This is a genomic window from Streptomyces sp. WG7 (genome assembly GCF_049975785.1).
Taxonomy (GTDB): domain Bacteria; phylum Actinomycetota; class Actinomycetes; order Streptomycetales; family Streptomycetaceae; genus Streptomyces.
On the sequence record NZ_JBNGGE010000052.1, the window covers coordinates 1 to 52,256 of the forward strand.

At 71.2% G+C, this 52,256-nt stretch carries 51 protein-coding genes and 1 pseudogene; 46 read left to right on the plus strand and 6 right to left on the minus strand.

Annotation, left to right across the window (positions count from 1 at the left end):
* The first annotated feature begins 698 nt into the window (after nucleotides 1-698).
* The 23 genes from ACP4J0_RS32870 to ACP4J0_RS32980 all read left to right on the plus strand — a co-directional run bounded on the left by ACP4J0_RS32870 (nucleotide 699) and on the right by ACP4J0_RS32980 (nucleotide 18,426).
* Nucleotides 699-1,145, plus strand: a complete 447-nt coding sequence (locus ACP4J0_RS32870) for a hypothetical protein (RefSeq protein WP_426602369.1) — start codon at nucleotides 699-701, stop codon at nucleotides 1,143-1,145.
* Nucleotides 1,146-1,225: 80 nt separating this feature from the next.
* Nucleotides 1,226-1,729 carry a hypothetical protein gene (locus tag ACP4J0_RS32875; protein ID WP_426602370.1) on the plus strand — a complete coding sequence of 168 codons (504 nt, stop codon included), beginning with the start codon at nucleotides 1,226-1,228 and terminating at the stop codon, nucleotides 1,727-1,729.
* Between the two features lie 155 nt (nucleotides 1,730-1,884).
* Nucleotides 1,885-2,889, plus strand: a complete 1,005-nt coding sequence (locus ACP4J0_RS32880) for a DUF932 domain-containing protein (protein ID WP_426602371.1) — start codon at nucleotides 1,885-1,887, stop codon at nucleotides 2,887-2,889.
* A 307-nt stretch (nucleotides 2,890-3,196) separates the two neighbouring features.
* Entirely contained in the window at nucleotides 3,197-3,664 is a 468-nt protein-coding gene (locus ACP4J0_RS32885; RefSeq protein WP_219187682.1) for a hypothetical protein, read from the plus strand.
* Nucleotides 3,665-3,718: 54 nt separating this feature from the next.
* Nucleotides 3,719-4,132, plus strand: a complete 414-nt coding sequence (locus ACP4J0_RS32890) for an SsgA family sporulation/cell division regulator (protein ID WP_426602372.1) — start codon at nucleotides 3,719-3,721, stop codon at nucleotides 4,130-4,132.
* Between the two features lie 135 nt (nucleotides 4,133-4,267).
* Nucleotides 4,268-5,098, plus strand: coding sequence for a hypothetical protein (locus ACP4J0_RS32895; RefSeq protein WP_426602373.1), 831 nt, complete (start codon nucleotides 4,268-4,270; stop codon nucleotides 5,096-5,098).
* 80 nt (nucleotides 5,099-5,178) lie between these two features.
* Nucleotides 5,179-5,469 carry a hypothetical protein gene (locus ACP4J0_RS32900; protein ID WP_219187679.1) on the plus strand — a complete coding sequence of 97 codons (291 nt, stop codon included), beginning with the start codon at nucleotides 5,179-5,181 and terminating at the stop codon, nucleotides 5,467-5,469.
* Nucleotides 5,466-5,651 carry a hypothetical protein gene (locus tag ACP4J0_RS32905; RefSeq protein ID WP_391670136.1) on the plus strand — a complete coding sequence of 62 codons (186 nt, stop codon included), beginning with the start codon at nucleotides 5,466-5,468 and terminating at the stop codon, nucleotides 5,649-5,651. Before ACP4J0_RS32900 ends, ACP4J0_RS32905 begins: the two co-directional genes overlap by 4 nt.
* Before the next feature lie 9 nt (nucleotides 5,652-5,660).
* The gene (locus tag ACP4J0_RS32910) at nucleotides 5,661-6,008 is read left to right on the plus strand and encodes a hypothetical protein (protein WP_006136035.1); all 348 of its coding nucleotides are present in this window, start codon (nucleotides 5,661-5,663) and stop codon (nucleotides 6,006-6,008) included.
* Nucleotides 6,009-6,076: 68 nt separating this feature from the next.
* Complete coding sequence (locus ACP4J0_RS32915; protein WP_426602374.1) at nucleotides 6,077-6,316, plus strand: hypothetical protein; 240 nt, start codon at nucleotides 6,077-6,079, stop codon at nucleotides 6,314-6,316.
* Nucleotides 6,317-6,357: 41 nt separating this feature from the next.
* Nucleotides 6,358-6,849: a hypothetical protein gene (locus ACP4J0_RS32920; protein ID WP_426602375.1), complete on the plus strand. Its 492-nt coding sequence runs from the start codon at nucleotides 6,358-6,360 to the stop codon at nucleotides 6,847-6,849.
* Nucleotides 6,850-7,351: 502 nt separating this feature from the next.
* Complete coding sequence (locus ACP4J0_RS32925) at nucleotides 7,352-8,899, plus strand: ParB/RepB/Spo0J family partition protein (protein ID WP_426602376.1); 1,548 nt, start codon at nucleotides 7,352-7,354, stop codon at nucleotides 8,897-8,899.
* Between the two features lie 85 nt (nucleotides 8,900-8,984).
* The gene (locus ACP4J0_RS32930) at nucleotides 8,985-9,308 is read left to right on the plus strand and encodes a hypothetical protein (RefSeq protein WP_052842515.1); all 324 of its coding nucleotides are present in this window, start codon (nucleotides 8,985-8,987) and stop codon (nucleotides 9,306-9,308) included.
* A gap of 123 nt (nucleotides 9,309-9,431) precedes the next feature.
* Nucleotides 9,432-9,806 carry a hypothetical protein gene (locus ACP4J0_RS32935; protein ID WP_031023492.1) on the plus strand — a complete coding sequence of 125 codons (375 nt, stop codon included), beginning with the start codon at nucleotides 9,432-9,434 and terminating at the stop codon, nucleotides 9,804-9,806.
* Between the two features lie 188 nt (nucleotides 9,807-9,994).
* The gene (locus ACP4J0_RS32940) at nucleotides 9,995-10,534 is read left to right on the plus strand and encodes a hypothetical protein (RefSeq protein WP_426602377.1); all 540 of its coding nucleotides are present in this window, start codon (nucleotides 9,995-9,997) and stop codon (nucleotides 10,532-10,534) included.
* 114 nt (nucleotides 10,535-10,648) lie between these two features.
* Nucleotides 10,649-11,533 (plus strand): hypothetical protein, encoded by an 885-nt coding sequence (locus ACP4J0_RS32945; RefSeq protein WP_426602378.1) that lies wholly within the window; start codon nucleotides 10,649-10,651, stop codon nucleotides 11,531-11,533.
* 169 nt (nucleotides 11,534-11,702) lie between these two features.
* Nucleotides 11,703-12,245 carry a single-stranded DNA-binding protein gene (locus ACP4J0_RS32950; protein WP_426602379.1) on the plus strand — a complete coding sequence of 181 codons (543 nt, stop codon included), beginning with the start codon at nucleotides 11,703-11,705 and terminating at the stop codon, nucleotides 12,243-12,245.
* A gap of 76 nt (nucleotides 12,246-12,321) precedes the next feature.
* A complete protein-coding gene (locus ACP4J0_RS32955) occupies nucleotides 12,322-13,164 on the plus strand; it encodes a DNA-processing protein DprA (RefSeq protein WP_426602380.1) in 843 nt (280 codons plus the stop codon).
* Between the two features lie 63 nt (nucleotides 13,165-13,227).
* The gene (locus ACP4J0_RS32960; RefSeq protein WP_426602381.1) at nucleotides 13,228-14,448 is read left to right on the plus strand and encodes a hypothetical protein; all 1,221 of its coding nucleotides are present in this window, start codon (nucleotides 13,228-13,230) and stop codon (nucleotides 14,446-14,448) included.
* A gap of 43 nt (nucleotides 14,449-14,491) precedes the next feature.
* A complete protein-coding gene (locus ACP4J0_RS32965; protein ID WP_426602382.1) occupies nucleotides 14,492-15,952 on the plus strand; it encodes a DNA cytosine methyltransferase in 1,461 nt (486 codons plus the stop codon).
* Nucleotide 15,953: 1 nt separating this feature from the next.
* Nucleotides 15,954-16,979 (plus strand): phosphoadenosine phosphosulfate reductase, encoded by a 1,026-nt coding sequence (locus ACP4J0_RS32970; RefSeq protein WP_426602383.1) that lies wholly within the window; start codon nucleotides 15,954-15,956, stop codon nucleotides 16,977-16,979.
* Between the two features lie 81 nt (nucleotides 16,980-17,060).
* Nucleotides 17,061-17,414 carry a hypothetical protein gene (locus ACP4J0_RS32975; RefSeq protein WP_426602384.1) on the plus strand — a complete coding sequence of 118 codons (354 nt, stop codon included), beginning with the start codon at nucleotides 17,061-17,063 and terminating at the stop codon, nucleotides 17,412-17,414.
* A gap of 109 nt (nucleotides 17,415-17,523) precedes the next feature.
* A complete protein-coding gene (locus tag ACP4J0_RS32980) occupies nucleotides 17,524-18,426 on the plus strand; it encodes a helix-turn-helix transcriptional regulator (protein WP_391670208.1) in 903 nt (300 codons plus the stop codon).
* A gap of 260 nt (nucleotides 18,427-18,686) precedes the next feature.
* On the opposite strand, the gene ACP4J0_RS32985 is transcribed toward ACP4J0_RS32980, so the two are convergent.
* The 4 genes from ACP4J0_RS32985 to ACP4J0_RS33000 form a co-directional block, all read right to left on the minus strand.
* Entirely contained in the window at nucleotides 18,687-19,193 is a 507-nt protein-coding gene (locus ACP4J0_RS32985) for a hypothetical protein (RefSeq protein WP_391670211.1), read from the minus strand.
* A gap of 439 nt (nucleotides 19,194-19,632) precedes the next feature.
* Nucleotides 19,633-20,202 carry a hypothetical protein gene (locus ACP4J0_RS32990; RefSeq protein WP_381944904.1) on the minus strand — a complete coding sequence of 190 codons (570 nt, stop codon included), beginning with the start codon at nucleotides 20,200-20,202 and terminating at the stop codon, nucleotides 19,633-19,635.
* Nucleotides 20,199-21,071, minus strand: coding sequence for a hypothetical protein (locus tag ACP4J0_RS32995; RefSeq protein ID WP_381944902.1), 873 nt, complete (start codon nucleotides 21,069-21,071; stop codon nucleotides 20,199-20,201). Before ACP4J0_RS32995 ends, ACP4J0_RS32990 begins: the two co-directional genes overlap by 4 nt.
* A complete protein-coding gene (locus ACP4J0_RS33000) occupies nucleotides 21,068-22,579 on the minus strand; it encodes a hypothetical protein (protein WP_426602385.1) in 1,512 nt (503 codons plus the stop codon). Before ACP4J0_RS33000 ends, ACP4J0_RS32995 begins: the two co-directional genes overlap by 4 nt.
* A gap of 1,178 nt (nucleotides 22,580-23,757) precedes the next feature.
* On the opposite strand from ACP4J0_RS33000, the gene ACP4J0_RS33005 reads away from it, so the two are divergent.
* The 21 genes from ACP4J0_RS33005 to ACP4J0_RS33105 all read left to right on the plus strand — a co-directional run bounded on the left by ACP4J0_RS33005 (nucleotide 23,758) and on the right by ACP4J0_RS33105 (nucleotide 48,259).
* Nucleotides 23,758-24,693, plus strand: coding sequence for a conjugal transfer protein (locus ACP4J0_RS33005; RefSeq protein ID WP_426602386.1), 936 nt, complete (start codon nucleotides 23,758-23,760; stop codon nucleotides 24,691-24,693).
* On the plus strand, nucleotides 24,690-25,031 hold the full coding sequence (locus tag ACP4J0_RS33010; protein WP_426602387.1) for a hypothetical protein: 342 nt from the start codon (nucleotides 24,690-24,692) through the stop codon (nucleotides 25,029-25,031). Before ACP4J0_RS33005 ends, ACP4J0_RS33010 begins: the two co-directional genes overlap by 4 nt.
* A complete protein-coding gene (locus tag ACP4J0_RS33015; protein WP_426602388.1) occupies nucleotides 25,028-25,624 on the plus strand; it encodes a hypothetical protein in 597 nt (198 codons plus the stop codon). The genes ACP4J0_RS33010 and ACP4J0_RS33015 overlap by 4 nt, the downstream gene beginning before the upstream one ends.
* A complete protein-coding gene (locus tag ACP4J0_RS33020) occupies nucleotides 25,621-28,314 on the plus strand; it encodes an ATP-binding protein (protein ID WP_426602389.1) in 2,694 nt (897 codons plus the stop codon). Before ACP4J0_RS33015 ends, ACP4J0_RS33020 begins: the two co-directional genes overlap by 4 nt.
* A gap of 2 nt (nucleotides 28,315-28,316) precedes the next feature.
* Nucleotides 28,317-31,253: a hypothetical protein gene (locus tag ACP4J0_RS33025; RefSeq protein WP_426602390.1), complete on the plus strand. Its 2,937-nt coding sequence runs from the start codon at nucleotides 28,317-28,319 to the stop codon at nucleotides 31,251-31,253.
* A gap of 77 nt (nucleotides 31,254-31,330) precedes the next feature.
* Nucleotides 31,331-32,410 (plus strand): C40 family peptidase, encoded by a 1,080-nt coding sequence (locus ACP4J0_RS33030; protein ID WP_426602391.1) that lies wholly within the window; start codon nucleotides 31,331-31,333, stop codon nucleotides 32,408-32,410.
* Between the two features lie 260 nt (nucleotides 32,411-32,670).
* Nucleotides 32,671-33,087: a hypothetical protein gene (locus ACP4J0_RS33035; RefSeq protein ID WP_426602392.1), complete on the plus strand. Its 417-nt coding sequence runs from the start codon at nucleotides 32,671-32,673 to the stop codon at nucleotides 33,085-33,087.
* Nucleotides 33,063-35,678, plus strand: coding sequence for an ATP/GTP-binding protein (locus ACP4J0_RS33040; protein ID WP_426602393.1), 2,616 nt, complete (start codon nucleotides 33,063-33,065; stop codon nucleotides 35,676-35,678). Before ACP4J0_RS33035 ends, ACP4J0_RS33040 begins: the two co-directional genes overlap by 25 nt.
* The gene (locus ACP4J0_RS33045) at nucleotides 35,675-36,592 is read left to right on the plus strand and encodes a replication-relaxation family protein (protein ID WP_426602394.1); all 918 of its coding nucleotides are present in this window, start codon (nucleotides 35,675-35,677) and stop codon (nucleotides 36,590-36,592) included. Before ACP4J0_RS33040 ends, ACP4J0_RS33045 begins: the two co-directional genes overlap by 4 nt.
* A 270-nt stretch (nucleotides 36,593-36,862) precedes the next feature.
* On the plus strand, nucleotides 36,863-37,456 hold the full coding sequence (locus tag ACP4J0_RS33050) for a hypothetical protein (RefSeq protein WP_426602395.1): 594 nt from the start codon (nucleotides 36,863-36,865) through the stop codon (nucleotides 37,454-37,456).
* Nucleotides 37,457-37,539: 83 nt separating this feature from the next.
* Complete coding sequence (locus ACP4J0_RS33055; RefSeq protein ID WP_426602396.1) at nucleotides 37,540-38,334, plus strand: ATP/GTP-binding protein; 795 nt, start codon at nucleotides 37,540-37,542, stop codon at nucleotides 38,332-38,334.
* Between the two features lie 22 nt (nucleotides 38,335-38,356).
* The gene (locus ACP4J0_RS33060; protein WP_426602397.1) at nucleotides 38,357-39,067 is read left to right on the plus strand and encodes an SAF domain-containing protein; all 711 of its coding nucleotides are present in this window, start codon (nucleotides 38,357-38,359) and stop codon (nucleotides 39,065-39,067) included.
* Nucleotides 39,067-39,894 carry a hypothetical protein gene (locus ACP4J0_RS33065; protein WP_426602398.1) on the plus strand — a complete coding sequence of 276 codons (828 nt, stop codon included), beginning with the start codon at nucleotides 39,067-39,069 and terminating at the stop codon, nucleotides 39,892-39,894. Before ACP4J0_RS33060 ends, ACP4J0_RS33065 begins: the two co-directional genes overlap by 1 nt.
* Nucleotides 39,884-41,359: a CpaF family protein gene (locus ACP4J0_RS33070; RefSeq protein WP_426602399.1), complete on the plus strand. Its 1,476-nt coding sequence runs from the start codon at nucleotides 39,884-39,886 to the stop codon at nucleotides 41,357-41,359. Before ACP4J0_RS33065 ends, ACP4J0_RS33070 begins: the two co-directional genes overlap by 11 nt.
* Nucleotides 41,356-42,294 (plus strand): type II secretion system F family protein, encoded by a 939-nt coding sequence (locus ACP4J0_RS33075; RefSeq protein WP_426602400.1) that lies wholly within the window; start codon nucleotides 41,356-41,358, stop codon nucleotides 42,292-42,294. The genes ACP4J0_RS33070 and ACP4J0_RS33075 overlap by 4 nt, the downstream gene beginning before the upstream one ends.
* Nucleotides 42,291-43,181 (plus strand): type II secretion system F family protein, encoded by an 891-nt coding sequence (locus ACP4J0_RS33080; RefSeq protein WP_426602401.1) that lies wholly within the window; start codon nucleotides 42,291-42,293, stop codon nucleotides 43,179-43,181. Before ACP4J0_RS33075 ends, ACP4J0_RS33080 begins: the two co-directional genes overlap by 4 nt.
* 62 nt (nucleotides 43,182-43,243) lie before the next feature.
* The gene (locus ACP4J0_RS33085; protein WP_426602402.1) at nucleotides 43,244-43,459 is read left to right on the plus strand and encodes a hypothetical protein; all 216 of its coding nucleotides are present in this window, start codon (nucleotides 43,244-43,246) and stop codon (nucleotides 43,457-43,459) included.
* Nucleotides 43,459-43,878 (plus strand): TadE family protein, encoded by a 420-nt coding sequence (locus ACP4J0_RS33090; protein ID WP_426602403.1) that lies wholly within the window; start codon nucleotides 43,459-43,461, stop codon nucleotides 43,876-43,878. Before ACP4J0_RS33085 ends, ACP4J0_RS33090 begins: the two co-directional genes overlap by 1 nt.
* The gene (locus ACP4J0_RS33095) at nucleotides 43,878-44,339 is read left to right on the plus strand and encodes a TadE/TadG family type IV pilus assembly protein (protein ID WP_426602404.1); all 462 of its coding nucleotides are present in this window, start codon (nucleotides 43,878-43,880) and stop codon (nucleotides 44,337-44,339) included. Before ACP4J0_RS33090 ends, ACP4J0_RS33095 begins: the two co-directional genes overlap by 1 nt.
* A 2-nt stretch (nucleotides 44,340-44,341) precedes the next feature.
* Complete coding sequence (locus tag ACP4J0_RS33100) at nucleotides 44,342-44,782, plus strand: pilus assembly protein TadG-related protein (protein WP_426602409.1); 441 nt, start codon at nucleotides 44,342-44,344, stop codon at nucleotides 44,780-44,782.
* A gap of 12 nt (nucleotides 44,783-44,794) precedes the next feature.
* Nucleotides 44,795-48,259 carry a LysM peptidoglycan-binding domain-containing protein gene (locus ACP4J0_RS33105; RefSeq protein WP_426602405.1) on the plus strand — a complete coding sequence of 1,155 codons (3,465 nt, stop codon included), beginning with the start codon at nucleotides 44,795-44,797 and terminating at the stop codon, nucleotides 48,257-48,259.
* A gap of 323 nt (nucleotides 48,260-48,582) precedes the next feature.
* Here the strand turns inward: ACP4J0_RS33105 and ACP4J0_RS33110 are convergent, their stop codons facing one another.
* Both ACP4J0_RS33110 and ACP4J0_RS33115 read right to left on the minus strand, forming a co-directional pair.
* Nucleotides 48,583-50,454: a DUF2637 domain-containing protein gene (locus ACP4J0_RS33110; protein WP_426602406.1), complete on the minus strand. Its 1,872-nt coding sequence runs from the start codon at nucleotides 50,452-50,454 to the stop codon at nucleotides 48,583-48,585.
* A gap of 202 nt (nucleotides 50,455-50,656) precedes the next feature.
* Nucleotides 50,657-51,190, minus strand: coding sequence for a hypothetical protein (locus ACP4J0_RS33115; protein WP_426602407.1), 534 nt, complete (start codon nucleotides 51,188-51,190; stop codon nucleotides 50,657-50,659).
* A 575-nt stretch (nucleotides 51,191-51,765) separates the two neighbouring features.
* Between ACP4J0_RS33115 and ACP4J0_RS33120 the strand changes: the two genes are divergently transcribed.
* Together ACP4J0_RS33120 and ACP4J0_RS33125 are read left to right on the plus strand one after the other, a co-directional pair.
* Complete coding sequence (locus ACP4J0_RS33120) at nucleotides 51,766-52,074, plus strand: transposase (protein WP_426602408.1); 309 nt, start codon at nucleotides 51,766-51,768, stop codon at nucleotides 52,072-52,074.
* A pseudogene (locus ACP4J0_RS33125) lies at nucleotides 52,071-52,256 on the plus strand (IS3 family transposase); the annotation flags it as partial. The gene ACP4J0_RS33120 and the pseudogene ACP4J0_RS33125, both read left to right, overlap by 4 nt.

Sequence of the window (52,256 nt, forward strand, 5' to 3'; positions counted from 1 at the left end):
CGGTGGCCTGCGCTGCGCTACGGCCACCCGGGGCGCACGCGCCCCGGAGGACGGCCCCGCTGCGCGGTGCCGTCAACGGGCCTGCGGCCCGGGCAGCGAGGGGAGAGGGTGGCCCGGGCCGGTGCCTCCATGCTGCCGTGCTTCAAAGTGAAGCGCCAGATTGACTCTGGGATCAGAGCCTACCACCACCTAACTCCGATAACCCCTCAACAAAGCCCCGCCCGAGGCTTCCTGAGCATGCATCAAAAACCCCTGCCAGACCAACTCTGGAAACAACACGCACCCTCATCCCGAATGGGGTGGGGTGCGTGACGGGCTCTGTGTCTTTCTACTGCTCCGGCTTCAGAAGTCGGCCCCAGCAGTGAGCGCACAGGATGAAGGCGCCCTACTCCGGGCTAAAGCCCCGGGCTTTTCTGCCCCGTCCAGGGCCCGAATTGGGCCCCGTTCCCCCACTCTCAGCGCGGCGGCTCCGGCCGACGCGCAAGCAGAATCCAGGCCGCCCGATCCCCGAGGCCGCCGCTCGCACCGCGCCCGCCCGCCTCACTCATCCTTCAACCGTGCGGGGACAAGTGGCAGCAGAGGGGATGTCAGCTCCCCGACCACGGCCAATCGTCCTTCTGACCAGCAACGATTGGAAGCCGACCGCCAGGCAGGTGCAGGAGTTGGTGCAGGAGATTGTGCAGGAGTTTGCGCGTGGGATGGTGCAGCAGATCTTCGATGCTGTATTATGGAACATGTCGGAACGGGGTGGCTCCCCTACCGGCATCACCGAACGTTCGTCAACAGAAAGGCCCAACGTGGAAATCGTCATCAGCGCAGGCAAGGTGACCTCCGGTACGGCCGAGATCAACACCCCCCAGGCCCAGAAGGCGCGCGGGATCGCGAACTTCCTGCCCCGCCCGGAACTGCTCCGGGATGCCGTCATCGAGCACAACCAGGACGAGAACACCACGTCCATTCGATTCGACACCAAGGCCGGTCCCATCCGGGTTGTTCTTCCCGTCGCTCACGGGTTTGAATTCCACATCATCCACGACAGCGAAACCGGCCCCCGAATTCTCGGCACCTTCCGGGGATCGTCCCTTCCCGTCCGAGCCGTCGCCTACCGCATCAGCGAATTCCTGCGGACACGCGGGCTGAAGTAACAGGCAATCTCCGGGGGCCCGGCTCACCGGGCCCCCGGAGCACCGGCCCAGCACTCACATCACCCGAAGGGACAGCCACCATGAGCATGACGAACATCGAGCCCACCCACCGCGCCGAGCCGCCGAGCGAGAGTGAGAGCGAGCAGATGGAGGCCGCGTTCCAGGCAGCCCTGGAGCAGCTTCCCCCCAACACCGGTCTGTCGCACGCCGTGCGCGAGCGGGCCCGCGCTCTGTTCGAGGTCGGATGGATCTCCGGCGTCCGCACCGGCCACACCGGGCCCGCGCTGGCCGGTGTGCCGTTGCCGCCCGAGACGTACAGTGAGGCACTGGCGAGCCTGGCCGCCAGGAGCCAGGACAGCGGCCCCGGTATCGGCCAGTTGGTCAGCTACCACGGTACGCATCAGCGCGCATGGGGGCGTTACTGGGTCACGGGGATTGACCGCCAGTTCAGCCGCTGGGGGCGCGAGTACGTGCTGTACCGCCTGAGCGACTACCGGAGTGGCGTGTTCGTCACCGCCCTGTCCGGAGTCCACGCCGAGAGCATCACGGCGCTGCCCCAGTACTGGCAGAGGCGCACCTCGTGAGTACCGGGGCCTGATGGCCGGCCATTCCGGCCCGGTGGGGCAGCCGGAGTTTTAATCGGTTGCCCCACCACCCAAGTTAGGTATTATGGAACCAGTTCGGGAGGGTTGGCCCCCTACCGGACCCGCCAAAGTTCGTCACCAGAAAGGAAGCCCCAGTGGCCCACGAGATCGAGCAGTTCACCGACGGCACCGCCGCTTTCGCCTCCGCCAACACGAGCGCCTGGCACAAGCTGGGCACCGTCACCGACGGCGCAATGACCGCCGAGGAAGCGATGCGCATCGCCTCCCTGTCCGGCTGGAACGTCCGGCTCCTGCCCCTGACCGCAACCGAGATCACCGCCGACGGCACCACGCCCGTCGAGGTGGCGCAGCACTTCGCGACCGCGCGCACGCACCCGAAGACCGGCCGCACGGAGACGCTGGGAGTGGTCGGCAGCGACTACCACCCGGTCCAGAACGAGGAGCACGCCGAGTTTCTGAACCTGCTGGCCGACGAGTCCGGCGCCCACTTCGAGACCGCCGGATCGCTCAAGAACGGCCGTCAAGTGTTCCTCACCATGAAGATGCCGCAGACCCTCACGATCGGCGGAAACGACGACGTTGATCTCTACATCGCGGCTTTCAACAGCCACGACGGAGGCAGCGCGTTCCGCATCGTGGTGACCCCCGTGCGGGTGGTGTGCGCGAACACCATGCGCGCCGCCCTCCACGGCGCCCGCTCCAGCTTCGTGGTCCGGCACACCGCTGGAGCCAAGGCCCGCATCGCGCAGGCCCGTGACGCCCTGGGTCTGACGTTCCGGTACGCCGAGGAGTTCGAGCAGGCCGCCCAGCGGATGATCGAAGCCGAGATGACGCTCGGGGAGCTGAAGTCGGTGGTCGATCAGCTCTGGCCGGTCAAGGACAGCGACAGCCCCCGGAAGAAGACCAACCAGCGGCAGCGCTGGGGAGCGATCTCGAACCTGTTCGAGCACGCCGCCACGCAGGCCGGGGTCCGGGGCACGCGGTGGGCCGGATACAACGCCCTGACCGAGTACGCGAACCACGTCGCCCCCGCCCAGGGCAAGACCGACACCGAGAAGGCAGCCGCCCGCGCCGAGCGGGTCATCAGCGGCGCCGCCAACGACCTGATGGAGAAGGCATTCGCCCTCACCACGGTCTGACCCCCTGACCGCCGGACGGGCGCCCCTCCCCTCCCCTCCCGGGGCGCCCGTCCGGCCCCACCAACGCCCCACCCGCCCACCTGCCGAGCGCGCAGCGCCCCACCCGAGAAGGGAGCGCGCAGCGCACCCGCCCCGCCGCCAGGCGGCTGCGCAGCAGACCGCCCAGCCGCCCCCGGAGCGCAGCGCAGGGGGCACCCCCCACCGGCTCGCGCAGCGAGCCGCCCACTGCTCCGGGCGCAGCCCGGAGGACCCCGCTGCGCGGGGAGAGAGCAACGCCCCCATCGTTTCCGCTGAGGAGAGACGACCTATGCCCGCCCGCCCGGAACTCGTCCGCCCCGATGACGCCGCCATTGCGGCCGCCGCGCGCCGCACCGTCTCCGCACTCGCCGCCGTGTTCGAAGCTCTCGGCACCGGTGAGCACACCCTGAATCTCGCCGTCGAGCAGACCAACGACGGTTTGGTCAGTGGCCACGCCGACGTGTCCGTCGGCATCGGCCCCGAACGGCTGGCCGTACTGGACGAGACCGAGTTCGGCACGCTGTGCACGCTGATCACTTTCGCGCTGGAGGGCAGCACCGTCCGCCGCGCCGTCCTGGTCGCCAGCACGGCCGCCGAGCCCACCCCCCGGGCCTGCGCGTGGACGGTACGGGACGGATGGCTGCGCCCCATGGACACGGCCGAGCTTGAGTTGGCCGTACGTCCCTGCCCTGGTCTTCCGAACGTGCGCCGGGAGGTCTACAGCGCCCCGGTCCTGGACCAGCCCCACGGCCACTGAGGCCGCGCCCGTCTCTCACCTGCAACGCACACTGAGCGAAAGGCCCTGGTGCTCATGAACAGCACGGTCACCTGCGAGCTGCACGTGCGCCTCGTTGTGACGAGTGAGTCTTCCCTGCCTATCCCGGCGAGCCTGCGCTACGACACGGCCGACCCGTACGCCGTGCAGGCTGCCTTCCACACCGGAGACGACGACACCGTGGACTGGGTGTTCGCCCGCGAGTCTCTCGCCGAAGGTCTCCACCGCCCCACCGGGATCGGTGACGTCCAGATCTGGCCGTCTCGCAGTCACGGCATGGACGTCGTGTGCATCGCCCTGGCGTCCGAGGAAGGTGAGGCCCTGCTCCACGCCCCGGCGAAGGTCCTGGAGTCCTTCCTGCGGCGCACGGACGCCGCCGTGCCGCCCGGCACGGAAGGCGGTCACCTCAACCTCGATCAGGAGCTTTCGCGCTTCCTGGCAGAGAGCTAGGCGAGGCCCGCAAGCGCGCCGGTGCCGTCGCCTCGGGTGACGGCACCGGCCCCGAGCCTTCCCCCACCGGCCCCCGGCACCTGCCGGGGCCCTCTCCCGAAAGCCACCGCTGCGAACGCCCAGGAGGCACCGTCCATGAACCGTGGCAGCCTGACCGTCGCGACCCCCGCAGGCACCGTGCACGCGACCGCCGGCCCCCGCCGGGGTGACGCCGTCGTGTTCGAGCTGGGCGGCGCGATGCGCGGCAGCGTGCACGTCACCGGCACGCACCACCCCCAGCACTGGGACCGGTTCACCGCCGTCCGCGCCTGTCTCGGCCCCGTCAACGCCTACCAGACCACCGCCCCCGACGACGCGCTGCCCCGCCTCGCCCGCGGCAGCAGCGGCTACCGGGGAAGCCTCAGGCTGTACACCGACGTCGTCGGCCGCCCCGAAGTGTCGGTCTATCCGATGGAGACCGCCGCCGGGCACGAGCCGTCCCCGAAGACGGCCGCGACGCTCACCGCCGTCCTGCGTGCCTGCGCCGAGCACGTCATACAGCGCGAGGACCTGCCCGCCATCCTCACCGCCTCCCGCGAGCGCGACACCCCCGCCCTGCTGCGCTTCCTGGACTGGTCGGTCACCCACCACCAGGCCGAAGCCGCGCGCCTCGAAGCGGAGACCCGGGCCGCCCACCCCGCCCGGCGCGCAGCCGTGGCCGCCTGGTGGACCGTTGCGCGCTGGTTCACCGCCTCCCCGCACCCGGTGCTGCTGGTGATGCTGGCCGACTACCCCGGCTCACTGTCCCGCCACGTCTCCGTCATGCAGTGGCTGGCCCCCTACTGCCTGACCGCCGCCAGCCGCGAACACGACCAGGCCCGCCGCGCCGAGACCGAGGCCGCCGGCCTGCGGAACCAGCAGATTCGCCAGCGCCGTCGCGGCCTCACTGACAGCGAGCGTGTCCGTAACGATCTCACCCGCCGCTAGGCCTCCGTGGCCTCCGCGCCGGGGCGACGAGCCGCCCCGGCGCCCGCCCTCGCATGCCCTTGAGCAGGAGGAGATACCTCGTGGCCACGTTCAGCCACGCCACACCGGAACGCTGCGCCCAGCTCGGCCGTGCCCTCACCGCCGCCGGCCTCACCTGGAGCGACAACGGCCAGCAAGGCGCCCCCCAGTTCCTGACCTACACCGTCACCGACTCCCACAGCCGCACATGGCGGATCAGCCCCGCCACGAGCTTCCAGATCTCCCCCTCCGCCCCGGGGCAGATCTGGCAGGCCAGCTGCCCCGCTCTGATGACCACCACCCCCGTCCTGTCCGCCCGCCAGGTAGCGGAGCACATCAGGGACGCGGCATGAGCAGCCCACCGCCGCCGTTCCGTCCCGAGGACTTCGACGAGCGCTGCGAGACCTGCGGCGCGCCGCCCGGCCAGCTCTGCCGGGCGTGGTGCGACACCGGATACACCGCCGAAGACGCCCGAGCCGACGCCGAGCGCCACACCACCCAGTCGTTCACGTCGCCTGCCCGACCCGAGTCCTGAGGAGTTGCCATGCTGCGAGCGCTGCGCCGTGCCCTGCGACCGGCCCGCCTGCGTATCCCCGCCCGCCGCTTCACGGCCGGAATCGCGGCACTGCCGCCCACCGCCCGCGAAGCGTTCGGCACCGACGCCACCGCCGCGGAGGCCATCGCCTACAACCGCAGTCGCGTCGCCACCGCGACCGCCGTCGCCCTCTACCGCAGCGGGCACGTGCTGCCGATGCCAGACGACCACCTGGACGACGCCGTGCGCGCCCTGGACGACTTCCCGTACTCGGCCCCGAGCCCGGAGACCCGCGCCGCCATCCGTGCCGCCCTCGCCGTCCTGGAGGCCGACTACACCGTCACCGTCGCCCACTGACCCATCCCATCCCCACCAGCCTGCGGGCCGCCCGCCACCGGGGTGGCCCGCACTGAAAGGAGCTTCCGGTGTTCCTGGTCACGCCCGACCCAATCCACGGCCTGGTGGCCGCCCCCCGCTCCCCCGAAGACCTCACCCCCGGCACCGAAGAGACGCTCACCGCCCAGGGGTTCACCTGGAACAGCGACATCGAGGCCTACGCCCGCCCGACCGATCACAGCTCCGAGGCCGTGGACCGCACCGCCGGCGCACTGCGCGAGCTCGGTCACTACGTCTTCTCCGCACACACGCCGCTGTCTCGCGACTGACAGCGCCGGCCCCCTCCCTCCGACCGAACAGGACAACGCCCATGAGGCCTTTGGAACTTGCCGAACTACTGACCGCCCCGACCGAGCATCCAGTCCGGGAGGCGCTGCGTGAACTCGCCCCCAGGGAACTGGACGCGCTGGTCATCGCGGCACTGGCGGCCACTGAGGAGGCGTGGCGGCAGGTGCTGGTGAGCCGGGTCAAGGCATTCGCGGCCGGGCAGCCCGGGGACGGACGCCCGGCAGTGGCCGCCTACTTCACCACCACGGAACGGCGCGCAGCCGACGGCATGTGCCTGGGCTGGAGTCCCTTCGTCGCCGCCCTCTCGGACACCGAGGCCATTCCGGATCTCCGGCCCACCCGGACCAAGGTGACCGCCGTGCCTGTCGGGGAAGCCGCGCTGGCGGAAGAGGTCTTCGCCGACCCCGAACTGACCGCGGCGCTCAACCGGCTCGCGGTACTGGACCCGCCCGACCACGGGGACATCCTGCGCGTCCACCTCCCCACCCGCGCAGTCACCCGCATCAGCACCTGACCGCCGGTCCGTAGCCGTCGGCGGTGGGGTAGCGCCAGGAAAACCCGTTGCCCCACCGCCAGCGGTAGGTATTATGAAATCTGTTACGCCTGATGCCCCCACACCGGAGCCGCCGACGGCAACTCCGCACAGACGGCTGGCCCCACCCAGACCCCATTCCCGGCCACGAGAGAGGTCCCGCCATGCCCCGACCCGCCACGCCCCCGCCGCTCCCGCCGGCCCTCACGGCCGATACCGACCGCAGATGCGTCGACTGCGGCCTACCCTGCACCGAGCAGGTGACCACCATCCCTCGCCTCCGGGGCGGAAGCCGCGCCGTATACGCCTGCTCCGTACATGCGGCGCGGCGCCGCAAGGCTTCCTGACCTGCACTTCCAACCAGCGAGGCAGCGTCGAGCAATTCAGTTGCCCTATCAAAGTGAAGTATTATGGAACACGTCGAGAGGGTGGCGCCCTCCCGACACCGCTGAAAGTCCGTCAACCCAGCACAAGGAGGCCAGACATGGCCACAGTCACCGAGTCCCCCACCGCCGAGACGGCCGAGACCGCCCCGGTAGACGCCGACGAGACGAGCCTCACCGCCGTCCTGCTCGACCCGGACGCGATCACGCGCGACGAGTGCAACGCCCGCGAGACGGACACCGAGCCCGACACCGACCTGATCAACTCCGTCAAGGCCGTGGGCGTCCAGGACCCGGTCAGCGTCCGCCCCCGCCCGGACGGCACCTATGGCGCGTTCAAGGGCTGGCGGCGCACCCAGGCCGCGCAGATCGCCAACGCCGCCGCCGAGGCGGAGGGCCACCCCAGGCGGCAGATCAAGGCGTACGTGCGCGCGGATCTGGTCGGCCGGGACGCCTGGACGCGGTTCCTGTCCCTGATCGAGAACCACCAGCGGCAGGGCATGTCCCCCAAGGACACTCTCAAGGCCGCCGAACTGTCGCTGATCGGGATGGACGAGGTAGAGCAGAAGCAGGCCGCGCGGGCCCTGGGCCTCAAGCGCGGCACCGGCAAGCGGCTGGGCCGTGCGCAGCAGCTCGATGACGCCACGCTGCGCCGGGCCTCCGCCGGGGGCATGGACCTCGAACAGCTCGCGCAGCTCGCCGAGGTCGAGGACGTGCCCGGCGCGCAGGACCGTCTCCTGCGGGCGCTGGCCCGGGACGAGGCGGAGGAGGGCGGCGGGCGCGGCCACTGGGACCAGGAACTCGCGCTGCTCAAGGCCGAACAGGAGGACCTGGACGCCCGCAGGAAGGCCGTCGCGGCTCTGGAGGAGGCGGGCGCGCCCCTGCTGCCCGCGCACCGCCCGTACGGGGAGAAGGACACCGCCCGGCCGCTGTCGGAGCTGACCACGCCGCTGGGCAACCCGCTGGACGAGAAAGGGCACAAGGGCTGCCCCGGCCACAGCGCCCGGCTCGACGACGAGCACCAGCCCGTCTGGTACTGCGCCGACCCGGCCGAGCACGGTCACAAGGTGCGCCCGAAGCCGAAGCCGGTCAAGACGCCCGAGGACGAGGAGAAGGCCGCCGAGCGGGCACGCATCACCGCCTGCAACCGGGCCTGGAAGGCTGCCGCCGGGCCCCGCAAGGAGTTCGTTGCCCGGCTGGTGCGCGGCAGCAAGGCCCTGCCGGAGGAAGCCTGGCGGTTCGCCCTGACCGTGCTGCTGGACCTCCCCTCCTTCTACGGCAAGTGGGCGCAGCGGCAGGAGGCCGAGGACGTCGCCCAACTGCTGGGCGTGAAGCTGCCCGACAGCCCTTTCGAGCGGGTGCGGCTGTCGGAGCTGGCGACCCTGTCCAAGGCCCGCATGGCCCACGTGCTGTTCGCGCACGTCGCCGCCGCCTTCGAGCGCGACATGCGTGACCCGAAGGGCTGGAACGCCGCCCGCATGCAGGTCAGCTTCCTGTGGGAGAACCCCACCCCCGAACAGGCCGCCTACCTGCTGCTGCTGGAAAAGCTCGGCCAGGACGACAAGGGCAGCTACCGGCTGTCCGAGGTCGAGGAACAGGCCGTCGCCGCGCACCGGGGCGAGGCCCGGGGCGACGACTCCGCCGCCTGAGCCGCCCCGGACATCACCCCACGGCCGGGCACCACGTGCCCGGCCCCCCCACCCACGCACGAGCGAGACCCGCTTGGAGTCCGTCATGCACAAGTCCGGCACCGCCGATCCCGCCCAGCCGGTCGATGGCGACCAGCCGCTCACCCTGGATGTGCTGCGGCGACTGGTCGGCAACGACTGGGCCCGTCTCCCGGGCGACACCCTGGTCGTGCTCTCCCGCGACACCGAGGGCAACCTCTACTCGCCGTTCAGCACCTACGCGATCGGCCGGTACTCCCCCGTCTACGAGCTGACCGGTGAGGTGTACCCGCTGGAGAGCGAACTCGCGGCAGACACCGAGCTGCGCGCGCTGTTCCCGAAGGTTCCGGCCGACGCCCGCGCTGCCCTGGTGCTCTACCCGCTCGGCTGACCGCCGGCACCCGGCGGGCACCTCACAGCCGGTGCCTGCCCCCGGCCCACCCGTGGCGCCGGTTCCCGCCGGGCGTCTCACGTCCGGTCCCCCCGCACCACAGACCCGAGAAAGGACACACTCATGCCCACCCTGGCCGAGGTCCGCGCCTTCATCAGCGAGCTGCCCGACGTCGTCTCCGTGGCCGCCCTCCAGGAGGCCGCCACCAACCGCCTGATCCAGCTGGACGCCGCCAAGCGCCCGGTCATCACTCCCGGCCGCACCGCCAGGATCGGCACGACAATCACCCCGGCGTGCCTGCGCCTGCTGACCGGCACCGTCCAGCAGCCCAACCGCACGCGCAGCCGCTTCGACTTCCTGCTGGACGAAGCCTCCACCGAGCGGCTGCGCCGCGACCCGAGCAACACCCGCTTCCGCGTCGCCGACGGCGAGAAGCGGTATCGGCTCGCCAAGGTCCCGGCCGCCTGCATCGAGCTCACCGACCCGGCCGACTCCTGAGAACACCGACCCCTGGGGGCAGCAGGCTGTGCTGCCCCCAGGGGACCGCGCCGGCAGGCCGCCGGTTCGAGCCCGGCGATGCCAGCCGTCAGAGCACGGCCACTCCCCCGTCAGCCCTTGAGAAAGCAGAGGCACCCATGGTCATCTCCCCAGGCGCCGTCGCAGCCGCCCGAACGTACGCCAGCGACATGAGCTGTGCGCCCCTGCCAGAGCCGTCACCCGCCGATGACGACGGCCCGCTGAAGCCGGCGCACGAAGCCGCGTACTACCTGGGGATGGGTGAGACGTTCCGCATCCTCACCCGTCCCGGAGAACCGGCCGGCCCGGACGTGAAGGAGCTGAGCAGCGCCGTGCGGGCGGTGCCAGGCACTGGCCTCTGGTACCGCCGCGGCGACGAGGCCGCCCGCCGGATCGTCACCTCCAACCAGCGCATCCGCACGCTGCCCCAGGACCCCGACCAGCTCTGGGCACTGCTCGCCGACGTACTCCAGGCCCTGGACCAACTCGGCCAGGCCCCGCAACTGGACGGCAGCAACCTGCGCCGTGCCCACCTACTCGGCCGCCCGGCGGCAATCCGCCGCACCGACCCCACCGGCGGCTGGGGCCCCGTGCGCGTGCAGTGGAACCCGGACGGCACCGGCCGCTGGACAGACCTCCACCACGGTCACTGGCAATGGCCCCACCCGGCAGCCGAACCCACCGCGCCAGCCCCGCAACCACACGACTGACCGCCCCGGCCGTCCCGCCCTGTCCGGCGGGCAGGGCGGGACGGCCGTCACCATCCGGCAACTGACGCCCAGTTGCCCCGCCCTGCGATCCGAGGGAGAAGACAGATGCACTCGATGCTGATCACACCAGACCCGGCCACGCCCGCCGGCGCGGCCATCATCGATCTGGCCACACTGATGGACGCCCTCCAGGCCCGCACCGGCGAATGGCCGGGCGCGGAGACCGCCGACGTCCTCAGCGGCTGGCTGAGCCGCTTCAGCTTCGCCGTGCCCACCGCCCTCACGGCGCAGCGGGCCGGCCGGGCGTGGGTGCTGCGCCGGTGGGACCGGCGCAGCGAGGAGGTGACGCTCTGGTCCGACGAGGCCTCCGCACTGGCCTCACTGGCGCAGCACGTGCGCAGCTGCTGGGACAAGGTGGCAGGCAATGACGGTGTGCCCTACCTTCCTCCCGTCGACGACCGGATGGCTGTCGACGTCTACTACGGCCCAGTAGAGGACCGGTGCGAAGAGGACTACACGCTGCGGGCGTACGACGTCCTCCGCCACGGCGACGCACCCCACAGCCTGAGCCTCACGGACGGCCAGGCCTGCGCGGAGGCCAACAGCGCGGCGGTCTTCCACCCGATGGAGGGACCCGACGACGAGAGCCTGCCCTGCATCGAGATCGCCGGGGTCCTCGTGTTCGCCTACCTCGACGCCGACACCAGGGCCGTGCGGGTCTCCGTCCACCTGGACACCACCGACGAGCAGCTGCTCCAGGCCGACGGCACGGTCCCGGTGCAGGTGGACGTCGAGGACGCCACAGTGTTCACCCATCCCCCTACGCCGCCGTCGCAGACGCCGACCGGCTGGAGGGCCCGCCTCGGGCAGCTCGCCCGCCCCGCCACCAGGCCCGGCGGCGTCGAGCGGCAGGGGGATGTCCAGGAGACATCCTGCTGCTGCGAGGGTCCGGGGCCCTGCCGCAAGGCCCGGCCGCCAAAGGAACAGCGCGCCGCGTAGCACCGGGCAGAGCGGGCGCGGTCGTGACTGCGGCCGGCCCCGCAGGGACGGGTGCTCCCACCCGGTTGGGAAAAAGGGGATGACACCCGCGCCGTTTCAAGTATTATGGAATCTGTCCGGATGGCTTCCGGGCACCGCCTCACGTTCGTCACATCGAGGAGCGCCCCGCATGAATGGAGAGACGACCGCCGTCATCCGCGGCCGCGTGTACGGAACCGTGCAGCTGCGCCACACCGAACGCGGCACCCCAGCGGCCCGCTTCACCGTGGTACAGATCCCGCGCGAGTACGACTACCCGCAGCGCCAGTGGCGCGACGGGGAGCCGGTCCCCGTGATCTGCACGGTCACCGGCCCGCTCGCCCGGCACGTCGCCGAGTGCCTCACCGACGCCGTGCACGTGATCGCCACCGGGGACGTGGCCCTGCGCGACAACGTGCTCTACCTCGACTCCGCTCAGGTCGGTGTGGATCTCGCCCACCACGTCGCCTACATCGACGACACCCTGCCCGCCGTCCTCGCCGGACGCGCTCCCGCTTCGACCCCGCGCCCGACGGCCGCGCCCCAGGCGCCAGCCGCTCACCGGGCCCGACCGAGCCGTCCCGCCCCACCAGCCCGACCGGCCCCGGTCCCGGCCGCCGCGACCGACTGGTGGCGGTCCGCGCCCCGCACGACCTGGGACGCCCCCGCCGCGCCCAGCCGCACCGCGCGCTGACCGCACTCACCCCCAGCTCACCGCTCCGCACGGCGTCGGCGGCATGCCCGCCGACGCCCCCTCACGGAGGTTCACCATGCCCTGCCCCGCCCTGCCCGAACGCGCCGCCCGTGCCGCGCTCGCCGAGCACTTCACTCCCGCGCAACTCGCCGCCGACCTAGCCACGTTCAGCGCCGAGGAGGTGTGGGAGCGGCGTGTCCGCAACGACAACAGCGGGCGCCTGGCCCAGTACAAGCCCGCTGGCGAACTCGGCGACGCGCAACTGACCTGCCAGTTCATCATCCCCTCTGACGAGGTCTGGCCCGCCTCCCTGGCCGACCTCGGGCCAGACTGCCCGCTCGGTCTGTGGGCCCGGGGAGGGGACCGGCTCCCGCAGCTCACCGCCCGCGCCGTCGCGGTGACCGGCAACCGCAACGCGACCGTGCCGGCCCTGGACCGTGCGGCCGCCTTCGCCACCGCCGTCGCCGAGGCAGGTCACACAGTCACCGCGACACTCGCGTACGGCGTGGACTCGGCAGCCCACCGGGCTGCCGCCCTGGCCGGACGGGCAACGCTCGCAGTCCTGCCCTGCGGCCTGGACCGCGCCCATCCGCACGACCACGCCCAGCTGCTGGGTTCCATCCCCGCCAACGGCGGCGCCGTACTCAGCCTCTACCGGCCGGGCACCGCGCCCAGCGGCGCCACACTCAAAGCCACCTCCGTCCTGCTCGCCGCGCTCACGCGCACGGTGATCCTCATCGAGGCCCTGGACCACGCCGAGGCGGCAATGCGCACCGCCGAGGCCGCAACCGCCCTGAACCGCCCCCTGCTCTGCCCGCCTGCCGCCGAGGACGTCCGCGCCGACGGCAGCGCCCGACTGCTCGCCGAGCAGCGCGCCGTCCTGGTCCCGGACCCCGCACGCGCTCTCGCCCTGCTCTGACATCCCCTACCGCCCCCGTGCCCGGCCGCTCCGGGCACGGGGCGGCCGCCGAAGGAGTGCCGGATGACCCGCACCGCGTACACGCCGTCGCTGCCCGGCCTCAGCACCACTGACGGCCTGGACACCGTCATCAACTGGGGCTTAGGTGCCGACTCCACGGCCTACCTCGCACGGATGCTCACCGCCCCCTCCGCGCACGGCATCGACCTGGACCGCACCGCCGTCCTCTACATGGCCACCGGCAGCGAGTGGCCCGAGACCCGGCTCCTGGTCGAGGAATTCATGCTGCCGCTGCTGCGCGAGCACGGCGTGCGCCTGATCCAGCTGGCGCGCAACGGACACCGGAAGGAAGACGGGTTCACAGTCCTGGACGACTCCCGCAGCCCCGAGCGGCTCCTCGTCCGCGGGCCGTGGACGCTGTGGGACGACCTGGAGTCCGTCGGCACCGTCCCCCAGCAGGCCGGCACCCGCAAGTGCAGCCTGTGGGCCAAGGGCGCGGTCGGTGACTGGTGGCTCGCCCAGGTCTTCAACGGCCGTCCCTTCCGGCAGGTCATGGGCTTCAACGCCGACGAGAAAGGGCGCTGCCTGCGGGACGAGACCGCGTCCAAGCTCCCCGGACGGGCCGGCCTCTACCCGCTCGTCGACTGGGGCTGGGGACGGCAGCAGGTCGAGGACTACCTCCTGGCGCGGTTCGGCGTGCACTGGCCCAAGAGCTACTGCACGTTCTGCTGCTTCCCCGTCTCCATGGGCGCCCTGCCCGCCCACCTGGAACGCATGCGCACGCACCCGGACATCGCCGGTGAGGTGCTGCGCCTGGAGTACACGGCGATGAGCCTCAACCCGAACGCAAAGCTGTACGGCCGCAGGACCCTGCTCGAGTTCTTCGACCGGGCGCGGCCGCGGGACCGGGCGTGCCTGGAGGCTTTCGAGCGGGAGCTGGACATGCCGTGGGCGCTCTACCACGTGCGCCGACTGTTCCTCGTGTCAGCCGACGGCGGGCGGCGTCCGGTGATGCGCTCCACCGAGCGCGTCGACATCGGCCGCCCTCAGCAGCTCGCCCGTCGGCTGATCTCTGTATCCGAGCGGCATCGCGTCGACGTCGAGCACGACCCGGTGTTCGGACGGGCCCGGGCATGGGTCCGCCCCCGCGGCACGGCGTGGCCGATGGCCGAGGAGCTGTTCGCCACCGCGCCCGCCCGCGTGATCGACAAGCAGGACAAGAACTTCGAGCCGGAATGGGAGGCCCTGACCTCGGGCTCCACCGCCCAGCTCCCGCTCGCCTGAACCCTCGTCGCCTCTTTTCTTCTGAAGATCAAGGAGCTTCACCGTGCTCGTCACCATGACCGATCTGTTCTGCGGCGCCGGCGGATCCACCTGCGGGGCCCTCCAGATCCCCGGGGTGCGCGTCGTGATGGCCGCCAACCACTCCCGGCACGCCATCAACACCCACCAGCACAACCACCCCACGACCGACCACGACTGCGCGGACATCTCGCAGGTAGTGCCCACCCGATACCCGCGCACCGACATCCTTTGGGGGTCGCCGGAGTGCACGCACCACACCCGCGCCCGGGGCAAGAAGCGCGGCCACGGCGAGTTCGACGGCGGCCTGTTCGCCACCGACGGCACCGACGAGGCCGCCATCCGTTCCCGCGCCACCATGCACGACATCGCCCGCTTCGCCGAACACCACCGCTATCGGGCGATCATCGTCGAGAACGTCCCCGACGCCCGCTGGTGGGGCCCGGAGGAAGCGCCGGGCTTCGCCTTCGACAACTGGGTACGCAGTGTCGCGCTGTGGGGGCCGTACGACTACCGGATCGTCTACCTCGACTCCTGCCACGCCCAGGCCGCCGGGCCCGGATCGCGCTCGCGCCGGCCACGGATGTACGTCATCTTCTGGCGCAAGGGTGACCGCGCGCCGGACTTCGACAAGTGGTTACGGCCGTACGGAGTCTGCCCCCGGCACGGCTGGGTGCGCCTGATGCAGTGCTTCAAGCGGACCCGGGTGTGCAGCCCGGAACGCCCCTGGGGCGTTTACGGCGTCAAGACGGGCCAGTACGTCTACCGCTGCCCGCGCGTCGAGTGCCGCCACCAGGCCGTGGAACCTCAGGTGCGGGGTGCGGCGGAAGCGATCGATTTCACCCTCCCCGCCCGGACGATCGGAGAGCGCAGCAGGCCGCTGGTGGCCAACACCATGCGCAAGATCCGCGCCGGCTGGGAGAAGTACCGGCAGGCGGTCCGCGGCGAGGGTGCTGTGATCGAGCCGTACATGATCGAGCTGCACGGCGGTGGCTCCAGCCACCGGCCCGCCACGGCGCCCATGTCCACACTCACCGCGGGCGGCATCAACCACGGCGTCGTCTACGCCGATCCCGCCGTCCATGACCTGTTGCCGTACTACGGCAACAGCAGCGCGCAGCCGGTCACAGCTCCGATGCCCACCCTCACCACGCGGGACCGGCACGGACTGATCGGCTACGCGGTCAGCCTGGAAGAGTGCCGCTACCGGATGCTCATTCCCCGCGAAGCGGCGCGGGCCATGGAATTCCCCGAGGACTTCGTCTTCCTCGGGGACCGTGACCAGACGATCGAAATGATCGGCAACGCCGTGACCACCAACGCTGCACGCGACCTGGTCGGAATGGTCGTCGAGGCCCTGACGGGCGAGGACGTCTCCTTGCCCGCCAACAGCAGCTCCCTGCCGGTGAGCGCGGATCCCGGAACCCCACAGGCCGCCGCCCAGCCCACGGCATCCGTTCCCTCCATCCCGGCCCAGGGGAGCTGACATGGCCTCGCGTCCCGCTACGCCCAGTACACCCGACCTGACCTCGTACGATCTCCTCGCACCTCAGCTGTCCGGCGGCAAGGACAGCGCGGTCATGATGGCCGTGTTCATGGACGCCGCCCGGGCCGCCGGCGTCGACGACCGTGTGATCTCCTACCACTCCAGCCTGGGAGTGCTGGAGTGGCCGCCGGTCGTCTTCGACGGCGTCCGCTACCCGGGGGTGTCCGAGCTCGCCGCGCTGCAGAGCGCCGCCTTCGGGGTGCCGGCCGACCGGCACGTCGAGGTCACCCGCACGCTGCCGGGCCCGGACGGCACACGGATGCCGCACAGTCTGCTCACCGAGATCGCGGCCTACGGGCGCTTCCCCCGCAAGGGCAGCCCTTACTGCCGCAAAGCCGCCAAGGAAGGCGTCGTCTCCAGCGCCTGGACACCGATGGTCAGCCGCCTCACCCGCGAGCTCGGTCGGCCCGTACGGATCCTGAAGGTCCTGGGCCTGCGCAGCGACGAGGGAGCCGACCGCAAGAACCGCCCGGCCTTCCGTACCGTGCAGGCCAACAGCGCCCGGATCGTCGACGAGTGGCTCCCCGTCAAGGACTGGACGACCGACGCGGTCAAGGAGTGGCACACCGGTGCGCCGGTACCCTACTGCTGGACCTACGACTCCGTACCCGGCGCCGGCGACTGGCTGGGCACCTCCCGCTGCTCCTGCTCGCTGTGCGTCTTCGCCTCCCGCCGCGACCTGCTGCTCACCATCGGGCGGCGGCCACGGCTGGCCGCCCTGTACGCCGAGGTCGAACAGGCCCGTGGCGACAGCTTCCGCCCGGACTGGCGGATCACCGACCTGATCCGGCACGCCGCGCACTGCGAGGCACCCGGCCCCGGCGTCGTCTGCCCGGACGACGGACCGGAGTTCACCGCCCTGCAGGAACAGGTCCGTCAGGCACTGAAACGCGAACCGCGCAAGAAGCCGGAGCTGGCCCGCCGTACAGGCCGTGCGCTGTGCGACGGCTGCACCCCTGGCACCTGACACCCGCACGTGGTGGGCCGGGTCATCCACACCCCGGCCCACCGGCCCCTCCCCCTCTACAGTGGAATCAAGGAGATGACCATGGACACCAACCCGACCGCTCTGCTGCTGGACCTCGCCGCCGAAGCCCGGGACCTCACTGACCGGGACGCACTGCAGAACCTGCTCGCTACGGGCCACCGCGCGTGGTGCGAAGGCGTGGCCGATGTCCAGTCCGTCATCCGCCGTGAGGCCGAGTCCCTGTCCGACGCCCAGCTCGCCGAGCGGTGCGCGGCCGCGGGCGCCGCGTGGGAGGAGGGGATGACCCGCGGGGAGGCTCTCTCCGCTCTCGCGTTCGCGACCTGGGACGCTTCGCCTGCCGCCATGGCCTACACGGAGCTGGCAGAGCGCGCCGCGCGCTTCGGCGCCAGCCTCCTGGGCGAGGAGTTCCAGTAGCCGGTCTACCGCTGAGCTGGACACGAAACCAACATCTTTGGCATTATCGAACCTGTCGCGCTCGGGTGGGCGCCGGCACTGCCTTGTCGATCCTGCCGAAGGGGCCCCGATGTCTTCCGCCGAGCGGCTCGTGGACACCACGCAGATCGTGTCCGAGTTCGGCACGAGCAAGCCTCGGATCAGCGAGTGGAGCAACAACCCGGACAGCGGCTTCCCCCCGGTCGCGCACACCGAGGGCCGCAAGCGGTTCTGGCGCTACGACGAGGTCGCGGCGTTCTTCGCGCAGCGCGCCCCGAAGAAGCGCACGCTGCCCGCGTCGGTCCTCGAGGCCGACCAGGACGAGCTGCTGACCAAGCGGGAGGTGGCGCAGCTCCTGGGCTACACCCGCACCTCCACCATCGACGCCTACATCCGCGACCGGCCCGGCTACTTTCCCGAGCCCGACGAGGACATCGACGGCCCGAGGTGGCGCCGCGGCACGATCGTCGCCTGGGCGGCCAACCGCCCCGGCAAGGGCCGGCGCGGACCGGTTCCCGCCGCCGCACTGCCCGAAGTTCCCGTCGACGGGGACCCCGACGAACTGCTGGGCACGGCCGAAGTCGCGAGCCTGCTCGGCTACAGCAGCGCCGCTTCCTTCTCCAGCTCCCTCTACCAGGGCCGCATCCCCGAACTGCCCGAGCCGGAGGTCCTGGAGAGGCAGGAAGGCCGCGGCGCGGCCCGCAAGAAGTGGCGGCGCGCCACGGTCGTCGCCGCGGCCCGGGAGCGCGGTGTGCTGCCAGCCGCCGGTACGGGCAGCGACGAGGACCTGGTGGGTGCCGCCGAAGCCGCTCAGATCCTCGGCTACGGCAACGTCAACAGCTTCATCAGCGCCCTCGGCCATGGCCTCCTGCCCGACCTCGAGCAGCCCGACGGGTTCGAGTACCGCCGCGGCAGCGCCGGCCGGCCCCGCCAACAGCGCTGGACACGCTCCCGCGTCGAGGAACTCGCCGCCCGCCGCTCCTCGACGACCTGACAACAGCACACCGAAACACACCCTCCGCGGGTACCGTGAGACCGCGGCCTCTGGTTGAAGGGACCGACGAACTCCCGGCGGACCAGACGCCGCACGATGGCCGGTATGGAGAGGCCAGCCACCTCTCCGCCGCGAAGCCTCACAGCTTCGCGGCACCGGCCATCGCTGACGTCCGCCTCCGACCGGTGCTGCATCGTCTTCGAGCGGCTACCAGGCCCCGCGCGAGCCGCCCTGGCCGGCAACAGAACCGCCCATCGGCCTCAGGTGACCTGTCGCTCGTCGTCTGCGGTACGTCGCCCGGCCACCATGTGCGGCTTTGAAGCCGATACGAATTCGTAGATCAACGTCCGAGAGGTGGCCCGTTCCTGGTCCAGCTGGTCTCGTGTACCGGCTCGGTTCATCCGGTCGATGGCCGCGAGTGCTTGGCGGCCCATTTCTTCGAGCCTTGGGTCGGTGGTGATCAACTCGGCACGAAACATTGCCTCAAGAGCTGCAGCTCTCAGTCGCTGTTCCTCACGGCGGAGTTCAGCCACGCTGCTGACCTCCCGGTGCTCATGTCTCGCGAACCAAAGGTCCATCTGCCCGCGGCGGTAGTTCGCAAGTGCACCAGCGAAGGCGCTGTAGGCGGCGATGCGCTCCTGCCGAAGCCGTTCGTTACGCGTGAACTGCTCCGAGCGGTTCATCGTCTGCCGCTGAAACAAATATGTAAGGCCAGATCCCAGAAGAGTACCCAGCACGGCTATCACGCTCGCGGCTACGGCTTCCATGGTCCTAGAAAAGCACGCGGAACGTGTGAGCCGTGCTCGTGGGCGCGGAAGCAGCACTTACGGACCCGGTTGATCGCGGCGGTCCTCGTGAGCCTCGCCGATGGCGTGTGGATGGCGAGGGCGAAGACCGGGTTGAGTGCGGCGTAGGCAACCTTCCCTGAAACCGTTCCAGCCTGCGTTCCGCAGTGGTCAGGCACGGCCGCTGGTAAGGCGATGGATGACGGGATGCCGGGCAGGCTGACGAGGGTGGCCGCGATCAGGGCGACAACGGTGGCCGTGACTGACCGGCCGGCCGGAGAGAGCCTGCCGTGACGTCGCTTCCGGCATGCTCGTCGGCTCAGAACCGGCCCCGTCGTGCCACGCACGAGGCCTCCACCTCGGCGAGCAGTTCCAGCACTCGGGCTTGCACCTGTGGATCGTCCGGTCGGTAGCGTCGGGCTCACCGCCCTCCGGTGAGCCGGCCCAGCGCGGGCAGAAGGCTGCCCCCTGGCCAGAATGGCTGCTCGGCAGCGACAGCGGCCAGGAGCGCGCCGACTTCGTCCAGTACCACGGCGCGCTCCGCAGAGCCGCAGGTGACGACATCGTCGGCCGTCGCGTCCAAGACGCGGACCAGGCCGTGTGGCCCCGTGCACAGGAGAGCGCGCGCCAGTTCGGGCAGGCCGAGACGCAGGGCATCACAGCGCCCTGCGTGAGCGAGGTCCAGCAGGTCGAGGGTGACGCCCTGCCAGTCGCCGATTCTCGGCCAGTCGGCGCCACCATTGAGTTCGTGGGTGAGGGTGGCCAGCGGGACGATCTCGCCTGGCTGCCGTCCCGTGGTGAGGAGGTCGTGAATGCGCACACCGTCGGGCTGCCGCACGTGCGGGTGTAGCAGCGAGTCGGCAGCCACCACGGTGGTGTTGATCTCCTGGGTGCCAGGGCCGGGATAGTACGGCTCGTGCGCGAAGAGCAGGTACACACCGCTGGTGGACTGCTCGGGACCGTGGTCGGGCATGTTGAGTTCCTCCTTCATCGGTGAAGCGTGCGCTGAGGATTCGGCTGAGGCTGATGGCGCGAGCGTGGACCGGTGCGCCCCGTCGGCTGTCTGGCAGGCCGGCCGGGGCAGGCGGAAGGCGCGTCGCCGGCCATGGGTGTGAGGATCTCGGCAGTCCGGGCGACGAGTTGCAGCATCAGTCGCTCCCGCGTGATGAGCACGGCGGAGACGGAGCGGGTATCGCGCCGCTGGAGGAGGTCTGCCGTCTCGAACAGCTGGTGGTGTCCGATCTGAAGGGCTCTCCGCACCCGGTACTGGTCGCTGCGGGCGGCCGCGTCGGTGAGCGTGGCGTGCAGGGAGGCCAAGCGGTGGAGGTAGCGACAGGCGGGACCGGCGTCCAGGACCCGGGCGTGCTCGCCGGCGCGGGCGTCGAGGACGTCGGGCAGATGCTCCACCAGCAGCGGGGCCAGGGCGGCCGCCGGCACGGTGATGCTCAGCGGAACCCGGCCGTGCAGGGTGGCGAGGGTCGCCGCGATCAGGGCGAGAACCGTGACAGCGCCGGTGGCCGGCCGTACGGCCAGCGGACCGAGGCGGATCCGGTGGGCCGGCCGCCTGGCCAGCCAGCGCAGCGCAAGCCGCTGCGCGCGATTCGCAAGCGGGCTGAACACGGCGATCCGGTCAGGCTCGTGGGGCAGGCTTCCGTCGGCCGGCACCGTCCAGTCGATCCACCCCCACCCCGTCCGCTCGCGGATCAGGACGGGCTCGCAGCCCTTGGCGCAGTCGGCGCCACAGCAGACGTGGCCGCCGCGCAGCGCCCTGGCCTGTGCCCTGGCCCACCGCCTGGGCTGCTGCCGGAACGGGCGCAACGGATTCATGGAGTCGCTGGCCGGTGGTGTCCGGTTGGTCATGGCGTGCTTCCTTGCGTCGGGCCGGTGAAGGTCGTGGCGCAGGTGGTGCAGCGCCCGTCGCCGTGAGGGTGGGCGCGGCGTGGGGTGGGGCCGGGGCAGGTGGAGCACAGGGGCCAGTCGAGGCAGGCCGGGCAGAGGTCTTCGCCCGGTGCGGTGCCGGGGACGCCGCAGCCGGCGCATTCGACCAGGGCGCGGTAGGTGAGGGCTTCGGTGACGGTGCGGGCCGCGGGCGCCGTGGACGACCGCTCCGGCGTCGATGGGGCGTGCAGCTCGTCGTCCAGGCCGTCGCCGGGGTGTGCCGAGCCGGTGAGTGCGGCGGGGGGTGGGTAGGCCTGGGCGGCGCGCAGGCGGGCGGCGATGATCGCTCCGACGCTCGTACGCACCGGGGTAGGCAGGGGGCGGCCGGCGATGACGTGGCGCAGCTGGGCGCTGGTCCAGCCGGATTCCAGCATCACGGTCACGACGCGGCCCTGGTCGGTCAGGGCCTTCCCGGTCAGCAGCAGCTCGGGCTGAGCGGCTCCGATCTCCAGCAGCAGCCGGATCCCGGGATGCATCGCATCGGCCGCAGGCACCGGCGGGACAGCCGGCGAGGCGCCGGACACCGCAGGCGTCGCGGGCGAGCTGGCGGCCAGGGACGCTGCTGCGACCGACCGTGCCGTCCCCGAGGAGGCCCGCGAGCTGGCGGCGCGGTCACGGGGACGGAGGGGTCTGGTCTTCTGCTTGTTGGTCTTCTTTCTCTTAGTCTTCTTAGTGGGGCGATTATCCACCGTAGGTTTATCCACCGGTGGAAAACCCGACTCTGGTTGTGACCTGCAGCGTTGCAGAGCTGGCAGGTCGGTGATGAAGTACACCGCCGCACCGAGGGTCCCGTCCGGACCGCGCTCGCGTTCGCGGACGAGGAAGCCGTGCTGCTCCAGTTCTTTCAGGCCGCTCCTGACGGCTGCCTCGCCGTCCCGGGCGCAGCGGGCGAGGTCGGTGACCGTCATCCGCCAGCCCTCCCGGTGCGTGGAGAGCAGTCCGAACAGCCCCTTCGCCTTGAAGGACAGCCGGGCGTCACGGAACAGGCCGTTGGCGATCTGCGTGAACTGATCTCCCGCCATCACCCCCCGGCGGATCCCCGCCCCGAACCCTCCACCGGACCCGGCCCGCGGGCCTCCAGCCACCGAGCGCACCTTTGACGGCACATCGCTCTGGACGGCGGGGTGGTCGGTGATGCAGTAGACGCTCTCGCCGAGGGTGCCGTCCGGGTGGCGCAGGCGTTCACAGATCAGGTAGCCGTGCTCCTCCAGTTCCCTCAGGCCGGCGCGTACCGCGTCCCGGCCGTCAGGGCCCAGGCGGACGAGGTCGGCGATCCTGACCCGCCAGCCGCTGCGGTGCGTGCTGACGTACCCGAAGATCCCCTTCGCCCGGTACGACAGCCGGGCGTCACGGAACAGACCGTTGGCGATCTGCGTGAACTGATCAGCGGCCACTACACCCCGGCGGATCCCCGCACCGACACCGCTCACCGCCGCCCCCCGCACACGAGGCACGCACGATCGCCGAGGGCCTGCAGCCGGACTGCGCCAACGGGCCGCCCCAGGCCGCCGGATGAGGAGACGCACACGAGTTCCATGACGGTCAGCCCACCGGCCACCCCCGACCAGACAGACGACCACAACCCCCGACCACAGGTCACGATCCGACAACAGGCGCACCACGCAAGCGTGGTTGGACCCGTGGTCGGCCCGACCACGGGTGTCCTTCTTCTCCCGCTCCGCCAGCCGCCCTTGCACGGGCGACACGAGTTGGTGCGCGGGCCCCCGCAGCTGCTGACGCAGATGCAACAGCACCGACTCCCACCTGGGATCGTCCGCCGCCGGCAGCACTCGGCCCCGGGCAGCCCCGGACTCGGCCAGCGCCACCGCAGCGGAGCCCGACGGCACAGGTCCCTGCGCCTGCTCCCGCCCAGGTCCGGCCGCCGCGGGGGACGGATCACCAAACCGGCCTTCGGTGGTGCAGGTGTGGGTGGCCGACGGCCCGACGTACGCGCCTCGGGGCAGCGCACCCAGCCGGCCTCCCGGACAACCGCCTCGACCACCGAGCGCTCCGGGCCGAACCCCGGCACGGCCAGCTGGTGCGGCAGGCGCAGTTCCTCCACGGCGCGCAGGGCGGCGGCCGCGGTGACGTCGTGGCCCTGAACGAACCACCTGCCCATGCGCCCCCGGCCAGACAGGCGGCCACCGCCCCGGCCACCCGGCACGAAACCGCGGCATGCCCCTGCCCAGCCATGGTCGGCGCCATGGTCGGGCCGACCAAGGAGAGCCTTTCGCGTGCGTGGCGGTGTGCACACTCACGGCTGCACAATGCTCCCGGCGCTCACTGTGCAGGCGCCTGCACAACGAGGATGGGGGTCCTGCACAGTCGGCGAGCGCGGCGACTGTGCACAGCGCGGATGCACAGTCGCCCCCCGGGCTGCACAGACGGTCCGCTGACACGCAGCCGAGGCGCCGCACGTGCCCCGGTGCCGGCGCAGAGCCTGCCGTGGGCCGTGGTCGGGCCCATGGTCGGGGCTGTGGTCGGGCCGACCACGGGTTTCGTGACCTGTTCGTGATCGTGGTCGGGGTTGTGTGGTCGGTGGTCGGGTCGGGGCTGACGCATTTCCTCGAGGTCAGCAACAGCCGATTCCTGACCTGGGAGTTCGACCATGCCTTTGGGCAAGAAGGCCTCACAGAGCGAGGCCGCCCCCGCGATCGCCGCAGGGGTCGAGTTGGAGAAGATGCGGCGGCGCGTGCGCCTGTCGCGCCTGGCGCTGTTCACCGCGATCGCCGCCGGCCCCGTCGCCCTGGCCGTCGCGGTGACCTCCGGTCCAGCCAACGCGACGGCCGCCGCCCCGCACAGGCCGGCACCGGAGCGCTCTACGACCGTCGCGGCCGACCCCGCGGGCTACGCGCAGGTGTTCCTCGACGCGTGGCTGCGCAGCAGCGCGAACGAGGCGGGCAGTGCGCAGGCGCGGCTTGCGCAGTCCCTCGCCCCGGACGTCGCGCTGCCGGACCCGTCAGCCGGTGCACAGTCGAAGCCGCGTTCGGTGACCGCGGTGCGCAGTGTGCAGCGCGACGGAGGCGCGTGGACGGTGACGGTCGCCGCGCAGTACGCCGACAGCATGGTCCGCTACTTCACCGTCCCCGTCGCCGCCGACGCGCGGGGTGCGTCGTTCGCGGTGACCGGCGCCCCGGGGATGGTGGCCGGTCCCGCCCGGGTCACGGTGCCCAAGTCGCCGTACACGGTGAGCGTTCCCTCCGACGGCGCCCTGGCGTCGACTGTCGGGGAGTTCCTCGGCGCCTACCTCACCGGTACCGGCGAGGTCGACCGCTACCTGGCGCCGGGGGTGAAGCTCGCGCCTGTCTCCCCCGCCGCCTACACGGCGGTCACCGTGCGCGAGGTGTCGGCGGTCGAGGAGGCCGCGGCCGCCGGGCAGGTGCCGGCCGACGGGACGAAGGTCCGGGTCCTGGTCCAGGCCGAGGGACGGGACGAGGCGGGCCGGTGGCCGCTGGCCTACGAGCTCACGCTGACGGCCCGCTCCGGCCGGTGGGATCTCGCCGTGCTGGAGTCCGGGAGCGTCCGGGGCGGGGGTGCGCGGTGAACACGGTGCACGACGTGATGCTGGCCGGGCAGCTGGACGACCTCGGCGACAGCTGGATCACCATGTTCGAGGACTGGGCGACCAAGGGCCTGCAGGCCGGACTGATCGTTCTGGTCGTCGTCATCATGGTCCAGCGGTTCAGCCTGAAGGCCGGGATCGGCGCCCTCCTGCTGATGATCATCGCGCTGGGCCTGTACGACTCCCGCGAGGACCTCGCGGACATGTTCACCGACGAGGTGAAGAACCCCGCCAACGGCGCCCCCGCCCACCCCGGCATCGTCCAGTCCGAGCGATCCGCTTCCCCCGGCCGTTCTGCGGGCGTCGGAGGCGGGCTGTGAGCGCGACTGCGGCAAACAGGGTCGGGCGCTTCTATACGACCGCGCGCCGTCATCCATGGGTGCTGGGGAAGGTCGCCGACTGGAAGATCCCGCTCGGCCCGTACACCCCCGCGCAGATCGCTGTCCTCGTTGGCGGCGGGTTTCTCCTGGTCAAGACCATCAGCTGGTGGTCGTGGATGGGCCCGGTCCCCGTCGTCGCGTGGGTGCTGGCCGTGTGGGCGGTACGCCGGCCCAAGGTCAAGGGCCGTGCCCCGCTGCAGGCGGCGCTGGGCTGGGTGCTCCTCGCCTGGCAGCCGCAGGGCGGCCGGACGGGCGGCAGGGCCGCCCGCGACCACGCCGCCCGACCCCTGCTGGGCGGCTTCACCCTCGAGGGAGCCTGTCCGGCTGGGCCTGCGACGGTGCGGCAGCGCGCCGCCCAGGAGCCTCAAGAGGTCCGGATCGCAGGCCAGGCCCGGGCCGGCCGCCGTTCGTCGACGCCGCGTTCCCAGCCGCAGGCGCGGCCGACGCCGACACCAGGGCCAGGACCCATGGCGCCGGTGTCGGGTGTGCAGCAGTTGCTGGCCCGCGTCCAGGAGACGGGGGGTGTGCGGTGAGGGTTCCGATCCGTCACATTGCCGGTCACCTGGTCTGGTCGACGCAGGGCAGCGTGTGGGCCGTGTACCGCCTGCACCCCGGCCCCGATGCGAAGGGGCAGCGGGCGGAGACCGTGCAGGGCACTTACGTGCCCGCCGCGGTCCGTGACGAGCAACTGGCCAAGGTCACGCATCTGGTGCGCTCGCTGTCCGGGGCGCCTCGCCTGTTCGGGCTGTGCGCGCAGGCCGATCCCGGTGAGATCGCCCTGAAGATGATCGAGGGCATCGAGCCCGCCGAGCAGACGCCGGGTGATGGCCCGCATCCGTGGGTGGAGACCGTCGAAGCCACTCTGGATCTGCTGGAGGGCCAGGAGATGCACCGCCGGACGCTGTGGCTGGCGGTGCCCCTGCAGAACGAAGCCGCGGGCGGGCGGGTGGCCGCGTCGCTGGGAGCGATGTGGGCGGATGTCGCTCCCATGCTCGGGATGCGGGCCGCGCCCGTGGCGCGCCGTGAGGTGACGGCCTTCCGCGAGCAGGCGGCCCGGGTGGAGGCCGCACTCGCCGGAGGTATCGCGTTCCGGCCAGCCCGTCCGGCGGAGATCGTGTGGATGGTCCAGCACGCCCTTCACCGCGGCCTGGCGGAGCCGCTGCTGACCGAAGCCGAAACCAGCACCCTGTACGGCGGCCACGTCCAGGCCGGAGTGCTCCACTCCCCCAGCTACGCCGACCTGGGCCAGGCACGCCTGCAGGAGGGCGGCATCGACCCCGAACTGGACGACGCCGACGAGCTGAAGGTATCGGACCGCATTTCGCGGTCGGGCCGCTCAGCCTGGTGGCGGCTAAACGCTGGCTCGCCGCTGCGCAGGCGGTGGCTGCAGGTCGAGACCGACGCCGGGGTCGGCTACCAGGCGCAGCTCGTCTTGGCCGAGTGTCCGCCGGCGGTCGGTGCGGAGGCCGCAGATCTGTTCGCGCAGCTGGAGATGCTCGACTTCCCTGTCGACTACACCGTCGATCTGACGCTGGTGCCGGCGGAGAAGGCGCGGGACCAGGTGCGGCGTAAGAAGAACGAGCTGATCGACCAGGCCGACCAGTACGACGCCCGCCCCACCGGCATGCCCGCCTCCCTCACCGACGCCGCCCGCGACCTGGGCGAGCTGGACGCCCGCCTGTCGCGCACGTCGGTGGAGGTGGAGGTGCAGTCGGTGACCGTGCTGACGGTGTGGGGGCCGACCGCTGCCGTCTGTGACGCCCGGGCCCGGGCGCTGGCCGCGCTGCTCTCCGGCGCCGACTACCGGGCCGTGCGCCCTGCCGGACTGCAGGAGGCCCTGTTCACCCTGGGTCTGCCCGGGACCGCGCGGCCGGGGGTGCTGCGGGAGTTCACCCAGCACCAGGTTTCCGAGGACTGGGCCCTGTCCGGCGCCTTCACCACCGCGGAGGTGGGCGACCCGAACGGGATGTTCCTGGGCCTGGACCTGGACTGCGGCACCACCCGCCCCGTGATGATCAACGTCGCGGACGCCCCGAAGCAGGACGCGTCGGCGTCGATGGGCATCGTCGGGGACCTCGGCGCCGGCAAGAGCGTCCTGCAGAAACTGATCGCGGAGTCCGTCTGGGCGCGCGGCGGGTGCGCGATCTGCATCGACCGGACCCCGGTGCGCGAGTGGGCCACCTTCGCCCGCAGCGCCGCTAAGGGCCGAGTACAGATCGTCGACGCCGCCCGGGCCGAGGTGTCCATCGACCCACTGCGGATGTTCGACGGGCCGGAAGGCCGCCACTACGCCCTGTCCTACCTCACCCTCCAACTGGGCATCGGTCCGATGAGCACCAGCGGCGAGGTCCTCCACCACGCCGTCGAACAGGCCGCCGCCAGCGAGACACCGTCCATGCAGCGGGTGGTGGAAGTCCTCGAGACGATGAGCGGGAGCGAGGCGGGCCGGCGACAGGACGCGGCGGCCACCCTCGCCGGCCTCATCCGCGTCGTGGCCTCCAACCCGCTGGCAGCGATGGTGTTCGACCCGGCGCTGCCGCCGGTGAGGCTGGATGCCTCCAGCGCCTCCGACATGATCGTGATCACCACCGCCGGACTGAAGCTTCCTCCGAAGGCCGCGTTCGACAATCCCGAGGTCCTGCACCAGCAGCCGCTGGAAGCCCTGATCGGCCGCGCGGTGCTGTACCTGATCGCGGCGCTCGCCCGGCAGACCGCGTTCGAGGATCCGCGGCGGTTCACCGCCGTCGTCCTGGACGAGCTGTACTGGCTCACGTCGTCGGCCGAGGGCACCGCGCTGGTCCACGAGATCCTCCACGACGGCCGCAAGCACGGCGCCGGCCTCATCGCCGGATCCCACGACGCCGAAGAACTCGGGCCCGACCGCGGCCTGATGGCCTACCGCGCACTGGCCCGCACCACCGACCGGGCACGCGCCCGCCGCGGCCTGGAGTTCATCGGCCTCAACCCTGACGACGAGAACCTGGTGCGGCTCGTGACCGCCGGGTTGTCCCCTGTCGGCCACCAAGGCAGGGAAGGCGAGTTCCTGCTGACCTGCCCACGGCAGAACACCGGCCGGGTCAAGACCGTCATCCCGCGCATCGCCCGTATCGCCGCATCCATCACCACCACCCCCGGGCCTCGCAGCACCTCGACCACAACCGCGGCGACCGATGTGCCCGAACCATCGGTCGCCGCTGCCGGTGTGAAGAGCGGGCAGGTCTGACCATGGCACGTCGTCCCAGTCCCGGCACCCTCCGCTCCGCCGCCATCACGGTGCTGCTCGCCGTGGTGTTCGTGATCGTCAACAGCCAGGTCGTGTACGCGGCAGGCAGCAACAGCGAGACCGGTGACCTCCTGGCGCCGCTCAACATCAGAAGTTCCGAGGGCCTTCCGATCAACGGCTACGAACTGAACGCCGACGGCGGATCCATCATCGCCTTCAAGACGCAGGCCCTGGCGTTCGCGCTGTCCGGGCTGTTCACCCTGATCCGGCTGCTGGTCGGTCTGGCCGGGTGGGCGATCGAGGTGGCCTTCCGCTTCCCGCTGCTGAAGGCCCTGACCCGTCCGGCGCAGGAAGTCGCCGAGGCCTACGAGGACGTGGTCGTCGACGCGCTCGGGCTGAAGGGGCTGCTGCTGGCGTGGGCTTTCGTGTTCGCCGGCTTCATGCTCGTACGGGGCCGGGTCGGCCGCGGTCTGGGAGAGATCTTCCTGACCCTGCTCATCGCCGCGTTCGCCGCCTCGGCGTTCGTGCGCCCCGACTACCTGCTGGCCGCCGACGGGCCGCTCGGCCAGTCGCAGCAGGTGGGTGCCGAGGTCGCGCAGCGCAGCGTGAACGCCTACGACTGGGGCGGCAAGATCGCCAGCAAGTCCCCCTGTGACGGCATGGCCGGCCGCCAGGAGCTCAAATGCATGGAAGAACAGGGCGAAGGGCCCGTCACGGCGGCGGAGGTGGCCCGCCCGATCCAGGACTCCGTCACCAACGCGCTGATCGTCAAGCCGTACATGCTGCTGCAGTACGGGCGGATCCTCGACCCGGCCAAGGAAGCGGACCGCGAGGCGTACGCCCTGCACCTCAAGTGGGTGGCCGGCGGCTACAAGGTGGGCGAAGGGGCGAACACCGACGCCGACGGACTGATCCGCTGCGACACGCTGCCCGCCCAGGCCCAGGACACCTGCGAGCAGCAGAACCGTGAGAACCGTGAAGAGGACGACGACCACTGTGCCTTGGTCTGGGGGCCCGCCAAGCAGTACTGCGAGCGGTCCAACAACCAGGACCGGCGCAGCGCTGAAGAACGCAGTGACGAGATCAGCAGCATGGGGCCGACCGCTGAGCTGCTGGATTCCGCCGTCACAGACGAGGACCGGGAGTTCGCCGCGTTCCTCGCGGACCTGAAGAAGGCCGGTGAGGTCGGCAAGGCGGCTGCTGCCTATGCGGAGAAGCCGACGTGGTGGCGGGTCGGCGGCGCCGCTCTTCTGCTGATCGGCGCGCTGTTCATCTGCGGGATGCTGCTCTCCTCGGCGATCGTGCTGCTGGGGACCCAGGGCGTGTGCGCGGCGGCGGCCGCCGCGGGCGGGGTCGCCTTCGTCGCGGGCATGCTGCCGGGTCCGGCGCGGCAGTCGGTGTGGAAGTGGCTGTCGCTGTGGGGGATCGCGGTCCTGGCCGTGGTCGGGATCTGCGCGTTCATCCCGTTCTTCGGGATCGCCGTCGACGCCACCATCACCAACGGTCCCGAGCTGATGGTGGAGCGGATCCTCCTCATCGACGTCCTCGCCATCGCCGGCGCCGCCGGGCACCGGCGCCTGCTGACCGGTATCGCCTCCTTCGGACGCCGCATGGCGATGCGGATGCGGTACGCGAAGGTCGGCGGTACCCACCTGCCCGGCGACACCTCCGAGCTCGGCGCCACCCTCGCCATGCACTCCCCCACCGCCCTCGGCGGCCAGGGAGGGGGTGGACTGCGTGCCCTCACCAGCGGGGGCGGCGGCCGGTTCGGGATGCTCGGCACCCGGCAACGGCTGATGGGCGCGCTCGGCTCCCTCGTCGACGGGGCGGGCATGCCCGTGGACACCGGCCGGATCCTCTCCGACGCCACGGCCGAGGCCGGACGCGGGCTCGCCCCGCTGGCCGCGGCCGCCGCCGTCAGCGGGGCCGGAGCGCGGCTGGGCGGCAAGGGTGCGTACGGGTTGCTGGTCGGACGCCGCCCGGACCGGGAGCAGCTGGAGAAGTGGCGCAAGCCCACCGCCGGCGGCGACCCCGACAACGGCGGCCCCGTCGGCGGCGCTCCGGGCGGACCGGGTGGCCCGGGTGGCCCGGGTGGTCCGGGTGGTCCGGGTGGTCCGAGCAAGGGAGGGACGCCACGGCCCGGTGGTCCAGGGGGCCTTGCGGGATCGCTGCGGCCCGGCGGTCCGCCTGACCGGTACCGCAACGAGGACGGCGAGGTCGTCGACCGGCGCACCGGGCAGGTCCTGCACGACCAGAACAGCGACCGCACGCTGCTGTCGACGCGTGCCCACAATCGGCTGGTCCGTTTCCGCGGCTACCGCCTCCTTCACCGCGGTGGCCGCGCCGGGTACGCGGCCACCGTCGGGCTCCCGGCCAGCACTCGCCGGGCCGGGGCGGGCACTTCGCGATACGCGCAGGACGCCCGTCAGCAGGTCCAGGTGTGGGGCAACACGCTGCGCGAGGACGGCCAGGCCTGGGCCGCCACCGGCCGCCACGTCGGCCGGGTCCTCCAGGAACACGCCGACGACCGCGGCGGACCCGCCCCGTTCACCGGCCGCCGCCTGCCGCCCGCATCCACGCCACGGGCCGCGACCGGCCCGGAAGCAGCCCCGCGCCCCAGCGCCCCGCCCAGCCCTGGGCGCGCCGCGGCTTCCCAGGGATTGTCGGCGCCCGGCCGGCCAGGCGGAGCCCGATCCGAGAGCCCGGCGGTAGTGCATCCGGCGCCGTCGGCTCGCCGGGCGGCCGGCGAGCCGACGTCACAGCGGGACCAAGGCGGCCCGGCCCTGCCCGGTGGGGGCACGGCGAGCAGCCAGGCGCGTGAGGAAGCGCGGGAGCGGATGCAGGAGCTGATGCGCCGGACCGCGCCTGATGCCGAGCGTCTGCGCCAAGAGCGGTCCCGGCCGGATGACCAGTCGAACGAGGGAGGTGAGCAAGGGTGAGGTCTGTCCGCCGGCATCGCCGTCTGGCGCGGTGGGGGTGCGCAGGGCTGCTGTTGTTGTTCGGTGCGGTGTACTGCGTGGCCCCGATCGCCAACTCGGTGGGCGCGTATGTGTCCCTGGCCACCGGAGCTGGGGACGACGGCGGTGGCATCGCGGTGGGCGGCAAGGTCGCCGACATTCCGCCGCGGATGCTCGCCGCCTACCAGAACGCGGCCCAGCAGGTGGGCAAGCACGTGCCGAAGTGCCGGGGGATGCGCTGGCCGATCCTCGCCGGGATCGCCAAGGTCGAGTCGAACCACGCAGGGGGCCGCAACGTCGCCGGCAACGGAGACATCCGGCCCAGGATCTACGGGGTCCTCCTCAACGGCTCCGGTGCGGGCGGGAACACCACCGTCTTCCCGGACACGGACGGCGGCCGCTGGGACGGCACCGCCACCGGCGAGCGCGCAGTCGGCCCCTTCCAGTTCCTGCCCTCCACCTGGGACGGCGTCGGCAAGGACGCCAACGCGGACAGGACCGCGGACCCGCACAATGCCGACGACGCCGCGCTCGGCGCCGCGGTCTACCTGTGCGGCAACGGACGCGACCTGACCAAGGAACCGCAGCTGAGGGCAGCGATCTTCCAGTACAACCGGTCCAACGCGTACGTCGCCAACGTCCGCGGCTGGATCGACCAGTACACCGCCGCCGCCAAGAGCCCGACCCTGGACAACGTCACCGGGGACGTCCGCACCGTCATCGAGGCGGCGCTCGCCCATCGAGGTGTCCCGTACTCGTGGGGTGGCGGCACCGCGAAGGGCCCCAGCACGGGCATCTGCTGCTCCCCCAGCGGCAAGAGCGGCGCCCGCATCAAGGGCTTCGACTGCTCAGGTCTGACCACCTACGCCTACGCCCAGGCCGGGATCCGCCTGCCGCGCACCGCGGCCGCCCAGGCCGGCGTCGGCGAGCGGATCCCCGCCAGCGCGGGAACGCGCGCGCTCAAGCCCGGTGACCTCGTCTTCTACGCCTACGCCCCGGGCCGGGACTCCACGATCTACCACGTCGGGATCTACGTCGGTTCCGGACAGATGGTCAACGCCGCCCGTCCCGGCACGGTCGTGCGGCTGGACGCGGTCGACGCGATGTCCGGCTACGCGGGAGGAGCCCGACTGCTGTGACCACACCCCCAACGCGCCCTGCGCGCCCTGCGCGCCTGCTGCTGGCTACCACCCTCATCCTCGCGGTGGCGGGGACGGCGTTGCTGACGTGGCCGGGCAAGATCGGCCCGGGTCAGTCCGCCGGAGCGACAGCACGCCAGGCCGCCACCATCCCGTCGAGCCACCCGTCGCCCTCTTCCTCGAGCACGCCGCCGGCCGCCGGCCGCGCACCCAATAACGCCGCAGCTTCGTCGCCGTCGGGCACGGCGCCTGCGCCGTCGGTGTCCGTGTCGGCGCTGCCGCCGCACGGTGAAGGGGCGGCGGGTGACCGGGCCATCCAGCAGGCCCTGCACGCCGCATGGCCCGCCGACCTCGACGCCGTCGACGAGCGACAGCTGCTCACGGCTGGCCGCGCGCTGCTGCGCGCCGATGCAACCGGTGTCGGCCGCGACCGGTGGCCCGCCTACTTCGGCGGTGCCGGTCAGGGGGTTGCGCCGGCGTTCGCCACGGCCCGCTTCCGCATCCAGGCCGCCATCGCCCGCCAGGACGGCAGTCCGGACAAGGCGGTGGTGCATCTGGTGTGGGCGGGCACCGACCGCGGCGGCACCCACACCGACGGCCGCATCACCGACCTCCACTTCACCCGCACCAACCCGAAGGAAGGGGAACCCGAGTGGATCCCGCAGCCCCGCACCTGACCCTGGCCGCCCCGCTGGACGGCCTCCTGGACCTGCTGGCCGGCCTCGTCGACGTCGCCGGGTGGCTGCTCACCCACTGGTACCTCCTGACCCTGCTCGTCGCCGGATGCTGGACGCTGACCGAGTGGGTCGTGCGCCGCCTCGCCAGGAAGGCGTCGGCCGAACGGATGGCGCTGGAACTCGTGCCGGCCCGGCACTTCGACCCGGGCCTGGAGGAGATCTTCCGGCGCGGCGTGCAGCTCGCTAGGGCGTCCACGTCCATGCCGTGGTGGGCGCCGCGCCGTACGAAGGCCGTACAGATCCGGCTCCGTGCCGACGGATCGAGCCCTCTGCGCTACCGCATCGAAGGCCCCGCGGGCGGCGAACGGCTGCTGTCCATCACGCCGTTCGGCCCGGCCGTCACCGTCAAGAAGGGACTGCCGATCGCCGACAAGCCGCGCACGCACGTCGTCCGAGCCGAGTTCATCCTGCGCGGCAAACCCACGGCCCCACTGCGAGACGTCCCGCTCGACCCGGATCCACTGCAGCCCCTGGTCGACGCCGTCTCCGACCTGCGGGCCGGCCTCGGAGACCTGGCCGAACTACGGCTCGACATCCAGCGCGCCCCGAAGTGGACGCTGCGGGCCAGGCGGGTCCAGCTGATGTCGGACGCCCGCCGCCAGGAACGGCGCGAAGCGCAGCGGGCGGCCCGGTGGCTGCGGCAGGACGCCGGCGGCGTAGAGGACTCCCTGGGCTGGCAGTTGCAGCAGCTGATCGGCAGCAAGTCGGCCGGGGCCGGGGGTGGTCGGCGGCTGGTGATGCCGCCCGTGCCGCGCCGGGTGGACCCGGCCGAAGCGCTGGGGAAACTCGCCGACGACGACCACCTGGTGCGCGTGCAATTGCTGGTGATGTGTGCCTCCGACACCGAAGGGCGGGCCGAGGCACGGCTCGGACAGCTCCAGGCCGCCCTGGACGTGTTCGGGTCCGGCTCGAGGTGGGCGATGCGCGGCTGGCACCTGGGCCCGTGGCGTCTGGGTGCGGACCGCTGGCCCAGCCGGCGCAGCTTCGAACGCCGCTGGGAGCTGGGGCACTGCCAGCCGCCCCGCCCGAACTGGGTGCGGCTGGAGGAACTGACCGGTCTGCTCAAGCCGCCCACGAGGCACTGCCGGCTACCGCTGCTCGCCGGTGACCTGCCGACCTTCGAATTCGGCGATCCCCGGCTGCTGCTGCAGGGCATTCATCAGGGCCCGGACGGCCGCCGCCGTCTGGTCGCCACCTACGCGGCCGAGACGTTGTTCGAGGTGGGGGTGGGCAAGGCGGGCGGTGGCAAGACCGAGCGGGCCCTCGCGCAGGCGATCGGCTGGGCCCACGCCGGTGGCGGGCTGATGTTCGTCGACCCCCACCGCGACTCCTGGCCCCGCGCCCTGCCCTTCCTCGCCCACACCACTCTCGCGGACCGCATCGCCCTGATCGACCTGGGCGCCCACGGACCTGCACCGCAGGTCAGCTCGTGGAACCCGCTCGACATGCGCCAGCGCCAGGTCGCGCACGAGGTCGTCGAGGCCACCGCGGACGCCTTCGCCTCCGTCCTCGGCTGGGACGACGCCACCGCGCCCCGCGCGCTGACCATCCTCACCGCCGCCCTCGCCGTCCTCGTCGCCGTCAACGAGGCCGCCTGCCAAGCCGGACGGCCCGCAGACCAGACCACCCTCTTCCACGTGCGGCCTCTGCTCACCGACCCCGCCTTCCGCACCACAGCGCTGGCCGGCGTAGAAGGACGGCTGGACGAGGAGACCCGCGCCTGGTGGCGGGTGGTGTTCCCCACGCTGCCGCCGGACGCGTTCGCCGTGGTGCTCAACCCGATGGCCCGCCTGGCGGCCAACCCGGTGACGCGCGCCTTCCTCGGCCAGGCGGCCGGCGTCTACAACATCCGGGCCGCCATGGACTCGAAGATGATCGTGTGGGTGTGCCCGGGCGGCAACGGGCCCACCGACCGGCTCATCACCGCGCTCCTGGCCCGGGACCTGCTGCGCGCCGTCCGTTCCCGCCGGGACGTGCCCGAAGCGAGGCGGGTGCCGTTCCGCGCCTACTTCGACGAGCTGATCACCCTGACCGGCGCAGCTCCCGAGACGATCGCGAGCATGTTCGAGGACTTCCGCAAGTACCGGGTCCACGTCCACGGCATGACCCAGCTCCTCGCCCGCCTCCCCGCCCCGGTGCGGCTGTCGCTGGTGCAGAACGCCTCCACTCTCGCCTCCACCGCCGGTTCCCAGTCCGCCATCGCGCCTGTCACCGCCGAATGGGGCGATGAGCCCGGGCCCGATGTCGTCGCCGCCCTGGACAGGTTCGACCATTACGTGTCGCTGACGGTCAGGGGCCGCCGCGTCGGCCCGGTCAAGATCACCGGCCCGCACCTCGACGACGTCTTCGCCGCCTACGCCCGCCCCGACAACACGGCAGCGTTCGAGCGCGCCGCCCGCACCACGGCCGGCACCGCGCCCCTGGACGTACTCGCCACCCGAGCCCGCGGCCAGCTCGACCGGGTCAACGCCTTCCTCGCCCAGCTCGCCCCCACCACCACACCGGACAACCAGGAGAAGACCTACAAGTGACCACCGCCCAGACCGCGCCCGCCCTTCCTGCGCATGTCCCCAGTCCTGTCGAACCGCTCCCGAACCAGCTCCTGACCGCCCTGGGACAGCACCGGATGGCCACCACCGGCCAGCTCCATGCTCTGCTCCGCCCCCACGTCAGACGCCAGACCGTCAACACCCCGCTCAACGAGCTGCGCCGCCAGGGCCTGGTCGACTGCACGGTGCTGCCCCGCTCCCGCGGGATGCGCGCCTGGTATCTGACCGGTGACGGAGTCCGGATGGTGAAGGACTTCCCCGCCCTGCGGGGCCGGCCCGCTTACCCGGTCACCTCCGCCACCGCCGCCTCGCTGAAAACCCCCCACACGCTCACCGTGCTCCGCACCCACCTGGCGTTCGTCGCCGACGCCCGCGAACGCGGCGACGAGCACGGCTTCCTGGACTGGACACCCGAGGTGTCCCACTCTCTCGGCGACGGCGAGAAGGTCATCACGGACGCCCTGATGCACTACACCCTCACCCGCGCCCAGCAGCGGACCAAGCTCCGGGCGTTCGTCGAGGTCGACCGCACCACCATGAGCAGTGAACGCCTCGCCTCGAAACTGATCGAATACGCCCGCCTGTGGTCGTATGAACCACAGTTGGTGGGACGGAACCGCTCCCGACAGTCGGCCCTTCCCGGGCCTGCCTGGCTGCGCTGGTACCCCGTCTTCCCCCGCATCCTGTTCGTCCTCACCGGCGGCAACCGGCAGGTCCTGGACAACCGGATCAGCGACCTGCAGGCCATGGTGACCCAACACCCGCTCGTCGCAACCATGGCCCGCACCGTGCCACTGGGCGCCACGATCCTGGACGACATCGAGGCACAGGGGCCGACCAGCGATGTCTGGGTGCCTCTGAGCGGCGGCGAGTCACGGCCGTGGACGGAACTGTGAAGAGGGCGCCCACAGACGTGGGAGCTGTTGAAGTTGAAATTCGCGAAGCTACACGACAACAAATCAACTTCCTGTTCCGGAAGTGACCGATTACGTCCCGAGATGACCTGGGTGAACTAGGGTGCCGAGCTTTGGAGTTGACTGGCATATGCGTAATCTTGCGATCACGCAAACGCATCACCGCAGCTTGACCGAACTGCGGGACTGCTCCTGTGTCGTTCTTCGACGTGGGCAGGGGTCCTGTCGCACCGCGTTGCACGGGGAGGCATCGTGAAAGACCGCGCGCACTGCTCCGCTGTTCGTTTCCGAGGGTTCGCTGCCGCATCGATCGCGCTGGCCGCGACTGCCCTGACCGCGTGTAGCTCCTCGGACAGCGACAGCAAGCCCTCTGCTCAGACGTCGCCGCCTGTGTCATCGCCGGCAGCATCGACCGCCTCGGCTGACCCAGAAGCAGCGGAGAAGAAGGCGGTACTGCAGGCCTACTCCAAGATGTGGGACGAGCAGGTGAAGGCATACCGGAAAGCGGACGCCACAGGGACCAACCTGGACGAGTATGCCGCTGCCCTGGCACTTTCGAGTACCAAGCGGGACCTCAAGGACCTGCGAAGCAAGGGCATCGTCGCCACGGGCGCGCCAACCCACGAGGTCGATGTCACGCAGATCGATGTCGCGGCGAAGGTTCCCAAGGCCGAGCTAACGGACTGCCTGGACACCGCAGAGTGGACATTGGTCTACAGCAAGTCCGGCAAGCCTGTGGAGATGCCCGAGAAGCGTCTCACGCGCTACCTGAACAAGATCGAGGCTGAGAAGTGGGGGGAGCAGTGGAAGATCCTCGACGTCTCTCCAGAACAGCAGGCCTGCTGAGTGCCGCACTCGGATCAGCGCTGCTCGCTTTGTCACTGGCACCTTCGTCAGCCCAGGCCAATCCGCCCACAGGCGGCCATTGCATGGGCACCGGCAAGTGGTGGGTCGTCTGCGAGGCCGAGGACGACACCGCCGCTCCGGGAACCAGCGGACAGGGCGCTGGCACGGGGAGCAGCGGCAGCAGTAACAGCAGCAGCGGCGGCAGCAGCGACAAGCCTCCGGTCTGCACCTACGAAAAGATGGAACCGCAGCCGCCGGCGGACAGCGAGTACAGGCTGGGGCACGGAACAGATGAGAAGGGCGCCATTTTCATCCGCTCCTGCGAGCTGACGCGTGACGACGGCACCGGCACCATGACAGATGAGCAGTTGGTGTGGGTGGCCGACGGAGAAGAACCCCCCGCCGTCGACCCGGAAGCCGTCGCTGCGATAGCGGTCTCCAAGATGAAGCTGCTGGGCCCAGACATCGCTAGCCCACGGGCAGTCGGCCGCTACACGGTCGGTGTGCCGATGTGGTTGTGGGTGGACCAGACGCCCACCTCATACGGTCCCCAGACGACCAGTGCCACAGCCGGAGCCGTAACCGTCACCGCCACTGCCCGGGTCTCCTCGATCACCTGGAGCATGGGTGATGGCTCCACCGTGACATGCAACGGGCCGGGCACCCCTTACAGGGGCTCATCCCAAATGGCCAAGTCCCCTACCTGCGGGCACGTCTACGAAACGTCCTCAGCGAGGGCCCAGTCCGGCAAGTTCACCGTGACTGCGACGTCGACGTGGGCCGTCGACTGGCAGGGCGGCGGCGAGGCCGGACAGTTCACCGAGATCCGTGAGTCCGACGTGCAGGTGGCCATCGGCGAGTTGCAGGTCGTCAGGTAGAAGCCGCCGAAAGGACAGATCGTTGAGCAAGACGAAGGAACGCACCGCGGCGCCCCCCGCGCACGCCGTCCCCCTGCAGGCGCAGGCGGCCGGTCCGGTGGCCCCTCCGCGGGTGTCCGCCCGCCGGCGCCGACCGGGCGTCATCGCCTTGTCCCTGGCTCTGATCGCGGCCGGAGGCGCGGGCGTGGCCGTCCTTCTGCTCCAGGTCGGGGACCGGACCGATGTGGTGACGGTGGTACGCGATGTCCAGGTCGGTCAGGTCCTCACCGAGCAGGACCTCGGCAAGGCCTCGGTCGCGCTGGACCCGGCCGTGAAGGCCGTGCGCGCCGACAAGATGGAATCGGTGGTGGGTAAGCGGGCGGCAGTCGAGCTGAAGCCCGGCTCGCTGCTGAGTCCGTCTCACGTCACGAAGGACTCCCTGGTGAAGGCCGGTGAGCAGCTGGTGCCGATCGGGCTCAAGCCGGAGCAGGTCCCGGCCACCGCGCTGGTGCCAGGCCAGAGGGTCCAGCTGGTGCATGTGCCGGCCCAGGGGGCGGCCGATCCCGGCAAGGAGTCCGACAAGGCCGGTCCGCAGAGCATCGCCGGCCGGGTGGTGAAGGCGTCGAAGGCGGCCCCCGGCACCGGGGTCGTGGTGGTCGACGTGGCGACGACGGCGGACGACGGTCCGACCGTTGCCGCGTGGGTGTCGGCCGACGCGCTGCGCCTGGTCCTCGATTCCCCGGAGAACAACTGATGGCCGTGATCGCGCTGGCCGGGTGCAGCGGCGCTCCGGGGGTGACGACCAGTGCTCTCGCTCTGCTGCTGTCCTGGCCTCTGGAACCCGGCCGCCGGATGATCCTGGCCGAATGTGACCCGGACGGAGGTGCGATCCTGCATGGGCTGCTGCAGGGCACGCTCGGGGACCGGTACGGGTTGCGGAATCTGTCCGTGGCGGCCCGTAAGGGTGAGTTCGGTGAGGCGTTCTGGCGGCAGCTGATCGACCTGAGCAGCGAGGACGGCAAGCCGGAGTCGCCGCGCGACCGGCTGCTGCTGCCCGGGATCACCGATCCCGCCCAGGCCGCGAGCCTCAGCTCGGTCTGGAAAGGGCTCGCGACGATGTTCCGTGGCATCGACGCCGACCATGGTCACGACGTCCTGGTCGATCTCGGCCGCCGCGGGGCGGTCGGCCCGTCCGGTGTCCTGGCCGAGCAGGCCGACCTCGTCCTGGTCGTGGTCCGCAACACGCTGCGCTGTTTGCAGGCCGCCCAGAGCAGGGTGGACGCCCTGTCGGAACGGGTCGGTGACGTCGGCCTCATCGTGATCGATGAGGGGCCGTACCCGGCGGGTGAGGTGCAGCGGGTGCTGCAGGTCCCGGTGGTGGCGACCCTGCCGTTCGCGCCGAAGGAGGCCCGCGTGCTGTCCGACGGAGCCGACCAGCCCCGCCACTTCACCAAGTCCGCGCTGATGAAGGCCGCCCGCACCACGAGCACCCTGCTGGTACAGCGGGCAGCCGCCCGCCGTGCCCGCCTCGGCCCACCCACCGCGCCGGTGCGCAGCGAGGCGGTGTCCCATGCGCGGTAGGCCTCTGCACGCCGACCCGACCGTCGTGCCGCCGCCCGGCCGCCCCCGCAAGACGCCGCAACCAGCGGAAGGCACACCCGCGGGCCTCGGTGTGCTCGGTGCGGCACCGCAGGTCACGGTGGACTACAAAGTCGCCCGGCACATCGCCTCGCAGGTCGCCAAGCAGCGCGAGGACCTCCTGAAGACGGCCCCCGACATGGACCGGGCCAGCGAAGAGCAGCGCTGCCTGGACTGGATCACCGAGGCGGTCGCGGTGTTCTCGGACGCCGCAGCCATGAGCCCGCAGCAGGACGAAGCGCTGCGTCGTGCCGTCTACGACCTGCTGTACCGGGCGGGGCGGCTGCAGCCGTATCTGGACGACGAGCGGGTCGAGGACATCATCATCCAGGGCCCGAGTGAGGTGTGGCTGGACTACGGCGACGGGGAACGCCGCATGGTCGGGCCGATCGCGGACTCCGAGGAAGAGCTCCTGGAGCTGCTGCGGGAGCTGGCCCGCGGATCCGGGCACCAGGAGCGGACCATCTCCACCGCCAACCCCACCCTGGCGCTGTCCCTGCAGGACGGATCCCGGCTGCAGGCGGTCACCGGGCTGGGGCCGATGACGTACGCGGTCATCCGCCGCCACCGCGTCTCCCACGCCGACCTGGACGACCTCGTTGCCCTGGGCACGATCGACCCGGTCCTGCGCGAGTTCCTCGGCGCCTGTGTGCGCGCGGAGAAGAACATCATGATCGCGGGCAAGCAGAAGGCCGGGAAGACGACCTTGCTGCGGGCGATGCTCAAGGAGTTCGACCCGGAGACGCGGTTCGCGACCATCCAGACCGAGGACGAACTTTTCGCCCACGCCAACGGCTACCACCGCCAGGTCGTCTCCCTGATCGGACGCGAGTCCAACGGGGAGAAGGACCTCACCGGCCGCGGTGCCGGCGAGGTGACGCTGCTGGATCTGATGCATCCGGCGCTGCGGATGTCGCTGGAGCGGATCGTGGTCGGCGAGGTCCGCGGCCCGGAGGTCGTGGCCATGATGCAGGCGCTGACCAACGGCGCCGGCGGCAACCTGTGCACCATCCACGCCAGAAGGCCCGACATCATTTTCGACCGGATCGCCGAACTCTACGCCCTGGCCCAGGGCAACCTGTCCGAGCAGCTCGCCTACCGGCAGACCGCCAACGGCCTGGACTTCATCGTGTACGTCGACATGACCGACGAGACGCGGATCGGCGGCCGCCGCCACCGCTACGTCTCCCACGTCCTGGAGCTGACCGGCATTGGAGAGTCCGGGCGTCCCGCCACCAACGAGGTCTTCTCCCCCGGGCTGGAGTTCGGGGAGCTGCGGGCGGTGCCGCGGATGGACCCGGGCTGCATCGACGACCTGCGCCGCGTCGGATTCGACTCCAGCCTGCTGCAACAGCCCCACGGAGCCTGGCCCGCGCCGCTGCCGCTGAAGGTCGGAGGCACCCGGTGATTCTCCTGTGGGGGCTATTGAGCGGCATGGCCGTTGTCGGCGGGCTGATCGGCGTCGTCGCCGGGATCGTGGGAACGTCGGCGCCGCGCCGGGCCTCGTGGTGGCAGCGGATGCTGGCCCGACGCGGCCCGGACCAGACGGAGGATGCCCGGATGCGTCGGCGGGCCTTGTCTGTCGCCGCGGCCGGGGTGTTCGCTGCGGTGTGGCTGGCTTCCGGGAACTTCGTTGCGGGCGTTCTGCTCGGCGCGACAGTGATCGGTGTGCCGTGGCTGGTCACGCCGGGGCAGATCGCCGCAGAGCGCATCGGGCAGCTCGAGGCGCTCAGCGAGTGGACGCAGCGGCTGGCCGGCCTGCTGCGCCTCGGTATGGGCCTGGAGCAGGCGATGATCGCCAGCCGCCAGGGCGCCCCGGACGAACTCGCCGCTCAGATCGTGAATCTATCCGACCGGCTGCGGCTCGGCTGGCGCCCCGACGACGCCCTGCGCGCCTTCGGTGACGAACTGGGTGACGTCACTGGTGACAAGGTGGTGGCTGCGCTGATCCTGTCAGCGGGCGACCGCGGGCCGGGGCTGGCCCAAGCTTTGGAAGACCTGGCGGGCAGCGTCCGCGACGAGGTCGCCAAGAAGCGGAGCATCGAGGCGGACCGGGCTAAGCCGCGGACCACGGTGCGGTGGATGACCATCATCACCGTCGGCATCGTGGTGGCCGGCTTCTTCGTCCCCTCCTACACCGCCCCCTACTCCACACTCCTCGGCCAGCTGGTCCTCGCCTTCCTCACGGCCGGGTTCGTCGCCACGCTCGCGCTGATGCGGCAGCTCAGTGCTTTCCGCCGCATCCCACGGTTCCTGGTCCCCGATGTGCACAGCACTGTTCGGCTACCGACCTCCGCTGCTGCCTCTGATACCGAACGTGAGCCGGAAGGGGCCACTCCGTGAACCTTCTGCCCATCGTGCTGTCCGGTGGGACGGTCGGCGCCGGTGCTGCTCTGCTGGTGCGGGAGACGCTGCTGCGTCCGCAACCCGCCCTGGCCCCGGCCCTGCAGCGCACGGCTCCAGGCAGCCTGCCGCTGTCTGCCGAGCAGGACCTGGACCGGGACGAGGCTTGGGGGCGATGGCTACAAGCCCGCCTCGAGCGCCTGCCCGGCGTGCGCGTACCCGCAACCAACCTGGCCCTGCTCGGCCAGGGCCCCGGCCAGTTCATGCTGAAGAAGACCGCGCTCGCCGCCCTCGGCCTGCTGTGCCCCGTCCTCGTCACGATCCCGTGGATCGTGGCCGGCATCTCGCTGCCCTTCTACGTGCCGGCCGTCGTCGGACTCGCCGCCGCTGGCCTACTGTTCATCACCCCCGACCTCGCGGTACGCGACCAGGCCAAGCGGGCGCGGGAGGAGTTCGCCCACGCGCTGGTCGCCTACCTGGACCTGGTCGCCCTCAAGCGCGCTGCGGACGCCGGCCCCACCGAAGCCCTGGAGAAAGCGGCCGCCGTCGGCCGCGGCTGGCCCTTCCTCTATCTGCAGGGGGCGCTGCGCCGGGCCCGGCTGGAGAAGATCCCGCCCTATCAGGCACTGAGCGAGCTGGCCGACCAGTACGACCTGCCCGCCCTAGACGACGTCGCCGACATCATGCGCGGCTCCGCGACCGACGGCGCCGCCGTCTACAAGGCCCTGCGCGCACGGACCGCCGCGCTCAGCGCCGAACTCCTCGCCGACCAGGCCGCCGAGGCCAACGCCGCCAGCGAAAAGATGACCGCCCCGGGCGCGCTGCTCGCGGTGCTGGTCATGCTCCTCATGGCCTTCCCCGCCGTGATCCGCATGCTCACCGTGTGAACCGAACCGGGCCGGCCGGCCCGGCCCCGGAACCAGCCTTGCTGACCGACAAGGAGAATCTTGTGAAGTACACCGCCGCCTGCACCTACCGTGCCGTGCTCGCTGTGACCACGCGGCTGGAGGAAGGCCTCGCCGAGCTGCAGCGGCGCCCGGAGAGGGGCGACATCAGCATCACCACCGTCATCATCTGGGTCGCCGCCGTCACCGGCGCCCTGGTCATCGCCGGGACGATCGCCGCGGTCATCGCCAAGTACAACGGAAACCTGAACGGCATCTGATGCTCGATCATGCCCGCCTCACGGCATGGTGGCGGGGGCGCCGGTGGACGGATGACCGCGGGGACGCGTCGATCCAGATGGCCATCGTCTACCCGTTCGTGCTGCTCGCCGCGATCGCCGTCATCCAGGCCTCCATGTGGTACTACGCCCGGCAGATCGCCCTGACCGCTGCCCGGGAAGGCGTTACCGCCGCCCGCGCCTACCAGGCCGGCCCCGCCGACGGCACCGCCCGCGCCCGCCAGGTCCTGGGCCGAACGGCCGGGGACAGCCTGCGCTCTGTCAGCGTGAGCGCCGGCAGCGACGGCGAACGCGTCCGTGTACAGGTCAGCGGGGTCGCCCAGTCACTCCTGCCCGGTGTCCCGGGGCTGACCATCTCACAGTCGGCTTCCGGACCGGCCGAGAGATGGGTCCAGCCGTGATGACCATCTCCAGGGTGATGCGACGCCTGGGCACGGCACGGGGTGGTGATGGGGGCAGCGTCGCCATTGAGGCGGCCATCGTCATTCCACCGTTGATCATGTTCGTGTGTCTGGCGCTCGCGGGCGGCCGTCTGGTCACCTCCGGGGCGAAGATCGACGCCGCCGCGGAGGACGCCGCCCGCGAAGCATCCATCCACCGCACGGCCGCCTCCGCCCAAGCCGCAGCTCAGGCCGCGGCCGCCGAATCCCTGGACGACCAGGGCATCGCCTGCGCCACCAGCAGCGTCGCCATCGACACCAGCGGACTGAACGTGCCAGTCGGCCAGGTCGGCACCGTCACGGTGACCGTGAACTGCACGGTGAGCCTCGCCGACCTCCTGCTGCCCGGCGTCCCGGGGACCAGGAGCCTCACCTCAACGGCCACGTCCGTTGTCGATGCCTTCAGAGGCCGGTCCTCATGACCATGACCTGCGTGAACGCACGTGCGCACAGATGGAACGATCGCGGGGGTGTGACCGTGTTCGTGGCGGTATGCGTCGTCGCGCTGATCGGGATCATCGGTGTCGCTGTCGACGGGGGCGGCAAGCTGCGGGCCACCGAGCGCGCCGACCACGTCGCCGGGGAAGCCGCCCGGGCCGGCGGGCAGGCCATCGATCCGACCGCGGCCATCAGCGGCGAGAGCGTCATCGTCAGGCCGCAGGATGCCGTCGCTGCGGCGCAGGTCTACCTGCGGTCTGTCGGCGCTACCGGCACGGTCAGCGTGTCCGCGGACGGCAAGACGCTCACCGTGCACACCACCGGTACCTACGCCACGAAGTTCCTGCCCGTGGTCGGGATCGGTTCCATGCCGGTCACCGGCCACGGCTCCGCCACGCTCCTGCACGGCGTCACCGCACCCGAGTAGAGGAAAACCCTGATGCGCCACGCTCCCAGTCCTGCCGCCGCCGGCCGCACCCCGGCCCGGGTGTTCACCGGCATGATGAGCCTGCTGGTCCTCGCCGGCTCTCTGGTCGGGCTGCCGCTGCTGCTCGCCTGGGCGACTCCTGTCATCTGGGCCGCCACGCACGACGATCTTGCGCATCTGTTGGACCGGCAGGACACCGGCGCAGCGTTCCTGGCGCTGCTGCTCGTCGTCGGCTGGGTGGGCTGGGTCCAGTTCGCGTTCTGCACAGCGCGGGAGCTGGTCGCGCAACTGCGGGGGCGCACGTGGCGGGTGCCGCGCGGGTTCGGCGCCTCGCAGCGGGCCGCGGCCGCGCTGATCGGCAGCATCCTCGTACTGCTGCCAACCAGCTCAGCCCTTGCCTCCGACGCGCAAGCGGCCACCACGGCCACCGCGACCCGACTGCCCGGCCAGGCCAATGGGCAACCTGCCAGCGAGCCGTCGTCCACCCAGCAGGTGCAGTCGGGCTCCGAGACGGGCTCGGCCGTGACGGTGCATACCGTCCGGGCGGGCGAGAGCCTGTGGAGCATCGCCGAACAGGAACTCGGGGACGGCGAAAGGTGGCGCCAGATCGCCGCCCTGAACGAAGGCCACATCATGACCAACGGTCAGACTTTCCAGTCGAACATGTTCCTGCAAGCTGGCTGGCAGCTGCAGATGCCCACCGACCACGACTTCGCCGGCGGTGAGCGCACCCAGCTGACCGCCAAGACGGCGGTCGACGACGAGACGAGCAGCGTGCACGTGGTCACCGTCGATGAGGGCGACAGCCTGTCGAAGATCGCTGAGGAGGAGCTCGGCGACAGCGACGAGTGGCCTGATCTGTTCGCCGCCAGCCGCGGCAAGCCGCAGCCCGAAGAGCTGCCCGCCATCACCGACCCGGATGTGATCTACGCAGGGCAGCAGATCACCGTGCCCGAGCAGCAGAACGCCGAGGCGCCGCCCAGCGAGTCGGACCGCCAGGAGCGCACTCCTCCGACTGCTCAGGCACCGGACAGCGAGCAGACGCCGGACAGGCCGGCTCCTGACACCGGGCAGGCTCCCGCACCGGACCGCACCCCGGCACCCGCGACCCCGCCGGCTCCCGCCACGCCGAGTAGTCCGTCTACTGGACAGCCCAGCCCAGAACGCTCCCCCGCCACGGCGGCTCCAGCGACCCCACAGCCCAGCACCAGCGCCCCCTCCACCACGCCGTCCACGCCGACCTCGACGGCGCAGACGCCCGAGGCCGCAGCCACCTCCACCGACCCCTCCACACCCGCACCGGCACCGGCACCGGCCCGGGCCGACGGTCCGCTGAACCTGCGCATCGTGCTCGGGGCCGGGGCGCTGCTGGCCGCCGCCATCACGGGTGCGCTCGCCCTGCGCCGCACGCTGCAGCGGCGCCGCCGCAAGCCCGGCGAGACGATCGCCATCGCAAGCGAGACCTCCCCGGCCGAGGCGCAGCTGGCGGCGGCCTCGGAACCCGGAGGTGCCGCGCGCCTGGACCTGGCCTTGCGGACCATGGCCCACCATGCAGCCCGGCAGGAGGAGGGGGCCGGGGTGCCGGTGGTGCGGGCCGCGCGGATCGGGGCCCGCACCCTCCACGTGCTGCCCGAGGACCTCTCCCACAAGCCGCCGGCGCCGTTCGTCTCCGGTGAGGGCGGGTGGTGGGTCTTGGACGCGGATGCCGTCCTCCTGGGAGAGGACGCGGCCCGTGACGTGCCGGCGCCCTGCCCGGGCCTGGTCACCATCGGCAGCACCGAGAACGGGGACCTGGTACTGCTCAACCTCGCCCGGGCCTCCGCTCTGCTGCTGGACGGTAACCCCGTGCACATCACCGAGGTGTGCACCTCGCTCGCTCTGGAGCTCGGGATGAGCCCGTGGGCGGGCGAGGTCGAGGTCGTCACCGTCGGGTTCGGCGAGGAACTGCCGCAGTTGCTGCCCACCGCCAGGATCGCCCACATGCGCCAGCCCGCGCACGCGCTGCGCGATCTGACCGAACGGCTCCTCGAAGCCCACCAATTGCCCGACACCGCCCGCCAGCCCTACCTGCTGCTGTGCGTGTCGGCCCTCGATGCCGACACTGCCTGGGAATTCGCCGACGTCATCGACAAGGCCGGCGACGTCCCGGTCACCCTGGTTGCCCCGGCCAGCACGGCCGCCCCGCACTTCCCCGACGCGGAACTCCTCAACGCCTCCCTCAGCACGCCGCAGACCCTCGACTCCACCGGCCAAGAGGTCACGGTCCAGCGCCTGGAACACGCCGCCTACCTCCAGATCACCACCGCGCTGAAGGTTGCCGCGCAGCCCGCCCACGAGGCCGAAGGCGCATGGAAGGACGTCCCAGACGAGCCCACCAGCGTGAATCAGAACGAACAGGAAGCGCAGCCGACGACGCCCGGGCCCGTTACGGAGTCAGGCGACGCGGGGGCGCAGGAGGCAGAGGCAAGCGAGGTCTTCCCGGCACTGCTCGCCGCCACCACCGATCCGGCCAGCCTGCGCCTGCTGCCTGCACCCGCGCCTGCGCCTGCGCCTGCGCCTGCGCCCCAGACTCAGGGGGAAGACGCTCCCGGCACGGACACTCCAGCCGCCGCCCGCACCGAGCCTTCCCCAGCGCCCGTCGAAGACAAGCCCGGCACCGAGCAGACGGCCAGCGCAGCGAGCTCGGCGGCGGAGGCGGGAGCGGCCGAAGGTACCGCCCGTGGCCTGCACGCGCCGGAGATTCGGGTCCTGGGTCCCATCGAGGTGACGGGAGTGGCCGGCACCGGCCACGGCCCCCGACTCGCGCAGCTGGCCGCGCTGCTGTTCTTCCGGCCCGGGCGCAGCTCCGACATCCTGTGTTCCGACATGGCCCCCGCCAACCCCTGGAGCTTGAACACTCTCAACGCCCGGGTGCAGGGCCTGCGTCGCTCGCTGGGCAACGACCCCGACGGCAACCCCTACGTGCCGCGCCGCAGGACCGGCGAAGACCCCTACCGCCTCTCCCCCGCCGTACGCTGCGACTGGACCCGCTTCCTGCACCTCGTCGAACACGCCCTGCCCACAGGCCCCGCCGGCCTGCTCGACCTGGAGAAGGCACTCGGCCTGGTGCGCGGCAGGCCGTTCGGGGGCAATCCCCTGCCATGGGCCGAGCCCTACCAGCAGGAGATGACGACCCGGATCGTCGACGTGGCGCACACCGTGGCCACCTACCGCACCCAGCCTGGCCCCCACCAGGACCTCAGCGCCGCCCGGCAGGCCGTCGCCATCGGCCTCGACGTCGACCACACCGCCGAACTCCTCTACCGCGACTTCTGCCGCCTCGAGCACACGGCCGGGAACCGGCAGGGACTGCACACCGCGATCACCCGCCTCCAACAGGTCAACCGGGAACTCGACTGCTCCATGGAGACCGAGACCGAACAACTCATCAAGGAGCTTCTCAACGACGCCGGCGTTAATGCCCGCAAGATCCTGTGATCGCTCTAGGATCCAGAGTCGATGCGCAATGTCGGCTGAGGATGCGCGTGTTGCCGAAGCCCCGCCCGCCGTGAACCACGCTGGCGCGGAGGAGGTGCGCACTCCCGACCGACCGGGCGAATGCGCATCGAGCCCGGATTCTGGAGTCTCCGCAGCAACCAGTGCGCACGAAGTCGCGGAGCCTACATCGCTTGTCGGACCAGGTCGCCGTCAAGGCCCGTCAGCTCCCCTGCCGTCGTGCGTCCCGTGCTAGCGATAGGCCCGGCCAGCGGGTAGAGGGCCGTCCTCGCACGGTTCTCCTCCTCGTTCGCGGATCGGTCACCTCATCCGTGCTGGGCGCCTGCGTGGTGGTGGATGAGGGCCTGCCAGCGTCGCTCGAATTCGTCGGCATGCTCGGTGATGTAGGCGGTGGTGATGGGCTTGTTGTACTGGCCGGTGATTCCCTGGGCCGTGCAGTGCTGCGCGACGGCGTCCGCAGCGGGGTTCTCACTGGCCGTCCTGTGTTCGGCCCAGACGTGGTAGACGCGGGAGGGCAGGAAGTAGCGGCGGAGGTTCGCCGGGCTGACCGGTTTTCCGCCGCGGCCGTAGGTTCCGTGCTGGGCGAGGTGGGCGGACAGTTCCTCGGCGGTGGGCTCGGCATCGTGTTCGGCCTGGTACTCCATCCATCCGAGGTAGTAGCGGTCGGCCGCGGTGAGGACGGCGCTCTCCGCTGTTGACGCTGCCGGTCCCGTCGGCGGGTCGTCGATGAGCGCATCCACCCGAGGGCTGCGCCTCTCCTTGGCGGCCTGCGCCCCCGTCGAGGCCATCTCGGGCTCCTGCCGTGCGGTGGCTTCGTCGGCGTCCTGGCCATCGAACTCGTCGGTCGGTGCTCCAGCATCCTGTCCGTCGGCAGGCTCCTGCTTCTGGAAGCGATCGACGAAGTCGGCCAGGGCGTCGCCGGTGATGGGCCGGCCGCCCTCCCCCGTGATGGCGTCGCGCTGGTAGACGAAGGCAGCCAAGGCGTCGGCGTCGGGGAAGGTGCCGTGCTCATCGGCGTAGGCGAGCCAGGCGCTGTGGAAGTAGTCGTACCAGTCGATAGCTTCGTCAGCCGGTTCCGGCTCGTCGGAGACTGCCGGTTCTCCGGCCGATGCCGCGTAGCGCTGCCGAAGGGCCAGGAGGAGGGGCTGTACCTGGTCGTCGGCGAGGGGGTTGCCTGCCGCAATGGTAATTCCGTACACCTCACGGAGCCACGAAGCCCACTGCATGGGCGTCGGCTCGACCTCGTAGCGCGCGAGGAACGACTGGTAGGCATCGGCGAACCGCTCGACGTCTTTTCCGTCGGCGGTCGGTGAGCCGTGTGGCCTCTCGGGGGTCGCTGCCGGATGCTGTGCCGCGCGTGCCTGTGGGATCTGCGCCGGTGTCGTCCTGTCGTCCGGTGCGGGGCTGGGCGTGGTGTCGTCGGGCCGGTCGGCGGGTGCGGGGATACGTTCGACGGTGACGAGGGCAGATGGCTCCTCGATGCCGGCAGCGGCGAGGCCCGCGGGGGCCGTCTGGGACAGCGGAACGCCGTAGCGGGCCAGGCGCAGCGGCATCAGGGACTCGACGGGGGCCTTGCGGCGCCAGCCGCGGCCGAACCGCGAGCGCAGCCGCGCCTGGTACACCAGGCGCTCCTGCTCCAGCTTGATTACCTGCTCGTAGGAGCGCAGCTCCCACAGCTTCATCCGGCGCCACAGCAGGAACGTCGGCCCCGGGGAGAGCAGCCAGCGGGTGAGGCGGACGCCCTCCATGTGCTTGTCGGCGGTGATGTCCGCGATCCGGCCGATCGCGTGCCGGGCGGCCTCCACGGAGACCACGAACAGGACGGGGATCACCCCGTGCATGCCGACGCCGAGAGGATCGGGCCAGGCGGCGGCCCCGTTGAACGCGATCGTCGCCGCCGTCAGCAGCCACGCCGTCTGCCGCAGCAGCGGGAAGGGGATGCGGATCCAGGTCAGCAGCAGGTCCAGGGCCAGCAGCACGCAGATACCCGCGTCGATGCCGATCGGGAAGACGTAGCTGAAGTTCCCGAAGCCCTTCTGTAGCGCCAGTTCCCGCACCGCCGCGTACGATCCCGCGAAACCGATCCCGGCGATGACGACGGCGCCGAAGACGACCACCCCGATGAGGACCCGATGTGCCCGGGTCAGCTGAGGCGCCCCACCCGTCCCCGCTGCCACGTCCTATCCCCCTTGTTGCATTTCACGACAGAGCAGGTCTCACACTGTCACGATGGGCGACGCGTTGTGACCCCCCGGGGGGCTCGGGTCTGGAGGGATCGTCTGTGAAAAGTGATCGTTGCGGAGTGCTGTTCGCCCCTGTCTTGTGCCCGAGCGACCTGGTCGGCACAGACGTGCCGGGAGCCGCTGTGTCGTACGCCGGTCACGGATGGCGGAAGCCGCGTGCGGGGTTACGATCCTGTTCAGGGTCAAAGGCGACGAACCAGTCTTGTGGAGCGAGGTTGACCATGCCCATTGACTGGTGGAGGTCACCAGCAGAGTCTTCGATGCCGTCGAGGGAAGGGTCGAACAGCATCAGCACGTCGTGATCTTGGAAGAGAACGTCTGAGCAGGCCTCCCAGTCAAAGTCCGCTCGGTGCTCGGGCAGGCCCGTCACGGTGTTCTGCACGAGCCGGGGACGGTTGTGCGTCAGGTCTTGAGCACGGGCAATCCCGAGGTGCAGGGCCATCTCCTCGCCGGTGCTGCGTGGTTCGACCTGGGCACCGGTCTCACAGTCAGTGGCCAGGTCGTCGAAGGCCCGGGCCATCTGTCTCCGCCATGCCTTGTCCAGGTGCCAGGTCACCCGCGGCAGGGAACCGAAGAATCCGCCGGCACTTCGCTGGGTTGGCTGGTCCCCAAGCGTGTCTGCTTCCTTCCACGCCTGTTCCGCGAGTTCCCGAAGGGCCAGGTGCAGCACTGCGCGTGTACGCGCGGTGAAGTACTTCCCCGTCTTCTTCGGTCTCTTCGTCCCAGGTCTCGCCGAGGGGGCCGTCTCCGTGGCGGGCGCGGGAGCGCAGGTGGTTACGGACGTGGTGCGCGGCGTCCTCCGGAGCAGCCAGGCTCGTGTCGATGATGAGCAGTTCGCTGGAGAAGGGTTCGGCACTCAGCAGGACAGCCGATTCCGTGAGGAGAGCGGTCGCTGTTTCCACGGAGAGTCGGGGAAGGATCACGGTGTACTGGTTGTCGGTCAGCCGGTCGATGATGCTGGACACCAGGGCGGCGACAGGGCGGGGCGATGTGTAGATCGTCGATCACGAATACGTTGCCCGGCAGGTCGACGGGACTCTCGTATTCGGGGCTGAATTGTCCGTCTGCGGCGAAGAGCTGCTGTACTGCTACCGAGGCGAGAGACGGCTCGTCGGCCATGCGCTCGCCGAGGTTGTGAGCTTTCCAGTACTGACAGCGTGTCGCACATACACGGGCGGGTCTGCCGCACGATCGGGTGACATCTGAACTGGCTTGCCCTGTAGGGCAGGTGGGAAGGATGTCGCTGTGCCCAAGCCCTATCCGGAAGAGTTCCGCAAGGACGTCGTGCGGGTCGCGAGGAACCGCGGCCCAGGCGTGACGGTCGAGCAGGTGGCCACCGACTTCGGAGTCCACCCGATGACGTTGTGGAAGTGGATGCGCCGAGCGGACATCGACGACGGCTCCAAGCCCGGAACCTCCAGCCAGGAGAGCGCGGAGCTGCGGGAGGCACGTCGGCGGATCAAGCTGCTGGAGCAGGAGAACGAGGTCCTGCGCCGGGCCGCGGCCTATCTGTCGCAGGCACATCTGCCGGGAAAAGGATCTACCCGCTCGTGAAGGAGCCGGCCGGGGACGGGGTGCCCGTCACGGTGACGTGCCGGGTACTCAAGCTCGCCAGACAGCCCTACTACCGCTGGCTCGACAAGCCGGTGACCGAAGCCATACTCGCTGAGGCGTATCGCGCGAACGCGTTGTTCGGTGCCCACCGTGAGGACCCTGAGTTCGGCTACCGCTTCCTG

Coding starts and splice junctions, on each gene's coding strand:
- ACP4J0_RS33090 (WP_426602403.1), top strand. CDS start 43,459: ATGCTCGATCATGCCCGCCTCACGGCATGGTGGCGGGGGCGCCGGTGG.
- ACP4J0_RS32870 (WP_426602369.1), top strand. CDS start 699: ATGGTGCAGCAGATCTTCGATGCTGTATTATGGAACATGTCGGAACGG.
- ACP4J0_RS32955 (WP_426602380.1), top strand. CDS start 12,322: ATGCCCTGCCCCGCCCTGCCCGAACGCGCCGCCCGTGCCGCGCTCGCC.
- ACP4J0_RS33025 (WP_426602390.1), top strand. CDS start 28,317: ATGGCACGTCGTCCCAGTCCCGGCACCCTCCGCTCCGCCGCCATCACG.
- ACP4J0_RS32930 (WP_052842515.1), top strand. CDS start 8,985: ATGCACAAGTCCGGCACCGCCGATCCCGCCCAGCCGGTCGATGGCGAC.
- ACP4J0_RS32990 (WP_381944904.1), bottom strand. CDS start 20,202: ATGAAGGAGGAACTCAACATGCCCGACCACGGTCCCGAGCAGTCCACC.
- ACP4J0_RS32920 (WP_426602375.1), top strand. CDS start 6,358: ATGAGGCCTTTGGAACTTGCCGAACTACTGACCGCCCCGACCGAGCAT.
- ACP4J0_RS32875 (WP_426602370.1), top strand. CDS start 1,226: ATGAGCATGACGAACATCGAGCCCACCCACCGCGCCGAGCCGCCGAGC.
- ACP4J0_RS33065 (WP_426602398.1), top strand. CDS start 39,067: ATGGCCGTGATCGCGCTGGCCGGGTGCAGCGGCGCTCCGGGGGTGACG.
- ACP4J0_RS32985 (WP_391670211.1), bottom strand. CDS start 19,193: ATGGAAGCCGTAGCCGCGAGCGTGATAGCCGTGCTGGGTACTCTTCTG.
- ACP4J0_RS32925 (WP_426602376.1), top strand. CDS start 7,352: ATGGCCACAGTCACCGAGTCCCCCACCGCCGAGACGGCCGAGACCGCC.
- ACP4J0_RS32890 (WP_426602372.1), top strand. CDS start 3,719: ATGAACAGCACGGTCACCTGCGAGCTGCACGTGCGCCTCGTTGTGACG.
- ACP4J0_RS33100 (WP_426602409.1), top strand. CDS start 44,342: ATGACCTGCGTGAACGCACGTGCGCACAGATGGAACGATCGCGGGGGT.
- ACP4J0_RS32995 (WP_381944902.1), bottom strand. CDS start 21,071: ATGACCAACCGGACACCACCGGCCAGCGACTCCATGAATCCGTTGCGC.
- ACP4J0_RS33055 (WP_426602396.1), top strand. CDS start 37,540: ATGGGCACCGGCAAGTGGTGGGTCGTCTGCGAGGCCGAGGACGACACC.
- ACP4J0_RS32885 (WP_219187682.1), top strand. CDS start 3,197: ATGCCCGCCCGCCCGGAACTCGTCCGCCCCGATGACGCCGCCATTGCG.
- ACP4J0_RS33095 (WP_426602404.1), top strand. CDS start 43,878: ATGACCATCTCCAGGGTGATGCGACGCCTGGGCACGGCACGGGGTGGT.
- ACP4J0_RS32895 (WP_426602373.1), top strand. CDS start 4,268: ATGAACCGTGGCAGCCTGACCGTCGCGACCCCCGCAGGCACCGTGCAC.
- ACP4J0_RS32970 (WP_426602383.1), top strand. CDS start 15,954: ATGGCCTCGCGTCCCGCTACGCCCAGTACACCCGACCTGACCTCGTAC.
- ACP4J0_RS33070 (WP_426602399.1), top strand. CDS start 39,884: ATGCGCGGTAGGCCTCTGCACGCCGACCCGACCGTCGTGCCGCCGCCC.
- ACP4J0_RS32975 (WP_426602384.1), top strand. CDS start 17,061: ATGGACACCAACCCGACCGCTCTGCTGCTGGACCTCGCCGCCGAAGCC.
- ACP4J0_RS32980 (WP_391670208.1), top strand. CDS start 17,524: ATGTCTTCCGCCGAGCGGCTCGTGGACACCACGCAGATCGTGTCCGAG.
- ACP4J0_RS32910 (WP_006136035.1), top strand. CDS start 5,661: ATGCTGCGAGCGCTGCGCCGTGCCCTGCGACCGGCCCGCCTGCGTATC.
- ACP4J0_RS32960 (WP_426602381.1), top strand. CDS start 13,228: ATGACCCGCACCGCGTACACGCCGTCGCTGCCCGGCCTCAGCACCACT.
- ACP4J0_RS32950 (WP_426602379.1), top strand. CDS start 11,703: ATGAATGGAGAGACGACCGCCGTCATCCGCGGCCGCGTGTACGGAACC.
- ACP4J0_RS32905 (WP_391670136.1), top strand. CDS start 5,466: ATGAGCAGCCCACCGCCGCCGTTCCGTCCCGAGGACTTCGACGAGCGC.
- ACP4J0_RS32935 (WP_031023492.1), top strand. CDS start 9,432: ATGCCCACCCTGGCCGAGGTCCGCGCCTTCATCAGCGAGCTGCCCGAC.
- ACP4J0_RS33105 (WP_426602405.1), top strand. CDS start 44,795: ATGCGCCACGCTCCCAGTCCTGCCGCCGCCGGCCGCACCCCGGCCCGG.
- ACP4J0_RS32945 (WP_426602378.1), top strand. CDS start 10,649: ATGCTGATCACACCAGACCCGGCCACGCCCGCCGGCGCGGCCATCATC.
- ACP4J0_RS33005 (WP_426602386.1), top strand. CDS start 23,758: ATGCCTTTGGGCAAGAAGGCCTCACAGAGCGAGGCCGCCCCCGCGATC.
- ACP4J0_RS32940 (WP_426602377.1), top strand. CDS start 9,995: ATGAGCTGTGCGCCCCTGCCAGAGCCGTCACCCGCCGATGACGACGGC.